Origin of the sequence: Viridibacillus sp. FSL E2-0187 (assembly GCF_038006425.1) — a bacterium.
In the GTDB taxonomy this organism is placed as follows: Bacteria; Bacillota; Bacilli; order Bacillales_A; family Planococcaceae; genus Viridibacillus; species Viridibacillus arvi.
This window is the reverse complement of the sequence record NZ_JBBOVG010000001.1, coordinates 1,903,162-1,960,832: the sequence shown is the minus strand read 5'-3', so window position 1 is coordinate 1,960,832 and position 57,671 is coordinate 1,903,162. Positions and strand designations below refer to the sequence as shown.

Annotated in this window: 60 protein-coding genes and 1 other annotated feature (2 of these 61 only partly in view); of the genes, 27 read left to right on the top strand and 33 right to left on the bottom strand. The window is 33.3% G+C overall.

Annotation, left to right across the window (positions count from 1 at the left end; translation table 11 throughout):
- Positions 1-335, top strand: partial view of an anthranilate synthase component II gene (locus MHH85_RS09500; RefSeq protein ID WP_340706842.1) — the 3' portion only. It extends 256 nt beyond the left edge of the window; 335 of the gene's 591 nt are visible here — the last part of the coding sequence; its start codon lies off the left edge, out of view; its stop codon occupies positions 333-335.
- 91 nt (positions 336-426) lie between these two features.
- Here the strand turns inward: MHH85_RS09500 and MHH85_RS09495 are convergent, their stop codons facing one another.
- Positions 427-1,128, bottom strand: a complete 702-nt coding sequence (locus MHH85_RS09495) for a MerR family DNA-binding transcriptional regulator (protein WP_340706841.1) — start codon at positions 1,126-1,128, stop codon at positions 427-429.
- Positions 1,129-1,278: 150 nt separating this feature from the next.
- On the opposite strand from MHH85_RS09495, the gene MHH85_RS09490 reads away from it, so the two are divergent.
- The 6 genes from MHH85_RS09490 (at position 1,279) to MHH85_RS09465 (ending at position 5,727) form a co-directional block, all read left to right on the top strand.
- Entirely contained in the window at positions 1,279-2,145 is an 867-nt protein-coding gene (locus tag MHH85_RS09490; protein ID WP_340706840.1) for an alpha/beta fold hydrolase, read from the top strand.
- Positions 2,146-2,531: 386 nt separating this feature from the next.
- Positions 2,532-2,972, top strand: coding sequence for a hypothetical protein (locus MHH85_RS09485; protein ID WP_340706839.1), 441 nt, complete (start codon positions 2,532-2,534; stop codon positions 2,970-2,972).
- Positions 2,973-3,151: 179 nt separating this feature from the next.
- Positions 3,152-3,595: a DUF1801 domain-containing protein gene (locus MHH85_RS09480; RefSeq protein ID WP_340706838.1), complete on the top strand. Its 444-nt coding sequence runs from the start codon at positions 3,152-3,154 to the stop codon at positions 3,593-3,595.
- A 13-nt stretch (positions 3,596-3,608) separates the two neighbouring features.
- Entirely contained in the window at positions 3,609-4,022 is a 414-nt protein-coding gene (locus MHH85_RS09475) for a GyrI-like domain-containing protein (RefSeq protein WP_340706837.1), read from the top strand.
- Between the two features lie 107 nt (positions 4,023-4,129).
- Positions 4,130-4,771 carry a hypothetical protein gene (locus MHH85_RS09470; protein ID WP_193739583.1) on the top strand — a complete coding sequence of 214 codons (642 nt, stop codon included), beginning with the start codon at positions 4,130-4,132 and terminating at the stop codon, positions 4,769-4,771.
- Positions 4,772-4,911: 140 nt separating this feature from the next.
- Entirely contained in the window at positions 4,912-5,727 is an 816-nt protein-coding gene (locus tag MHH85_RS09465) for an MBL fold metallo-hydrolase (protein ID WP_340706836.1), read from the top strand.
- A gap of 57 nt (positions 5,728-5,784) precedes the next feature.
- Here MHH85_RS09465 and MHH85_RS09460 read toward each other — a convergent pair whose 3' ends face one another.
- On the bottom strand, positions 5,785-7,047 hold the full coding sequence (locus MHH85_RS09460) for a glycosyl hydrolase family 18 protein (RefSeq protein WP_340706835.1): 1,263 nt from the start codon (positions 7,045-7,047) through the stop codon (positions 5,785-5,787).
- 231 nt (positions 7,048-7,278) lie between these two features.
- Between MHH85_RS09460 and MHH85_RS09455 the strand changes: the two genes are divergently transcribed.
- The 5 genes from MHH85_RS09455 to MHH85_RS09435 all read left to right on the top strand — a co-directional run bounded on the left by MHH85_RS09455 (position 7,279) and on the right by MHH85_RS09435 (position 11,255).
- The gene (locus tag MHH85_RS09455) at positions 7,279-8,028 is read left to right on the top strand and encodes a hypothetical protein (RefSeq protein ID WP_340706834.1); all 750 of its coding nucleotides are present in this window, start codon (positions 7,279-7,281) and stop codon (positions 8,026-8,028) included.
- A gap of 149 nt (positions 8,029-8,177) precedes the next feature.
- Entirely contained in the window at positions 8,178-8,336 is a 159-nt protein-coding gene (locus MHH85_RS09450; protein WP_083446066.1) for a YpzG family protein, read from the top strand.
- Positions 8,337-8,525: 189 nt separating this feature from the next.
- Positions 8,526-9,347: an ABC transporter permease gene (locus tag MHH85_RS09445; RefSeq protein WP_427772775.1), complete on the top strand. Its 822-nt coding sequence runs from the start codon at positions 8,526-8,528 to the stop codon at positions 9,345-9,347.
- A gap of 37 nt (positions 9,348-9,384) precedes the next feature.
- Positions 9,385-10,131, top strand: a complete 747-nt coding sequence (locus MHH85_RS09440) for an ABC transporter ATP-binding protein (RefSeq protein ID WP_370588316.1) — start codon at positions 9,385-9,387, stop codon at positions 10,129-10,131.
- Positions 10,132-10,151: 20 nt separating this feature from the next.
- Positions 10,152-11,255, top strand: coding sequence for an ABC transporter substrate-binding protein (locus tag MHH85_RS09435; protein ID WP_053415362.1), 1,104 nt, complete (start codon positions 10,152-10,154; stop codon positions 11,253-11,255).
- Positions 11,256-11,432: 177 nt separating this feature from the next.
- On the opposite strand, the gene MHH85_RS09430 is transcribed toward MHH85_RS09435, so the two are convergent.
- Complete coding sequence (locus tag MHH85_RS09430; protein WP_340706833.1) at positions 11,433-11,855, bottom strand: NUDIX hydrolase; 423 nt, start codon at positions 11,853-11,855, stop codon at positions 11,433-11,435.
- 388 nt (positions 11,856-12,243) lie between these two features.
- On the opposite strand from MHH85_RS09430, the gene MHH85_RS09425 reads away from it, so the two are divergent.
- Both MHH85_RS09425 and MHH85_RS09420 read left to right on the top strand, forming a co-directional pair.
- Positions 12,244-12,987, top strand: coding sequence for a class I SAM-dependent methyltransferase (locus MHH85_RS09425; RefSeq protein ID WP_340706832.1), 744 nt, complete (start codon positions 12,244-12,246; stop codon positions 12,985-12,987).
- Positions 12,988-13,273: 286 nt separating this feature from the next.
- Positions 13,274-13,645 carry an rRNA methyltransferase gene (locus MHH85_RS09420; RefSeq protein ID WP_340706831.1) on the top strand — a complete coding sequence of 124 codons (372 nt, stop codon included), beginning with the start codon at positions 13,274-13,276 and terminating at the stop codon, positions 13,643-13,645.
- 1,036 nt (positions 13,646-14,681) lie between these two features.
- On the opposite strand, the gene MHH85_RS09415 is transcribed toward MHH85_RS09420, so the two are convergent.
- The 3 genes from MHH85_RS09415 to MHH85_RS09405 form a co-directional block, all read right to left on the bottom strand.
- Positions 14,682-15,188, bottom strand: a complete 507-nt coding sequence (locus tag MHH85_RS09415) for a hypothetical protein (protein WP_340706830.1) — start codon at positions 15,186-15,188, stop codon at positions 14,682-14,684.
- A 224-nt stretch (positions 15,189-15,412) separates the two neighbouring features.
- A complete protein-coding gene (locus MHH85_RS09410) occupies positions 15,413-16,336 on the bottom strand; it encodes an LCP family glycopolymer transferase (protein WP_340706829.1) in 924 nt (307 codons plus the stop codon).
- Positions 16,337-16,539: 203 nt separating this feature from the next.
- Positions 16,540-17,943, bottom strand: a complete 1,404-nt coding sequence (locus tag MHH85_RS09405) for an HD domain-containing protein (protein WP_340706828.1) — start codon at positions 17,941-17,943, stop codon at positions 16,540-16,542.
- Positions 17,944-18,299: 356 nt separating this feature from the next.
- Between MHH85_RS09405 and MHH85_RS09400 the strand changes: the two genes are divergently transcribed.
- From MHH85_RS09400 to MHH85_RS09390, 3 genes are all read left to right on the top strand, one after another.
- The gene (locus tag MHH85_RS09400; protein WP_340708144.1) at positions 18,300-18,527 is read left to right on the top strand and encodes a hypothetical protein; all 228 of its coding nucleotides are present in this window, start codon (positions 18,300-18,302) and stop codon (positions 18,525-18,527) included.
- Between the two features lie 327 nt (positions 18,528-18,854).
- The gene (locus MHH85_RS09395; RefSeq protein ID WP_193739593.1) at positions 18,855-19,001 is read left to right on the top strand and encodes a YjcZ family sporulation protein; all 147 of its coding nucleotides are present in this window, start codon (positions 18,855-18,857) and stop codon (positions 18,999-19,001) included.
- A 211-nt stretch (positions 19,002-19,212) separates the two neighbouring features.
- A complete protein-coding gene (locus MHH85_RS09390) occupies positions 19,213-19,701 on the top strand; it encodes a general stress protein (RefSeq protein ID WP_340706827.1) in 489 nt (162 codons plus the stop codon).
- A 137-nt stretch (positions 19,702-19,838) separates the two neighbouring features.
- Here MHH85_RS09390 and MHH85_RS09385 read toward each other — a convergent pair whose 3' ends face one another.
- The 3 genes from MHH85_RS09385 to MHH85_RS09375 all read right to left on the bottom strand — a co-directional run bounded on the left by MHH85_RS09385 (position 19,839) and on the right by MHH85_RS09375 (position 22,266).
- Positions 19,839-21,131, bottom strand: coding sequence for an arsenic transporter (locus tag MHH85_RS09385; protein WP_340706826.1), 1,293 nt, complete (start codon positions 21,129-21,131; stop codon positions 19,839-19,841).
- Positions 21,132-21,365: 234 nt separating this feature from the next.
- Positions 21,366-21,932 (bottom strand): hypothetical protein, encoded by a 567-nt coding sequence (locus tag MHH85_RS09380; protein WP_340706825.1) that lies wholly within the window; start codon positions 21,930-21,932, stop codon positions 21,366-21,368.
- A 1-nt stretch (position 21,933) separates the two neighbouring features.
- The gene (locus MHH85_RS09375) at positions 21,934-22,266 is read right to left on the bottom strand and encodes a PadR family transcriptional regulator (RefSeq protein WP_340706824.1); all 333 of its coding nucleotides are present in this window, start codon (positions 22,264-22,266) and stop codon (positions 21,934-21,936) included.
- A gap of 315 nt (positions 22,267-22,581) precedes the next feature.
- Here MHH85_RS09375 and MHH85_RS09370 point away from each other — a divergent pair, with 315 nt between their 5' ends.
- Both MHH85_RS09370 and MHH85_RS09365 read left to right on the top strand, forming a co-directional pair.
- Positions 22,582-23,445, top strand: a complete 864-nt coding sequence (locus tag MHH85_RS09370) for a S16 family serine protease (protein ID WP_340706823.1) — start codon at positions 22,582-22,584, stop codon at positions 23,443-23,445.
- Between the two features lie 377 nt (positions 23,446-23,822).
- The gene (locus tag MHH85_RS09365) at positions 23,823-23,966 is read left to right on the top strand and encodes a hypothetical protein (RefSeq protein WP_340706822.1); all 144 of its coding nucleotides are present in this window, start codon (positions 23,823-23,825) and stop codon (positions 23,964-23,966) included.
- Positions 23,967-24,008: 42 nt separating this feature from the next.
- Here MHH85_RS09365 and MHH85_RS09360 read toward each other — a convergent pair whose 3' ends face one another.
- The gene (locus MHH85_RS09360) at positions 24,009-24,245 is read right to left on the bottom strand and encodes a DUF3977 family protein (protein ID WP_340706821.1); all 237 of its coding nucleotides are present in this window, start codon (positions 24,243-24,245) and stop codon (positions 24,009-24,011) included.
- Positions 24,246-24,857: 612 nt separating this feature from the next.
- Positions 24,858-25,097: a binding site (T-box leader), on the top strand.
- 69 nt (positions 25,098-25,166) lie between these two features.
- On the opposite strand from MHH85_RS09360, the gene ileS reads away from it, so the two are divergent.
- The gene (gene ileS / locus MHH85_RS09355; RefSeq protein WP_445684121.1) at positions 25,167-28,247 is read left to right on the top strand and encodes an isoleucine--tRNA ligase; all 3,081 of its coding nucleotides are present in this window, start codon (positions 25,167-25,169) and stop codon (positions 28,245-28,247) included.
- 152 nt (positions 28,248-28,399) lie between these two features.
- On the opposite strand, the gene MHH85_RS09350 is transcribed toward ileS, so the two are convergent.
- The 7 genes from MHH85_RS09350 to MHH85_RS09320 form a co-directional block, all read right to left on the bottom strand.
- The gene (locus MHH85_RS09350; RefSeq protein WP_340706819.1) at positions 28,400-28,795 is read right to left on the bottom strand and encodes a hypothetical protein; all 396 of its coding nucleotides are present in this window, start codon (positions 28,793-28,795) and stop codon (positions 28,400-28,402) included.
- A gap of 334 nt (positions 28,796-29,129) precedes the next feature.
- Positions 29,130-30,566: an NADP-dependent glyceraldehyde-3-phosphate dehydrogenase gene (locus tag MHH85_RS09345; RefSeq protein WP_340706818.1), complete on the bottom strand. Its 1,437-nt coding sequence runs from the start codon at positions 30,564-30,566 to the stop codon at positions 29,130-29,132.
- A gap of 832 nt (positions 30,567-31,398) precedes the next feature.
- A complete protein-coding gene (locus MHH85_RS09340; protein WP_340706817.1) occupies positions 31,399-32,175 on the bottom strand; it encodes a GNAT family N-acetyltransferase in 777 nt (258 codons plus the stop codon).
- Between the two features lie 22 nt (positions 32,176-32,197).
- Positions 32,198-32,617 (bottom strand): GNAT family N-acetyltransferase, encoded by a 420-nt coding sequence (locus MHH85_RS09335; protein WP_340706816.1) that lies wholly within the window; start codon positions 32,615-32,617, stop codon positions 32,198-32,200.
- Between the two features lie 218 nt (positions 32,618-32,835).
- Positions 32,836-33,849, bottom strand: coding sequence for a DHHW family protein (locus MHH85_RS09330; protein ID WP_340706815.1), 1,014 nt, complete (start codon positions 33,847-33,849; stop codon positions 32,836-32,838).
- 21 nt (positions 33,850-33,870) lie between these two features.
- On the bottom strand, positions 33,871-34,182 hold the full coding sequence (locus tag MHH85_RS09325; RefSeq protein WP_340706814.1) for a DHHW family protein: 312 nt from the start codon (positions 34,180-34,182) through the stop codon (positions 33,871-33,873).
- A gap of 12 nt (positions 34,183-34,194) precedes the next feature.
- A complete protein-coding gene (locus MHH85_RS09320) occupies positions 34,195-35,586 on the bottom strand; it encodes an MBOAT family O-acyltransferase (protein WP_340706813.1) in 1,392 nt (463 codons plus the stop codon).
- Positions 35,587-35,907: 321 nt separating this feature from the next.
- Here MHH85_RS09320 and MHH85_RS09315 point away from each other — a divergent pair, with 321 nt between their 5' ends.
- The gene (locus MHH85_RS09315) at positions 35,908-36,810 is read left to right on the top strand and encodes a pentapeptide repeat-containing protein (RefSeq protein WP_340706812.1); all 903 of its coding nucleotides are present in this window, start codon (positions 35,908-35,910) and stop codon (positions 36,808-36,810) included.
- Positions 36,811-37,281 carry an NUDIX hydrolase gene (locus MHH85_RS09310; protein ID WP_340706811.1) on the top strand — a complete coding sequence of 157 codons (471 nt, stop codon included), beginning with the start codon at positions 36,811-36,813 and terminating at the stop codon, positions 37,279-37,281.
- A gap of 308 nt (positions 37,282-37,589) precedes the next feature.
- On the opposite strand, the gene MHH85_RS09305 is transcribed toward MHH85_RS09310, so the two are convergent.
- Both MHH85_RS09305 and MHH85_RS09300 read right to left on the bottom strand, forming a co-directional pair.
- Positions 37,590-38,216 (bottom strand): Type 1 glutamine amidotransferase-like domain-containing protein, encoded by a 627-nt coding sequence (locus tag MHH85_RS09305; protein ID WP_340706810.1) that lies wholly within the window; start codon positions 38,214-38,216, stop codon positions 37,590-37,592.
- Between the two features lie 248 nt (positions 38,217-38,464).
- Positions 38,465-39,556 (bottom strand): copper amine oxidase N-terminal domain-containing protein, encoded by a 1,092-nt coding sequence (locus MHH85_RS09300; protein WP_340706809.1) that lies wholly within the window; start codon positions 39,554-39,556, stop codon positions 38,465-38,467.
- Positions 39,557-40,200: 644 nt separating this feature from the next.
- Here MHH85_RS09300 and pdxR point away from each other — a divergent pair.
- Complete coding sequence (gene pdxR / locus MHH85_RS09295) at positions 40,201-41,649, top strand: MocR-like pyridoxine biosynthesis transcription factor PdxR (protein WP_340706808.1); 1,449 nt, start codon at positions 40,201-40,203, stop codon at positions 41,647-41,649.
- Positions 41,650-41,653: 4 nt separating this feature from the next.
- Positions 41,654-42,565 carry a D-alanine--D-alanine ligase gene (locus tag MHH85_RS09290; RefSeq protein WP_340706807.1) on the top strand — a complete coding sequence of 304 codons (912 nt, stop codon included), beginning with the start codon at positions 41,654-41,656 and terminating at the stop codon, positions 42,563-42,565.
- A 284-nt stretch (positions 42,566-42,849) separates the two neighbouring features.
- Here MHH85_RS09290 and MHH85_RS09285 read toward each other — a convergent pair whose 3' ends face one another.
- The 9 genes from MHH85_RS09285 to MHH85_RS09245 all read right to left on the bottom strand — a co-directional run bounded on the left by MHH85_RS09285 (position 42,850) and on the right by MHH85_RS09245 (position 51,511).
- Positions 42,850-43,740 carry a hypothetical protein gene (locus MHH85_RS09285; RefSeq protein WP_340706806.1) on the bottom strand — a complete coding sequence of 297 codons (891 nt, stop codon included), beginning with the start codon at positions 43,738-43,740 and terminating at the stop codon, positions 42,850-42,852.
- Positions 43,741-44,118: 378 nt separating this feature from the next.
- Positions 44,119-44,349, bottom strand: a complete 231-nt coding sequence (locus MHH85_RS09280; protein ID WP_340706805.1) for a hypothetical protein — start codon at positions 44,347-44,349, stop codon at positions 44,119-44,121.
- 186 nt (positions 44,350-44,535) lie between these two features.
- Positions 44,536-45,180: an alpha/beta family hydrolase gene (locus MHH85_RS09275; RefSeq protein ID WP_340706804.1), complete on the bottom strand. Its 645-nt coding sequence runs from the start codon at positions 45,178-45,180 to the stop codon at positions 44,536-44,538.
- A gap of 407 nt (positions 45,181-45,587) precedes the next feature.
- Positions 45,588-46,097: a hypothetical protein gene (locus MHH85_RS09270; RefSeq protein ID WP_340706803.1), complete on the bottom strand. Its 510-nt coding sequence runs from the start codon at positions 46,095-46,097 to the stop codon at positions 45,588-45,590.
- A 278-nt stretch (positions 46,098-46,375) separates the two neighbouring features.
- Positions 46,376-47,362: a ketoacyl-ACP synthase III gene (locus tag MHH85_RS09265; protein ID WP_340706802.1), complete on the bottom strand. Its 987-nt coding sequence runs from the start codon at positions 47,360-47,362 to the stop codon at positions 46,376-46,378.
- A 281-nt stretch (positions 47,363-47,643) separates the two neighbouring features.
- Positions 47,644-48,027, bottom strand: coding sequence for a hypothetical protein (locus MHH85_RS09260; RefSeq protein WP_193739619.1), 384 nt, complete (start codon positions 48,025-48,027; stop codon positions 47,644-47,646).
- Positions 48,028-48,536: 509 nt separating this feature from the next.
- A complete protein-coding gene (locus MHH85_RS09255) occupies positions 48,537-49,358 on the bottom strand; it encodes an ABC transporter ATP-binding protein (RefSeq protein ID WP_340706801.1) in 822 nt (273 codons plus the stop codon).
- Complete coding sequence (locus MHH85_RS09250) at positions 49,355-50,362, bottom strand: FecCD family ABC transporter permease (RefSeq protein ID WP_340706800.1); 1,008 nt, start codon at positions 50,360-50,362, stop codon at positions 49,355-49,357. Before MHH85_RS09250 ends, MHH85_RS09255 begins: the two co-directional genes overlap by 4 nt.
- Before the next feature lie 27 nt (positions 50,363-50,389).
- The gene (locus MHH85_RS09245) at positions 50,390-51,511 is read right to left on the bottom strand and encodes an ABC transporter substrate-binding protein (RefSeq protein WP_340706799.1); all 1,122 of its coding nucleotides are present in this window, start codon (positions 51,509-51,511) and stop codon (positions 50,390-50,392) included.
- Positions 51,512-51,783: 272 nt separating this feature from the next.
- Here MHH85_RS09245 and MHH85_RS09240 point away from each other — a divergent pair, with 272 nt between their 5' ends.
- Both MHH85_RS09240 and MHH85_RS09235 read left to right on the top strand, forming a co-directional pair.
- Positions 51,784-52,422 (top strand): phosphate starvation-inducible protein PhoH, encoded by a 639-nt coding sequence (locus tag MHH85_RS09240; protein WP_340706798.1) that lies wholly within the window; start codon positions 51,784-51,786, stop codon positions 52,420-52,422.
- Positions 52,419-53,024 (top strand): hypothetical protein, encoded by a 606-nt coding sequence (locus MHH85_RS09235; protein ID WP_193739624.1) that lies wholly within the window; start codon positions 52,419-52,421, stop codon positions 53,022-53,024. The genes MHH85_RS09240 and MHH85_RS09235 overlap by 4 nt, the downstream gene beginning before the upstream one ends.
- 272 nt (positions 53,025-53,296) lie before the next feature.
- On the opposite strand, the gene MHH85_RS09230 is transcribed toward MHH85_RS09235, so the two are convergent.
- The 3 genes from MHH85_RS09230 to MHH85_RS09220 form a co-directional block, all read right to left on the bottom strand.
- Positions 53,297-53,512, bottom strand: a complete 216-nt coding sequence (locus tag MHH85_RS09230) for a hypothetical protein (RefSeq protein WP_340706797.1) — start codon at positions 53,510-53,512, stop codon at positions 53,297-53,299.
- A gap of 194 nt (positions 53,513-53,706) precedes the next feature.
- A complete protein-coding gene (locus tag MHH85_RS09225) occupies positions 53,707-54,141 on the bottom strand; it encodes an IDEAL domain-containing protein (RefSeq protein WP_193739626.1) in 435 nt (144 codons plus the stop codon).
- Between the two features lie 543 nt (positions 54,142-54,684).
- Complete coding sequence (locus tag MHH85_RS09220; RefSeq protein WP_340706796.1) at positions 54,685-55,284, bottom strand: TetR/AcrR family transcriptional regulator; 600 nt, start codon at positions 55,282-55,284, stop codon at positions 54,685-54,687.
- Positions 55,285-55,405: 121 nt separating this feature from the next.
- On the opposite strand from MHH85_RS09220, the gene MHH85_RS09215 reads away from it, so the two are divergent.
- Complete coding sequence (locus MHH85_RS09215; RefSeq protein ID WP_340706795.1) at positions 55,406-56,395, top strand: NADPH:quinone oxidoreductase family protein; 990 nt, start codon at positions 55,406-55,408, stop codon at positions 56,393-56,395.
- A gap of 119 nt (positions 56,396-56,514) precedes the next feature.
- Here MHH85_RS09215 and MHH85_RS09210 read toward each other — a convergent pair whose 3' ends face one another.
- A complete protein-coding gene (locus tag MHH85_RS09210) occupies positions 56,515-56,709 on the bottom strand; it encodes a hypothetical protein (RefSeq protein ID WP_340706794.1) in 195 nt (64 codons plus the stop codon).
- A gap of 211 nt (positions 56,710-56,920) precedes the next feature.
- Positions 56,921-57,671 carry the 3' portion of an AraC family transcriptional regulator gene (locus MHH85_RS09205; RefSeq protein WP_340706793.1) on the bottom strand. 26 nt of this gene lie beyond the right edge of the window, so only the last 751 of its 777 coding nucleotides appear in the window; its start codon lies off the right edge, out of view — the gene reads right to left on this strand; its stop codon occupies positions 56,921-56,923.

Below are 57,671 nucleotides of genomic sequence, written 5' to 3'. Positions count from 1 at the left end.
CAGAAGCCTTTGGTGCAAATATAGTGCAGGCGCAAAATATCATGCATGGTAAATTATCTTTGGTTAATTACGAGCAAACAGGCTTATTCTCGGCCATTCTCGGCCCACTCTCTGTTATGAGGTATCATTCACTAGTAATCGAGCCTAGAACGTTATCACAAGCCTTTAGTGTAACTGCAACGGCTGCTGATGATAACGAGATAATGGCTATTCAACACACAGCATATCCAGTCTTTGGCCTGCAATTTCATCCCGAATCCATTGGTACACCTGAAGGGGATAGTATGATTCAAGCGTTTATTGAATCTTATAGTAGAAAAATCGTACAGTTATAAAAAAGATGAACCGAAATATTAATTATTTCGGTTCATCTTTTTTTACAAACAGAATTGTATTAGAGTGAGAAAAATCGGATAAAGCTAAGTGTTATCTTTTTAATAGGTCTATATATTTTAGTAACTCTGAAATCCCTTTATATTGGTATAACAACTGATTGCTCAGATTTTCTAAAGCCAGCGAAAATGAACTCTCGATTTTATCATAGCTCTGCGTGTCTAAATCATTCAAAAGCTGCTTTATGTTTTCTATATAGTAAACGGTTTTTCTTAAACTACTAATAACCAATATCTTTCGCAGTTCTGCTATTGTAATCATTCTATAACCATTTTCATTATTCCTTTCCGAACGGACTAACCCTTCCTGTTCCCAATAACGAATAGCTGAAGTTTTAACGCCTGCTATTTCAGCTGCCTCTCCAATACGCATACATTTCTTTAATTTTCTATTATTATATTTCGTAAAATCAGCATTTTGAATCATTGTAAGTATTTCTTCTACTTTCTGTTTCTCCAACTCAATATGGAATTGTTGTTCATTTATTAACCAAAGAGATTTTTTATAATTTTCGTTCTTTATCATTCTCATGGCTTCATAGACAATAGTTACCTCATAACCTTTTAATAATGTTCTAATGGTTGTAAATGCTTGTAAATGTATCAATGTATATATCCGATGATTACTTTCAGTTCTTGTTACATCCGGGATGAGATTTTGTTCTTCATATCTTCTCAAAGTTGTTGTGCTAACGTTTAAAGCATTTGCAATTTGTTTTGGTGTGTATGTCTCCATTTTTATCTCCTTATTTAAAGTAAAACCTTAAAGTGCTACAATAACATAATTTAAATGAACCCCCCACATATCAAGGAAAAAAAACATAAAACCGAAAGATTGCATGAAAGTTATATGATAGAAGTATAAAACAATTTAGGAGTGATAGAGATGAAGAAATTCATAAAACTTATGGATGATTCAGAATTAAAAGTTGGTTTAGTTGGTAATCCCAATTTTAAAACGATTATGCTGCCATTAGCTAAAGAAACTGTTTATGGTGAGGAAGGAGAAAACTTAAAATTATGGGGAGTAGACCCTGAACTAGGAAAACACTTTATCGAGGGACTACAAGACAAGTTTCAAATTTTATATTTCGATTATGAAGGACACCGTTTGCAACATCCTAACCCAGAGAATCTCACACCGGAAAACATAGTAAAAGATTTGTTATTAATTGCTGATGAAATGAACATTAACAAATTTAGCTATTATGGTTACTCTTGGTTAGCACTAGTTGGATTACAACTAGCCATTAGGACAGACAGATTAGAAAGCCTTATCATGGGTGGCTTTCCACCAATAGATGGACCATATAAAGAAATGATGGTAGTGACGAATAAAACATACGAACAAGCTTTAAATAACCAAAATTCTCCTTTTTATGATGAACAAGACCACATTAGTCCAGAAAAAGTTGATTGGGATAACATACAGATAAAAATCGACATAAATCAAACTAAACAGTTTGTTACGATGTACAATAATCTAATGAAATTTGATGATCGAGAAATTCAAGAGAATCTAACAATTCCGAAGTTAGCGTTTGCTGGAGAAAATGACACCATTGTATATGGAAAGAACTTTGGAAGTGTAACAGTGGATATTGTCGGTATACTACAAAAAAATAAACAAGAGTTAGAAAACTTAGGATGGAATGTAGAAATTTTAAAAGGAAAAAGTATGGATCATACCAAAGCTATGCAACCCCATACTGTTTTACCATTAATAAAACCATGGTTGATTCAAAATTCATGAATAACTCATTAATTTGAATAACCTTTTACTTGGGTTTGTTCGTATACTTAAGGCTTATTGAAACGATTTAATTTACATTGACAAAATGTATTAAAAGTTTAAATTCAGCATGTTTACATGATTGAGTTGGTAATACAAAGAAATGTCCTACATTTATGGTCAGAAATCAAACCAGAAATTCAAAATTGACAAGATCAATGGTGTTGCTGAAGAAACCATGGTCATTTTTAGTATAAGAAGGATAGAGAAGGCATATTTCAATATGCCCACCTATCCTTCTTTTTGTGCTCTTTGATTTAAAACCTTTAATTTTTATTTCACCAAATGACAAAAAAAATTTATAAATACCTAAAAGTTGGAATAAAGTGATGAGATGGGGGGATTTGATGAAAGGAAATAAGAACGTTTTTCTTATATCTCTAATTTTAATTATGGGCTTCGTTTTTTGTTATATCTTCTTTAGTGGAATAGGTAAAGGAACTTTCAAAAATGAATTTTGGGAAGTAGCAGATGTTGGAGCTATCAGTCAAATAGAACTTATAAGAGGTTCGGATAGTAAGCAAATACTCTATACTAAAGAACAAGACATCACAGCATTTGTAGCTACCATTTCCGAAGCGGAAATAAACAAAGTAAAAGAGAGTTCTAGCAAAATAGATGAATCTTATTGGATTACTATATGGATAGCAGGGGATAGAAAATTCGGATTACGAATTGAAAATAATCAGGTCTTTTCTGTTTTTAATTATGAGGGTAGTGAGACTAATGCTAACCTTTATGAATTTAAAGATAAATCTATTTATAAATACATTGAAAATCTATTTTAAACAGACATAAATATCATGAAAACCGATTTAAAAATAACTTTACAGTAGTAGTTTGTTTGCTTCGAGTAATTTATTTGAATTAATATATTTTTTCATTAATCCAATATCCAATGAAAAGTAAATAGTAGTTTGTATTTTCAATATTATTGCGTATAATAATTGGAAAAGGAGGGCTGGAGTTGGAAATATCAGATTATATTGAACAAGTTGATGAAAACAGGCGTGATGCGTTTCGAAAACTATTTGAAACGGTTCAAGAAAATTTACCACCAGGCTTTGAAGCAGTAATGCAGTATACAATGCCGAGTTTCGTAGTACCAAAGTCAATATATCCGAATGGCTATCACTGCAGTCCAGAGGAGCCGCTACCGTTCATAGGTGTAGCTGCTCAAAAGAATCATCTTTCGTTGTATCATATGGGTATTTATGCGAAACCAGAGTTACTAGACTGGTTTGTTGCTGAATATCCGAAACATATGACTACTAAACTTAATATGGGCAAAAGTTGCATAAGATTTTCGAATGCCAAAAAGGTACCTTATGCATTAATTGCGGAACTTGTAAGTAAAATGACAGTAGAAGATTGGATTGAATGTTACGAAAAGCAACTTAAAAAAGCATAGAGGGGTGTTTTGAATGCAGACACGTATCGAAGAAATTGATGGGCTTGTTGTGAAAGGTTTAAGTATTCATCAAGGTAAAACGTCAGATATTCCCGAGAAATGGGAGGAACTTGCGAATGTCCTTGAAGGCTATAACGTATCGCAGGATGTATCATATGGTGTTTGTATTCAAATGAATGAGGAGGGCTTAGATTACGTCGCTGGTATTGATGATCATCTTCTACCAGATGAAATTACAGCAGTGACTGTGAAGATTCCAAAAGGTCGTTACTTAGTCGGTAAAGTTGATGGTGGAATCGGCCAGATTCAAGAAACATTCCGAAAATTATTCAGCAATCAGGATGTTACACATCGACCATCTATGAGTTTTGAAAAATATATCGGACAAGACATACACGATATTGAAGCTTGGGTGCCAATCGTTTAAAAGTCAGGCGTAGAGTATAATGCTCTACGTTTTTTTTATGTAATTTTGTGTATCTATCAAAAGCTTTATTTTTAAAATTAATGTACAATAAGCTCGAGGTGAAGAGTTTGTATTATTTAAGGTTAGGTTTACTGTATTTGTTTTTAGCGGTAATTGGATTCGTACTTGCATGGTTTAATGCTCCTACATGGGTCATAGTAGTCGTCTTTATAGTTGCTGTGGCTGCCGTGATTTATAATAATGTACTAGTTATGTACTTATCTAATGATGCGAAGAAAATTGAAAGAGCGATGCGTAATCAACGTAGAAATCCACTTTTCGCACATGTTCTTGCAGTAAAAGAAGGTACGCTTGAGGATGAATTGAAAGAGATTGATCGCGTCATTGCGAAATATAAGCAACCAGATCTCCGTAATAGCTTTGAATTTCTACGTAATTATCGACTAGGGCAATATGAAAATGCGATTAAGTTTGCTAAGGAAATTAAAAGAGAACCCTCTAGAAGCTACCATTTAGCACTTGCTGATGTTTTACAAAAAAATTATAAGAAAGCACGCTCATATAGTTTTGATCAAGCATGGATGGCCCATGCTGTAGAAGCAGAAATTGCACTGCAATTGAAAAATCTAGAAAATTATAAAAAGCATATGCAACTTGCGATAGACGAATCAAAAGGTATGCAGCTTCTATTAAATCAAGCAACATTTGAAAAAGAGCTAAGAACATTTAAAGTCTCTGGGAAGAAATAATATTTGTGCAGTTAAGCTTTTATGAAGCAGGGTAGCCACCCTGCTTTTTTGTTTTTCTTGAAAGGATTAATCTAATACTATATTTATAGTTTTAATTTTCTGATAAAATGTAAGGGATAGTACATAAAGGGGAGAATGCAATGGTGAAACTAGAACAATCAATAGATGTTTCAAATCATAATGATGTACAACTGGCGAATAGTACAATAAGACTTGGACCAATGAAGATGAATGTGTTTAGTTTTGCAGTAGACGGAGTATTGATTGATACAGGCGCACAATCTTTGTTTCCTTCATTTCGTCCTTTTTTCGAACAAGCTGATTTTGAGAAAGTAATGCTTACGCATTTCCATGAGGATCATATTGGTTGTGCAGCTTGGTTAAAAGAACAGAGAGATATCCCATTTTTTATTCATAAAGACTCCGTTGAACGCTGTAGTAAAGAATATATCTATCCAAAGTATCGTCAGTACTTTTGGGGGCAAAGTGAGCCATTTCATGCCCAAGCAATTGGGGAGACGTTCCGATCAAGAAATGCAACCTGGGATGTAATTGCTACACCTGGACATACTCAAGACCATTTAGCTTTCCTAAACAGAGAAACTGGTGCATTATTTACTGGAGATTTGTTTATTCAGGACAAAACGAAAGTAATTTTAGCAGAAGAAAACATCGTCGATACTCTACAATCATTAAAGAAAATATTAACTTATGATTTTAAAGATATGTATTGTTGCCACGCAGGTTTTATAGAAGATGGCCATCAGCAAATAAAAAACAAGATTGAACATTTAGAAGCGTTACAGTCTCAAATTATTAATATGCATAAGAATGGCATGTCAGTTGAGGAAATAACTGCTCAACTATTCCCGAGGGTTTATCCTATCGTTGAAACATCTGAAGGTGAATGGTCAGCCATTCATATTGTGCATGGTTTTGTGGAAGGAAGCAGGTAAAACTACGAAAATAAGAAGCACAGATTAATGTACTTCTTATTTTTATTTATGCTATTTTCAAATAACAGTTCTTTTACTTAAAAAATGATCTACTAAATAAATCGATTGAGGGAATGCTAACCCTAATTGCCATATACCTATTCCTTTGATTTTATAATCTACTACTAATTGTAGCTTTTGTGCACGAGACCTAGAATCTTCAAACCAAATAATATGTCGATTGCCTAATGCGTCCCAATATTCAAAGTGCGCCTGATGATATTGATTGGAGTATTGAATTGGTACTTGATTGGTCATTGCAGTATTCACCGCATCTCCTACAGCAATCGCACGAGCGCTAACAACAGAACCATCCCCAGCCATCGTCCAATCGTATCCATAATTCGGAACACCTAAAATGATTTTATTAGCATTCATATGGTTTTTTGCATATTGAATTGTTTGTCGTACTTCTTTTATTGGTGCCACAGGTCCTGGTTCACCACCTCCATGATGAAAATCATATGCCATCAAAAAGACGAAGTCAGCAGCAGCACCGATCCCTTTATAATCATAACCTTTTGTCCATGGAGTGGTATCATCTGTTTTAGCAGGTAATGCAACAGACGTAGTATAACCTTCAGGACTTAAACGATTTCTCACCATGCGGATAAAAGTCACATAATTAGCGGCATCATAATCCTTTAATAATTCAAAATCAATATTAACGCCAGCAAAATTATTGTTTTTTACAATGTTGTAAATATTATTTACTGCTTGCTGTCGTATAGTTGGATTACTAATAATACTTCTTGCTACTGCGGAACTAAATCCTGTTTCTGTTAAGTTGGATATAACAGCAATTGGAGCTACTTGTTTTTGCCGGCTTAATGTATTAATGCTGTGAAGATACAACGGACTCAGTGTACCGTCATTTGAAATATGATATTCAAAAATACCATAATAAGAATTACTATTTGCAAATTGATTAATCAATTCTATATCTCTTGCTGGTGTAGTAGGAGTTAAATAGCTAAAATTGGCTGCCCGATATTTGGTTCTAGGTGGTAAATATAAACGCATACCGATAGACAAATTATTTGAGTGCAAACCATTATAAAGCTTTATCGTTTCAACAGGCACTAAAGCCATTTGTCCAATTTTAAATAAGGAATCACCAGGTTGAACAATATAGACATTTGTTGGAATCAGCAAATCTTGCCCAGGTACAATATTTGGTATTTTCAATCCATTTGTAATTCGTATACTATCCATATTTACTTGATATTTTGATGCCACGGAAAATAAAGAATCTCCCGCTTTCACTACATATATAAACAATGATTCACCTCTGTTTATCTGTATTTAACCCTTTATCATATGCGTTACATTGATATTGTGTTATGGAAATAATCAGCTTGTTTAATTTTGGTAATAAATTGTGTAGAATAGTTAATAATAAAAACGAATGGGGAACTTCAAAAGACAGGGGAATGTGATATTAAAAAAGCATTTAATAATTACTTGAGCTCATTTGTACTGAGTATTTTCTGTGTAATAGCACTAGTTGTATTGCTGATTGTTGATAATGAACGTCAGCAGCAAAAAAACATAGCTTTAGAAGACTTTAATGGGCAAAAGATTACCGAAGCATGGAACTTAAGGGAAAGTAGCTTAAAGCCAAAACGCTATTATAATATTTCATCAATGGTGTTTGTCGAACGAACGAAAATTAGGGATACTGAAAAACTCCAAAAAGTCATTAACAAAATTTCAAAAACTAAATCTATTGACTTTGTAGAACCATTGGCAGGTATAAGGATTATTGATATACAGCTGTCAGATGGAGAAAAAGTATATTTAAACATTAACTATGGTGGTTATATGACTGCACTATATGATCCAAAGTCAGCAAATACATATGAAATAGACTTAGAATCTTTTGAAATATTAAATTCTCTATTTATTGATATGAATAATGATTTTAATATTTGGCGTCTTATCATTTTTTCGGCTATATTTTTGTTAGCTGGTCATGCTATTTTTTATCTAATACGAAAATTTACTAAAAGGGAAGAAACTAAGTCAAATGAGGAGAATACACTTGTAGACATATTGATGAATGTTGCTGCAGTTTCATCTATTGCTTTTGCACCAGCCATATATGGTGCATATAATATTGGTTGGATAGCAGCTATATTACTCCTAATTCTTTGCATAGGTGGTTTTATAAAGAAAGAAGCAAATATTATTCTGAATTTTTCTCTCGTTTTGATGATTGTCATTTTTCTTTACGGAGATAAATGGATTCAGACGATATAGAATGAGCAAATTTCATTTCAATAATCTATTTGAATTCACAAAAATAGAATAAAAAAATTACCAATAAACAAAACGTATTATAAAGAGTAAGTAAGCTATACTATTTAAGATTCACTTATAGATCCACCATGACTAGGAGGCGGAAATCGATGAGTAGGCCGGAACACTTAGATCCAAAATCTCAACAAATCCACCACAACTGGACAAGGGATAAGCGTCAAAAATCTCAAGTGAATGGACAAACGGAGGTAACTCTGCATAACAAACTCTTGAGAACTTCAGCGAAATCACGACAGTCACAGTTATAACGATCATGAAGGTATAAGTGCAATCGAACCCGGAAATTAATTTCCGGGTTCTTTGTGTTTTAAAATGATTCAGCCCTTTTCAGTGGTTTCATTAATGTTCTAGCCACTGGGCGTTATTCCTTTTCTAATAGGCCCGTGACACACTTTAAGGGCAAAGTACATATCATTTGTATGAAGAGGTGGTGAAGAATGAGAGACGATAAAATGACTAATAACCACAATCCTGTCGAAGTTGAACAACAGGAATGGAAGAAAAGACAATTGAAAGAACGCATGAAGCAGATGCTTACAATCGCTTCACCTATTTTTCTCTTGCTGTTATGGGAGTTCCTATCCCAGACTAATTTGCTTGATGCACGTTTTTTCCCACCGCCATCTGAAATCGTCAGTACGTTCTATTCCATGGCAATGAGTGGTGAGCTATTTAATCATATTGGCATTTCCCTTTACCGAATAATAGCGGGTTTCTTACTTGGGGTTATTCCAGGCGTTGTCATCGGATTATTGATGGGTCTGTATTCACCAATTAGGCACTTCATCTCACCTATTGTAATGGCGCTTATGCCAATTCCTACTCTTGCCTTGTTACCCATTATCATCATCCTATTTGGAATCGGAGACTTTTCTAAGGTTGTGACGATTGCTGGTAGCGTCTTTTTCCCAGTCGTCATCAATACAACAGCAGGGGTCATTAATATTGACTCCATCTATTTAGATGTCGCCAAAAATTACGGTGCCAGCTCTAAGGATTTTTTCTTAAAAATCGCATTTCCTGGGGCATTGCCGGTCATGATGGAAGGTATTCAAATGGGGCAGGCAATTGCGCTCTTAACGATTGTGGCAGCTGAAATGATGGGAGCTACATCAGGTATAGGCTATTTAATTTGGACCTCATATAAAGCCTTTATGTTAAAAGAGATGTTCGTTGGGCTTATACTCATTTCATTTTTCGGCTACTTATTTTCACTTTTGCTAAGGGCACTACAAAATAAGATTTTATCTTGGAGGTGAAGCAGTGGAAAACAACACTAAAATTTCAATTCAAGATATGACAAAAGTATTTTACAAGAAAAATAGTAGTGTCACTGCTTTGGATCATATTTCTCTTAATATTTCAGAGGGTGAATTTGTTTGTCTAGTAGGTCCGAGTGGTTGCGGGAAAACAACGTTGCTACGTATTTTAGCAGGACTTGAAACTACGAGTGTAGGTGAATATAAGATTGCCGAGGGAAAAGAAAATAGGCCCCTACAATCGATGGTTTTTCAAGAGAGAGGTGTCATTCCTTGGCTAACCGTAGAAGAGAACGTTGCATTCGGTCTGAAAATGCGACATCTTCCATCTGAATTGATTAAAGAGCGTACATCTTACTATTTAGAAAAAGTTGGCCTAGAAAATTTTTCGACCCTCTATCCAAAAGAACTTTCTGGAGGTATGAAGCAACGTGTAAGTATTGCACGTGCATTTGCCAATGACCCAGAAATCTTACTGATGGATGAACCATTTGCAGCACTTGATGAGCAAAACAAATTCATTTTACAAGAAGAGCTACTGTCTATATGGGAGGAAACGAAGAAAACGGTGCTGTTCATAACGCATAGTATTGATGAAGCATTGCTACTAAGCGATCGAATTCTATTGATGAGCTCGCAACCTGGCAGAATCATTAAAGAGATTAAAAATGATTTGCCAAGGCCGAGAAATATAGAGCAAATTAGATCGGACCAAAATACAGCAGGACACTTTGTGGACATTTGGAAGCATCTGCAAGAAGAAGTACAAAAATCTAGAAAGTAATCAGTAAAAGGGGGCATGACATGCGGAAATGGTTCAAGTTAGGTTTATTTATACCATTCCTTATCCTAGCGATGTTCGTTGCAGGGTGTTCGGATAAAGAAACATCAAATAAGGGAACCACAGGGACGAAAGACAATAACGAAGTAAGTAAAGATAATCCATCTGGAGATTTGGCTGCTTTAAGTAAAAAAACGAAAGTTGTTATCGCTGAGGACGGAGCGGCATCAGGAGCAGGTTTTTATATCGCTAAAGAAAAAGGTTACTTCGAGGATTATAATATTGAGGTAGAATTTGCTCAATTTGCGAATAGTGATGACATGTTACCTGCACTTGCAGCGGGTGAAATAGATATTGCAGGAGGAATATCAACAGCCTCTTTCTTTAATGCAATTGCACAGGGGATTGACGTTAAAATTATTGCAGATAAAGGGCATAACGTACCTGGAAAATCCTATTTCTCATTTGTTATCGGTAACCATATGAAAGATAAGATTAAAGATTACTCAGATTTTAAAGGTAAAAAGATTGCAGTCTCTGCAAAAAATGCGATTGATGGCTACATCTATCAAAGAATGCTTGAACATGCAGGGTTAACGGATAAGGATGTTAAATTCACACTAATGAATGACTTCGGTAGCATGCTTGGAGCCCTCCAAAACGGTTCAATAGATGCTGCGCTTAGTATTGAGCCATTAATTGCTCAAGGAATCGATAAAGGCATTCTAGCACGCTTTGGAGATACAACTGACTATGCGCCAGATTCACAAATAGCCTTAGTTTTAGCATCTCCTAAATTTATGAAGGAAGAACAAGACGTTTCACTTCGCTTTATGTTGGCTTATTTAAAAGGTGTCCGTGATTATAATGATGCGTTCATCAAAGGAGAAGGCAAAGACCAAATCATCGACATCATGACAAAACATACAGCATTAAAAGACGCGAAGTTATGGGAAAAAGTATACGTAACTGGTCTTGATCCAGATGGTAAAATGCGTATTGATGACATTCATGCACAATACGATATGTACAAAGCAAATGGGGCAACACAAGGGGAGTTCGACTTCGACAAAGCAATTGACACTTCACTCACAGAAAAAGCCGTCAAAATCCTTGGCGAATATTGATTTATTCGTGTTTGATTTGTTTTAATTGCAACGATTCCCGCCTATGGCGCGAATTTAATGTGTTATGGGCGTCTATATAAATCAAAGTGGCTTTCATCGTAACAAGATGAAAGCCACTTTTTTATTTTTTACGGCCATATATGTCTTTGTCTAAATGTTATTCACCAATAAAGTCACTTAAACAGCTATTAACTTTTCAGCTAACTTTATGTTTTCCTTTAGATAAATTGGTATTTCAGAGTTATGTAAAATCTCCTCTGTCGACATCCAACAAACATCGTCTACTTCATCTAAACACTTAGCATATGCTTCTCCAGACTCGTGATCACATTGAAAAACAATATCTATTACGTTTAATCCTGAATCTGTAACAAAAAAAGAACTATTCACATATTTCAGGTTTGAAACCTCAATACCAACTTCTTCAAAGATTTCTCTTTTTAATGTTTTCTCTAATACATCAGTTGATGTTCCATCTACTTCCACTTTACCACCAACAAGAGAAAGTAAGCCGCCAGCATGTTCTTCCTTTTTGCTGCGACTTATTAAAAGCCATTTTTCATTTTTGTTAATTGCCCCTTCAACATTTACGATAAACATAAACTCCCCCCAAAATTAAGCGTTATATAATATTCTATCTAACTAGAAGCTTATCCTTTAAAGAGTATGAATAAGTTAAAAACTCGATACTCCATGATCTTGCGGTTATCATTCGCTCCGCATATATGTAACGTCGTCAGAGGTAACGAATAAGTACCAATAATTTATAGATAAAAAGAAATCATCTATTCTCTTTGGTCGATTAGATGGTTTCTGTATGTGTAAAGTTAAGACAGTTTCGTAAGTATATAATATTCCCATATTTTAGGTATGCATCTATCTACATATTACCAAAATATAAAATATAAGTCTATTTTTTGTTTATTATGTGAAAATAAAGGTGCGCAAATATAGCATAATGTTATGCCCCAAAATTTGGAGGTTTGTAATGAAACAAAACATCTATGATCACCCTGACTTTTTCAATGGCTATAAGGAGCTTCGGCAATCTAGTTATAATTACAATAACTTACTCGAACAGCCTACGTTGAAGGCAATGTTACCTGAATTAAAGGATACAAAAATTCTTGATATCGGGTGTGGAATGGGGGAATTCGCTAGCTATTGCATACAACAAGGATCAAAACATGTAACAGGAATCGACATCTCTTTAAATATGATTTCAATGGCACGTAAAAATAATCCACATAGATCTATTCAATATATACATGAAGCGATCGAGGATATAAACTTCGCACCTTCAAGTTTTGATATTGTAATTAGTTCACTTGCAGTTCATTATATGGAGGACTTCGAAGCGATAACATCAAAAATTTCAAATGTCTTATGTGAAAACGGTACTTTTCTTTTTTCAATGGAACATCCAATTGTTACTTCAAGAAAAGAGATGGATAACTGGTTTAGTGATGATAAAAGACGACTTCTACATTATGCTATAGACAATTACCAGGAAGAAGGGCAAAGAAGCCAGCATTGGTATATTGATGGTGTTATCAAATATCATCGAACATTTTCAACCATCATTAATACGCTTATCTCAAAGCACTTGCAAATAGAAAAGATAATTGAGCCGATACCTACTAATGAAGCAATTAACCAATTACCTAGCTTGCAAAAAGAACTTCGTCGACCTTCTTTTCTAATCATAAAGGCAAAAAAAATGATTCTTTAATTCTGGCACCCTTTGTACAATCGGAAGCTGCCATCTGAAAAATGCCCTTTTTCAACACGCGGAACAAATGTTCTGGTTGTGTGAAAAGGGCATTTTTCGCATTAAAAAAATGTAATTCAAACTTATATAGTGTAAAAATACAACAATTATACGGTTGTTTATCCATTTTTTTGAATTAATGGCTGTATTGTATTAAGAACATGTATATTGCATATAAGAACATTCGTTTGTATACTAGGGGAAAGGGCACTTTTTATTAAGAATAAGCTAGGAGATGGTGTTTTTTATGTGGAAATTATCAAATGGAAAATTAATTCAAGCAACAGATATAGCCCGAGTTAAATTTCGTACGAATATAAGTGCTGCGGTTTTGGCGAAACTAAAAGTGATGGCTGATGATTATGATACTCATGTCAATTACTTGTTGGAATCAGGTGTACAAGCCGTATTAGATCAAAATACAATCGTCTATGATAAAGCAACTCGTCCAGCAGATCGAGTGCAGTATAAGACAACATACGATGCAGATCTTTTAGAAGCTTTGAAGGGTTTTGCGAAACAGCACCAAGTATATATAAACGATGTTATTGAATATAGCGTACAATACATAGATCTAAATGATGTGAAAAATGCGAGTTACAAACATAGAGTAGAGTGATGGAAATTCACTTTTACTCTAAATCACAGAACGCCCCGAACATAATATACATTATAGGAAGTTAAGTTTCATTTCATAAGTATACTTGAAACAGTGAGATATTTTGAAATTTAAGATGAACTGACGTTTTATTAAAGTTTATTTAAATTAGTCATAGATCCATTTAAACTGTTCAATTATGCATTTGAGGCATTCGATAAAACAATTAACTCATTCATTTAATCATTAGCCTTTTCGTTCACTTTAGCTCAATTAGCAACAATATCCTATAAATTCTTTTTACCAATATGCTCCTTTTTTCTACTGCTTAAGATTTTTCTGAAAGTTTTATCCAACTAATATTTTTTTGAAATTTAGCATGTAATCCCTAAACTAAATTTATTTCTTATAAAGATTTACATTACTTAAAGCAAAAATAATATTCTATAAAATATAACAAACATCTAATTATCTATATCTCTGTACTTTTAAAGCCTGTTAGGATACCCAGAATCATGTTGTATATAAAAACATGACACTTCCCTACCCTTTTAATTAAAGGCCTTTAAAAACGCTCATAACCACTATTTTTTATTCGCTAAATTAATTTGGTCTTTTATCGAATTATTGGATAGTGCAAACATTAACTTTTTCCGAGTATAAGTGACTTTTTACAATAAAAGACGGTGGTTAATTAAACTTTGAGACTTTCATGTGCAAAGTGTTAATAACTTCAACTTCAAACAAGCATAATCCCGTTCTAATTTTAGGACGGGGTTATGCTTAAGTTATTTAATTATTGACATAAAACTTTTCAATCGAACCGATTGTATAAAAAGAGTTGGTGGTAACAGTGAAAGCAATCATAAAGTCATTTATTAAGAAAACCTATTATCTTTGCTAAGTAGACTGTAAAATTTACCAGTGTTTGTATTTCCTGTTTTAGATTTCGTCATTTGAAAATCGATTTTTTATTATCAATACATATACTTCAGTACTCGTTTGAATATTGCCAAGGATAATTGCCAATCTGTAGAAACTCATTAGTATTTCTTTTTTAGGCCAATATAAAACGGATGAATCCTAATATTGCAAAGCAAAACAGTACTATACCTGCTCCAATGCCTGTAATAGCGCTATTGGCTACGTTAAGCTTTTTAGAGAGAAATACGGAGATGATTGAGACTGCGACGAGGAGAGCTGCTAAGAGATATAAACTGGAGTCTTGGAAGATGCTTTTTAACCAGATAAAATGTATGCCGACGATAAAGGCAACCCAAGGAGCCACATAGTCTTTTCTTTTATTTTTAATTAATAAGAAAGCACCGATCCCTGCTACGAAGAATTCAATGTACACGAAGATTAAATAATTCTTAAATGTAGCCGCTTCCGACAATGCGCTTGGTCTATGCCAATTTGTCACGCTTAAATAAATGCCAAGTAAGCCGACTAAAAGCGAAAATGCAGAAGCAATGCCTAGATATTTTCGCCAGTTTTCTTTTGGTTTTTCCTGTGCCCAGCCAAACCAGCTTGATGCAAACACTCCGAAAATCGCCATGTACATTGCGTAGTCTCTAACAAAATCTATGTGAATTCCCCCTCATTTTATACAGTTAAAGAATCTTAAACGTTTTAATTAAAAACGTACTTATTAATTTATACAGTTTTTTAAATGGCGTTATGTCTTTTTTCTAGAGTTACTTATGTATCTTCAGATTTATTTCGTTATAGAACAGAATAAAAAAATCCCGTATTCCACAAAGGATACGGGATTTTAATACATAGGTTCTATTTTAATAAAAGGTGACCCTTTAACGATTGTTTAATTTCACTTAGCTCATTTGCATCAGGGTAATAGTACCATACCCCTGCTTCTTTTCCTCCATTGCCTTTTTCAAATTGAATTTGCTCTATATTTTTATTCAATGATTTATATTGTTTCTGAATATCTAACATTTCTTTCAACGTGAGATTCGTTTTAATATTATCACCTAAATTACCAAGGATATCGTCTATTTTTAATAACGATGATAGGTTTGTTCCTTTATCTAAAACGGCTTGAATGAGTTGCTTTTGTCTAATTTGACGACCAAAGTCACCTCGAGGATCTTCATATCGAATACGAGAGAATATTAGCGCTTCTTTACCATTAAGCTCTATCTCGCCTTTCGGGAAGTGATAGTTTTTGTATGTTAAATCCATATCATTTACAACTGTGACACCATTTAACGTATCAATTATATCTTTAAAGCCTTCCATGTTTACTTTCACATAATAATCAATTGGCATATCTAAAAAGTTTTCGACCGTTGCAATGGCCATCTCTGCTCCGCCACGAGCATAAGCATGATTAATTTTCTCTACTGTTCCATTCCCTACGATCTCAGTTTTTGTGTCACGAGGAATACTTAACATTTTCACCGATTCTTCTTTTGGATTGACTGTCAGCACGATCATTGTATCTGATCTACCTGAATCGTTAGCTCTCTCATCAACACCTAACAATAATACAGAAAAAGGATCTTGTTTTTTAATAGATATATCATTTTCTCTCTTATCTGTTTTATTTATAGGATCATGCATGTTATCAAGAGCTGAATTGAAAGAATTATATAAACTAAATGCATAGCCGCCTACCCCGAATACTAATAACAGTACAATACCAAGTATAATTTGGTATTTTTTCTGTTTATACCACTTTTTATCTTCCATCATCATTCTCCTAATCTTTCTGATATATAAGTAAATTCTTTTATAATTGTAATCTTCCTTAAATTTCATGGTTTAATTGAAAATCATGAAATCTAATACATATAACGATAAAATTGTTTAAATGGTTGCCAAAGAATATTATAAAAATTTTTCTTAAAAGGTCAACAAAAAAGAGCTGCTCCAGCAACTCCATGAAAATGACCCTATTTATTTAATAAATCATTAATTGCTTTAATTGCTTTTGAAGTTTGAGCATGAACTAACCAATCAGCTCTAACCATCTCTTTATTTATCGAAAGTATTTCTACAATTTCCATATCATTAAGTACATGATGTATTGGCTTCAGTTTGCCATTTACCAATGCTGCAGACATACATTTAGCTAATTGTGGATTTAATGTAAATGCGAAATCAATAATTGTTGAACCTCTAGGCAAGGAGACGACATCCATTTTAGGTGTATACACAGTAATAACCCTTTGAAGCAATTCGAAAGCTATTAAATCATAAAATTCGATTGAAGAATTTGAAATAGATTTTACTGTGTGTATAGCATCCCCTAACAAATCTCTACTTAAAGTCGTTATTTCACTACTTGTTAAATCATCTTTTAATAATGCAAATACCCCGGTATCATTTAGTTTTTTATCATACTCACTCTGAATAATAAAGTTTACTTCGATATTGTCGATATGTACTTTGGTCTTTAGTTGTTTTAAAAATGGACTTTTAGCTATTGCAATATTATCCATTAATTGATTTTCTATTGGTGTATATAGATTATGTATTATCCCAAGTGCAGTATAACAATTTAGAGGTGAATTTGTGATAACTTTTATTGAGAATAAATCAGATAAAGCATGTTCTTCTAGTAAAAGGCAATAAGATCTGTATAAAGGTTCTTTACCCCAATCCAAACCGATAATTAGAGAACCCCCTACCCTTTGTATTTCAGCAGAGCAATTTAAAAAAAGATCCGCAAATTTAGCCGCGTACTTGTTTATTAACTTTTGAACTGTATTTGACTTTGGTGGGTTCAAATAACTGAATGATAATGCCTCCAACTCCTCTTGAATTCTGTATAACCCTAGTCGCTCAGCAAGTGGAGCAAAAAAGATGATTGTTTCATTTGCATATGGAATTTTCTTTTCAACTTTTTTTACTGAAAGAGTCCTCATATTATGCAATCGATCCGCAATCTTAATTACAGCAACTCTAATATCAATAATGGAAGCAGTCAGCAATTTTTCTGTATTGATGGCACTGTATTCTTCTTTTTCGAGTAAACCTTTCTCTACTTTGGTTAATCCCTCTACGATTGTAGCCACTTGTTTACCAAATTTAAGTTGTATTTCACGAATAGTTATATCCGTATCTTCCACTACGTCATGAAGTAATGCTGAAATTAATGAGGTTATATCCGCCTTATATTCTAACAGTATTTCGCAAACCGCTACCGGATGGGTAATAAACGGCTCTCCTGTAGCCCTTTTTTGTCCATGATGTGCATCATCTGCAAAAGTAATAACTTTTTCTAAAAGTTTTATATCACTTCGCGAAAGATAATCGCTCATCTGAATTAAACGCACTTTTAAATCATCTATCATGGAATCACCCCGTTTTTAGATAATTATAACATTAAGGGTTAATTTTCCAACAAAAGTAATGGTATTTGGACGTTTTTTATAATAGCTCTTTTTATATAGATTGTTGCTTCTTAAAATAGCTGATTAGGGTTTATCATGCTGTAGCAAAGAGGAGTTTAATATTTATAGATGCGCTATGCAGAAATCAGTCATACCGGTATTCTTGAAACTAATTGTCAGTTACTTCCTACCTTCAAAAAGTGATTTTACTGAAGCGAAGGGACATGGGAATATTTCTATAATTGGTCGACTATACAACTAAAAAAGTTTGTATAATCAAACTAAACAGCCCATATCTTCTATATGAGAGGATGATCATTCTGAAAAGCATAGTAGAAAATGTAAGACTGTTAGAAAACATATATGAAATATCTATAGCAATTCTACTCTTATGTTCAATTTTTTCTGTACGTCTTCTGAAAAAAATAAAACGAGAAAGAAAACTTTCTTCTTTTGAATTTGCAATGTATATAATAATTCGAATAGCAATTTTTTTATGGTTAGCCAGTTTTCTACTTATTGAATATGGAACATATTTAGTTTAATCCCTTTTGACTTACTAAAATAACGATTTTGAGAAAACAACCTTTTTAAACAAAAAATTGCAAAGAAACATATGATTTTATGGGTTTTTTCACACCGTGTAAATAATCCTATCTTCTATAGGGTGCAAGTATCCCGTAGATCAAATGAATTCATTTAGAACCGCTTTCCCTGCTGGTCGTCTATAAGGAGGTTAACTTAAACAAACGGATTATATAACATCTATCCGTTAATTTTTAAAATAATTTCATAAAACTAAATCATTGAACCCAAACACACTTTCAATATTGACATAGAATGAACTATTAGATGTATGGGAGGTGTACAGTATGGGCAATGAAAACGGAGGATACGAAGGCGGTCGTAATAATGGATCAGGCTTTGCATTACTTATCGTTCTGTTTATTCTTTTAATTATTATTGGTGCAAGTTTCATGAACTACGGTGGTGGTTACGGTGGCGGTGGCTACTGTTAAGGTAGCTATGATTGACACTGTTGGATAAAAATCGCTATCCACCAAAAAGACAGGTTTTTGTAACCTGTCTTTTTCTATTGTTTAAAAATGAACTTACTACAATAGAATTCAAACAAAGAAAGTACATAAATGACAGTTATTAGGTTGAGTTTACACTTTTCCCATTAAGGGTAAAGAATTATTGAGCACATTAATTCAAGGAGGAATTGGCATGCAAAACAACTTAAATCAAAAGATAGTAGTTGTCTATGGTACACAGGCCGTATTAAATAAAATTGAAGAATTACGATCAGGTGGTATTATAAGCAACGATATTCACATTTTCACTAAGGATAGAAGCAAATTTGCGAATTTGAAATGGGATTCGGACATTAAAAGACATCCTACTGGCAATTGGGTTGACCAGTTTAAATCATGGTTTTCTGATGATTCCGCTATAGAGGAAGGTTTAAAAAAATTAAATTTAACTGATGAAGAAAATGTGCATTGCACAAGAATATTAGAAGCTGGCGGAACCCTTTTAGTCACAGGTCAAGATCCTTTTAATGATTTGGGACATTCAGGTCAAATAAACGATGAGAAAGGTGCTGCAACGAAAGACGAACCTATCCATCATGATGAACAAATGATTGATCGTGAGGACTCTTTAGATAGACGTGAGCGAATTGTCGAAATTGAATCGATGCGTCGACTATATTGATATGAATTAAAAGGCACTTTGAATAAACAAAGTACTCAAATAGAAAGACATACTGCTTAATAATTAAAAATACCTTCAAGCTCAGTAAATAATGTTAATACTGTGCATGAAGGTATTTTTTATTTAAATAATTCATTTTAATGAATAATCGATAACCATAAATAAAGACCTAGCAATGTAATAAATAACGTAGGGATTGTCAATATAATACCTGTCTTAAAATATGTACCCCATGAAATTCTGACTCCATTAAGGGATAAAACATGTAACCATAATAATGTTGCTAAAGAGCCGATTGGTGTAATTTTCGGTCCTAAATCAGAACCAATAACATTGGCATAAATCAATGCTTCACGTATAACACCATCAGTAGTAGTATCTGAAATAGCTAGAGCATCAATCATTACTGTAGGTAAATTATTCATTACCGAGGACAAAATCGCTGCTAAGAAACCCATACCCATTGTGGCAGCAAATAATCCTTGGTTTGCCGACCATTGAATGACATCAGTCAAAACATTTGTTAAACCAACATTTTTTAAACCGTAAACAACTACGTACATACCAATTGAGAAGAAAACGATGTTCCATGGTGCCCCTTTAATAACTGTTCCAGTATTAACGGCATTACTTCTTCTAGCCATTATAAGAAAGAACATTGCAACAAGGATTGCAATAAATGATACTGGAATACCAATAGCTTCACTTGAAAAGTATCCAATTAGCAATATTCCTAATACGAACCATGATAAACGAAACATTGTGACATCCCGAATTGCATCAACAGGTTTCTTTAATACTGATGGGTTATAATTCTTCGGAATGACTTTACGGAATAATAAAAACAATACTAATATACTTGCAACAAGTGCAAAGAAATTAGGGACAATCATTCGGGATGCATACTCGGAGAAACTAATATTGAAAAAGTCCGCCGAAACTATATTTACCAAATTACTTACGACTAAAGGCAAAGAGGTCGTATCAGCAATAAATCCGCTTGCTATTATAAAAGGAAATATCTTTTTACCTTCAAACTGTAGGTTTCGAACCATAGCCAATACAATAGGGGTTAATATAAGGGCTGCACCATCATTTGCAAAAAATGCAGCTACTAATGCTCCTAGAATTGTGACATAGATAAACATTCTAAGACCATTTCCTTTTGCTGCCCTAGCCATATGAAGTGCAGACCATTCAAAGAAACCTATTTCATCTAATATGAGAGAAATAATGATAATTGCTATAAAGGTTAACGTCGCATTCCAAACGATCGATGTAACATCTAATACATCAGTAAAATCCACTACTCCTAAAATTAATGCAATGATGGCTCCACCACATGCAGACCACCCTATAGACAAACCTTTCGGCTGCCAAATAACTAGTATTAATGTTAGTAAAAAAATCAATGACGCTATTATTGCCAATTTCTATATCCTACTTTCAATTTTCAACAAGAAATTCAAGAGCTGTATTTCTAATTGTAATAATTTATTTTCCTGACTATAAATGTAGTCTATCAGGCTATACACAAATGGATTAGACAAGTTTATGCTTCATAATCCGCTTCTTACTTCTTTAACTATATCAACATATTTTAATAAGTGAAAGAGCCTTGTTTTGATAAAACTAACAAAACAGGCTCTTTCTTATTTTTAATATTATTTTGTACTATTTAATCGGATTTTCGCATTTTTTAACATCCCAAAAGCTAGACCCATCATTAAACCAATACCTGTGATAATAAAGAATAATAAACCAATACTTTCTTTTAACACAACCATTTGCAATATAACCCCTATTAGTGCACCTAACGTTAAACCGATGAACATAAACGCTGCGTAATATAATCCAATTGCTTCCTCTATATTTGGTTCAAGATATTGCATCCATTTCGCATTTTTATCTAGCATAGGATTGTCTGGGTTTTCAACTGCAAACGATGCCTTAGCCTTTTCAAATGCATCTGCTTCAGAAATACCTTCTTCTAACATCAAATCTTGAATATAGTCGTCCATATAGCTCATTAATTCTTCTTGAGCTTCTTTATTCTTATGTGAAGACCATTTAAATTTAGCAGCCGTCTTCTTCGCCTCCCCTAATGTTTGATTCGCTTGAATCGCAAGTTCTTCAAAGTATGTAAGCTCATTACTGTCACTTACACTTAGTTTAGTATTCTGCTTCACGAATTGATTGATTTTATTTTTTGTTTCTTTACTTAATGTCATGTTACTCGACTCCTTTCAAAAATTGATCCATTAACTGTTTCATGAAAAGCCATTCCGTCTTTTTATGGCTTAAATACTCTTTTCCTGTATTCGTGAGATGATAGTACTTTCTCCTGGCAGCTGCACTTCCTTCTTGCCAATAGCTCGTAACATAGCCATTTTTCTCTAGACGCTTAAATGATAAATACAAAGTTCCCTCTTTTATTTCGAATGAATTTTTACTTTGCTTTTTAACTTCTTTACTCAGATCATAGCCATACATATCATCATGATAAAGCAAGCTTAATATGATTGTGTCTATATAACCTCGTAGTATCTCCTTATCAATTTCCACGTAATTCTCTCCTTCAACCATACATTGCTTTGTTAGGTATAAACAGATTATAAAACAGTTATACCCTATAAAGCAATGTATAATTTAAAGTAAGGTACAAATAGGTCTTACTTTTATGAATGAATCCAATACCATTAATCGTTTAATAGGCAAAAAAACGTTTATAAAACGTTCATTTACGCGTTTTTTTATGTAAAGTAGATAGTTCTCAAATTAAAGGGATTTTAGCATTTTTCTAGAAGTTTAAAATATACTGGCACTAATGTGAGGAGTGAGGGAATTATCTTTAATCTAAAAAGGAGTTTACCTTATATAGTGGCTGTAATTATTACGATGATTTATTATTTCGTTTTTCTATTTTTGTATCTTTCAGATGTAATCAGTGGAGTTTCTTTTCTTGTTATTTTATTACTAAGCTTAATTATTTTATCGACTGTCCTTATTGTGTATTGGAATAAACGTGCTATTAAACGAAAAGTCATGTTAATTACATCATTGATGGCCCTACTATTTTGTTACGAAATGCCTCTACTATTTTATGATGCTAACACTCACGCTGTATATAGATATATAGATCCTTTAGAAATATACAAAGGTTCAGGAATCTATTTATTAGGAGTAAATAGAGTTGATTTCCAATTCACTGAAAACAAAAAAGCTGTTATAGACCTTTTAAACAAGCAAAAAATGGACTATCTAGATATTACTAAAATCACCAATTCGGATCGTTATGGGAGCAAGAATAGGCAATTATTGAAATGGTTCCATCTTGGGAAAAGTGACGTAGATCAAATGAGAGATAACGTGAAACAATTTTTAGTAAAGGAAGATGGACGAATTAACGAATTTTTAAATAGCGAAACTATTGAGGGAAGTAGTGCTGGGTTAGGTTTAACGTTGACTGGACTTATAATGAGAGGCGATTTGCAAAATGATTTGAAGATTGCTGTTACGGGGGCAATAAGCGAAACGGGAGACGTATTACCTATTGGAATTTTAAAAGAAAAAATGAAAATTGCTGAGAAAGCAGGGTTTTCGTTGATGATTATCCCAAGTGCAAATAGAAAAGAAGCTAAGCAAATACAAAAGAAACTAAACGTAAACATAAAAATTATTGATGTCGCACAAATAGATGAAGCGGTTCTGCTGATTAATGAATTAAACGGTAAAAGTAAATGAACAATATAAATAAGACACCGTACATTGATACTTTTAAACAATGTATGGTGCCTTATATGTAACTACAATAATTATGCTGAGAAAGCTTCAAATGAATATCTAATTTTCATTTATGTAACGATGCAGCCTATGGTTGATTGTCTAATAAAAACCAATTTAATAGGGGTAAAACTACTATCAAAATTAATATGATCATTATCCAAATTACAGTATTTCTTTTCATTCCATTATCACCTCTTAAATATTTAAACTAATAAATCAATTAATTAATTTGTAACTATTCTATTACTATCCTATCTATAAACTATATAATATTTACTTAATAATACAATTAAGATACGATAAATAAAATTATGTAATTAGAAAGAAGGTGCCAAATGGAAGTTATCGGGATTGTAATTATTTGTGCAGTTTTTGCTGTATTTGAAGCTGTAAGAAGATTAAATAATAATGTTCTAGAGCAAACAGAAGAAATTAAAAAATTACGTGATGAGCTAAAAGAATATAATAAACAGCTATAAACCAGATTTAGATTTCTTTTATGCGAAGTTTCCTTCTTTATCTTATTTACTTTGAATACCCAATAGTAACTTAAGGGAGTTTCGCTTCTTTTTCATCTTCTTTAAACCTTCTTTGGAATCCATGATTACTACCGTTTTAAATAACCAAATTCGAAGATAAAACGATTCAAAAATAATCGGTCCTTTTATCCCCCGTTCCTCAAATTCAGAACCTTCCTCTAATTCCGTCTCTGTTCTAACAATCCATGTATTGCCAATTCCTATTTCAATAAATTTCATTTTTGATCACCGCTTCGCTTTTGTTTATCACTTAATGTAAATGTTATTTATAGTCTTACTATCGTACAAAAAATAGATTGGTAAAATTAATAGTAACATTTCAAAATTAAAAATTGAATTCACAAAATGACAAAAACCACTAAAATCTACTTTGATTTTCCTTTATCAGTCCAAAAATGAGTGTTTTATGCAATGAAAATTCAATAAGAAAACACTCTTTAAAGCCTTATATATCAATGGTTAACAAGTTTTTAAATACTAATTCTATTTGCTGTGAGCGTTCGCGAAAAATAGATTTGTGTATCTTTGTGTTCTAAAACGCTATATTGAATTCAATCTTTCTACTACATTAAGTAATTTATTTATAGATTATTTTGAATATATTATATCCTTTTCATATTACACTATTTTCAGTTGCCTAATTCTACAAAACGTCCGTTCATTTTTGAATTATTAAATTTCTACATTCTCTAAACTCTAAATGCCTAGGTTCTACACCTATAAATTAGTAACATCCCTCACTTTCTTTCATTCCTTTTAAAATAAAAATACCTACATTAATTATTTGACAATTTTTTTCTGTTCTGTTACGATAATTTTCAATAAAAGCATACAAATTCGTTGATGAGAAAGAGTAGCGTTACATCTTATTCCCTAGAGAGCTGACAGATCGGTGCAAGTCAGTGTTTAAGTGTAATGTGAAGATCCTCTCTGAGAAGATAGTCTGAAGATTTAGTAGGTCTATCCGGGTGTCCGCCGTTAAAAGGAACACGTATGATTGTACGTTGCTGAGTGCTATTGAGCGGTTTTCAATAGAATTAGGGTGGTATCGCGGTTAACCCCGTCCCTTACTTGGGACGGGGTTTTTTGTATGTTTTTATATAATTTAGTATTGGAGCGATATCAATGAATTCGAATGAAATTAAAGAAAATACAGTACAGCGTGAACAACGCATTCGTAACATGTGGACAGAAAAAGATACTTTTCAAGCTTCTGTTGATGCAAGAGAAGGACGCACACCGTTTGTTTTTTACGAAGGTCCACCAACTGCAAACGGGCTACCCCATGTAGGCCATGCATTTGGCAGAACGATTAAAGATGTTGTGGCACGTTATAAAACGATGCAAGGATTCCAAGTAGAAAGAAAAGCAGGCTGGGATACACACGGTCTTCCTGTAGAACTTGGTGTTGAAAAGCAACTAGGTATTTCAGGTAAACAAGAGATTGAACGGTATGGTATTGAGCCATTTATCAACAAATGTAAGGAAAGTGTCTTCACTTACGAGAAGAAATGGCGTTCGTTTACTGAAGAATTAGGTTATTGGGTTGATATGGATGATCCTTATATGACATTAAGCAATGACTATATCGAAAGTGTATGGAACATCTTGAGTAAAGTGCATAAAGACAATTTGTTATATAAAGGACATCGTGTATCACCTTACTGCCCTAGCTGCCAAACATCATTAAGTTCTCATGAGGTCGCACAAGGTTATAAAGATGTGAAAGATTTATCTGCTACTGTGAAATTTAAATTAGCTGATAAAGAAAATGAATTCTTCTTAGGTTGGACGACAACACCTTGGACTTTACCTGCTAATGTAGCACTTGCTATGAATTCAGAGCTAACGTATGTAAGGGTTCAAAAAGGATCAGAGATCTTTATTGTCGCTAAATCATTAGCTGAAAAAGTAATGGGTGGAGATGTTGAAGTTCTAAGTGAGCACAAAGGACATGAATTTGAAGGCGTATGTTATTTACCTCCATTCAATTATGTAACTGTCGAAAAAGGACATATCGTTGTATTAGCTGAATACGTAACGGAGAGCAGTGGTACCGGTATCGTTCATATCGCACCAGCTTACGGTGAAGATGACTATAAAACTATTCAACAAAATGGCTTATCTTTTGTGAATGTGGTTGACTTGCAAGGTCGTTACACAGCAGAGGTAGTTGATCTTGAAGGCAAATTTGTGAAAGACTGTGACGTAGATATTATTAAAATGCTGTCTGAAAAAGGTCTACTCTTTAGCAAAGAAAAGTATGAGCATAGCTACCCACACTGCTGGCGTTGTGATTCACCACTTCTTTACTATGCTACAGATAGCTGGTTTATCAATATGTCGTCACTAAAAGACCAAATGCTTGCGAATAACGAAACCATCACTTGGTATCCTGAGCACATCAAAAACGGACGTTTCGGAAACTTCCTTGAAAACCTTGTAGATTGGAATATTAGCCGAAACCGCTACTGGGGTACTCCATTAAATGTATGGATCTGTGATGATTGTGGCTATGAAGTAGCACCTGGTAGCATTGATGAATTAAAAGAAATCGCTACAACTAATTTGGATGATGGTATAGAGCTTCACAAACCATATATTGATGATGTCCAATGCGCTTGCCCTAAATGTCATGGCCAGATGGAAAGAACGCCAGAAGTTATTGACGTTTGGTTTGACAGCGGTTCAATGCCATTTGCACAACATCACTATCCATTTGATAACAAAGAGAAATTTAATAAACAATTCCCTGCAGATGTCATCATTGAAGGAATTGACCAAACACGTGGCTTCTTCTATAGCCTATTAGCAGTCTCTACACTATTCACTGGTCAGGCACCATATAAGAACGTCTTATCATTAGGTCATGTATTAGATGAGAACGGTCAGAAAATGTCGAAGAGTAAAGGTAACGCTCTAGATCCAGTTGAATTGATTCAAGAATATGGTGCTGATGCTCTACGTTGGGCATTCTTGATCGATAGTTCGCCTTGGAATCCTAAACGATTCTCGAAAAAGACTGTGCAAGATGCAAAATCAAAACTAGTTGATACATTAGATAATACGTATAAATTTTATGCGATGTATGCGAAAATTGATGGTTTTGAATACGATGCAAATCAAACAGGCAAGAAAACAATCTTAGATCAATGGATGCTATCTCGTTTGCATAATACAGTCAAAGTTGTAGCAGAGTATATGGATGAGTTCCAATTTACAGCTGCAACAAGAGAGATTGCAGCGTTAGTTGATGAAGTGAGTAATTGGTATGTAAGACGTTCTAGAAATCGTTTCTGGGCTTCTGGTCTATCAGAAGACAAAAAAGCAGCATACTCTACCCTATTTGAGACTTTAAGTACAATTAGCCGCTTACTAGCACCTTTTGTACCTTATATCGCAGAGGACATTCATTTAAAACTACACGACAATAGCGTACACCTACAAGACTATCCAAAAGCGGATGAAGCAGTTATTAATCCGGAATTAGAAAAAGATATGGCAACCATCTTGAAAATAGTGGAATTTGGAAGAAGTATTCGTAATAGTACTTCATTAAAAACAAAGCAGCCGCTTCAACAAATCATCGTTTGGCAAAATGAAGACGCTAATTCATTAGATGCTTATACAAATATTATAAAAGATGAATTAAACGTCAAAACAGTTACATTTGCTAATGATATCTCGAAATATGAATCAGCTAACTTCAAATTGAATTTCAAAACGGCTGGTGCTACATTTGGTAAAGCGGTCAACTCAGTTAAGCAATATGTAGAAAATATGACGGAAGAAGAGAAACAAACAATTCTTTCTCAAGGTGAAGCACAGATTAATGTAAATGAAGACAGCTATACTTTAAAATCTGAGCATATCCTTGTAGAATCAGCTGTAACACCTGGTTTTGAGCTAGCTGGTGATCAACAATTAAAAGTATTGCTAGATGTACAATTAACGCCAGTATTAATTGAAGAAGGACAAATAAGAGAGCTTATTCGTACAATTCAAGACACAAGAAAGAAATTAGATCTACCAGTCGAGATGTATGTTTCTCTTAACATTGTTGCAAGTACTGAAGTAAAAGAAATGATCCTTCGTTTTGAAGATTTAATGAGAGAAAATTTACTTGTAAATGACATCACGTTTAATGCATTAGAAGATAATGAGCAACCTATTGATGTGCAATTAGGTGCAGAACTTGTGAAAGTTGCAATGCGTTACTAGTAATGATGTTTTCAATAACAATAATGTAAACATCACTAAAAAGGGGCAGTCCATTAAGTCAATATCGACTTGTGGTCGCCCCTTTTAATTTAAAAATAAAGTATATACTTATTTTCTAGGAAACAAAATTATTAAATTTAAGTAAAGATAGATTATTGAATTTCACGAGACTTGATTGCTCTTAAAAAAACAGCTTTTACGCAAATTGAATAGACTATGATAATTAATGACCAAATCAAATTCCCTAAAAAAGGTTGTATGTTTTGAGAGGTCATTAAGGTTATACTTAACAATCCAAAAAAGATGGAGTAAACAATCATTGACCAAAATCCCCATTTTTTCAAATTCGCATATCCATAGACCATAACAAAGGTTGCCAATGCAAGTATTATCCTCACTAATCGCTCAGGCCCATTTGGGATTCCGAACCTTTCAGCAATTCCTATACCGTTCGGTTCATGATGATAAAATATCGAAGTGAGAAGTAAAACAACCGCTCCAAAAATATAGAAAAAACTAATCAATGTAACTCCAATTGGTCTTTCCACGCTCGACTCCTCCTTTTTAAAAGAGAGTAGCTAATAATGCTTATTATTAGCATTTAATTTCTATCAACTTTCCTTGGCTATACAATATGAGATTTTTCTTTTTACTGTAACCCTTCAATAATATGTACATATCTTCGTATTCATATACTATGATTCTGGTATATAAACTATGTCGTTGTCCTATTTGATAGTTTAGGTAGATCAATCGCAATTAACTAACTCTTCCCTATTTTATTCATGTAACTACATAACCAATTCAGATTAACTAGACTTTAGAAAAAGGGCCAACAACAAATAAATTAATTATTGGCTCTTATTAAAGTTTTATTCTTCCTTATTCATAAATATTAATAATTGTAACTTTTTCACGAGTCATTGCTTCTATACTCCGTTTTATACCTTGTGTTCCCATACCTGAACCTTTGATTCCTATGAATGGGAAGTGGTCAGGTCCACGTTCTGTTCTTCCATTTATCTGGACAGAACCTGCTTCAATTTGAGGTGCTATAGTAAATGCCTTATTTACGTCTTTTGTAAACACACTTGCTTGTAAACCAAATTTTGATGCATTAGCTATTGTAATGGCTTCATTATCTGATCTCACTCGAATAATCGGAAGTACGGGGCCAAATGGTTCTTCCCAAGCAATTCTCATATCTGTTGTCACATTGTCTAGTAAGGTTGGGAAAATGAGATTCCCTTCACGTTTATTTCCCGTAACTAATGTGGCTTCTTTTTCTAAAGCATCATCAATTAAACCTTGGACAAAGTCTGCAGATTTATCATCGATTAACGGTACAATAATATTATTGTCTTCAGGAGACCCTACAGTTAAGGCTTCTATTTCTTCTTTTAATAAAGATACTAATTCATCAGCAACAGTTTCGTTTACTAGGACACGTTTAATTGCTGTACAACGTTGCCCTGAATATGAATATGCTCCTGAAATTATTTGTTTCGAAGTAAACGCTAGATCAGCATCTTCACGAACGATAGCTGGGTCTTTTCCTCCAAGCTCCATTACAAGAGGTATCATATTTGAAATTTTTGCAATATGTTGTCCTGTAACTGTTCCTCCAGTGAACGAGATCATATCGATATCAGGATGCTCAACAAGGTAGTCACCTATTACAGATCCTCGTCCAGTTACTAGGTTAAGAACGCCTTTAGGTAAGCCTGCTTTGTGAAGAGCTTCAATCATTTTCACACCACTAATTGCACCTTGAGTGGCTGGTTTGAAAATAACAGCATTTCCAACTATTAGAGAGGGGGCAATTTTTGCAGCTGATAAGTTCACGGGATAGTTAAATGGTGAAATGGCAAGAATGACTCCGAGTGGGACACGATGAGTCATCGCAATTTTAGAGCGATTTCCACCCGGAAAATTTTCACCCAACATACTTTCCCCTTGCATATGTGTTGCTTCTTCTATTGTGTATTGAATAAAATCTGCAGTTCGTTCCACTTCCTTTACAGCATCATTAAATGTTTTCCCCACTTCTTCCATAATAGATTGAGCAATTTCGTTTTTCATTGCAAGTAATTCATCTACCCATCTATATAGATATTCTCCACGAGCGCGTACAGAAAGTTGTGCCCATTCTTTTTGGGCTAGTTTTGCACCATTTATTGCTTCATCTACTTCATCCTGAGAAATAGCTTGAACGTTGCCTATTTCCTCACGTAAATAAGGTGACAAAATGCTTATACTTTCTTTTGATCGACTTTCACGCCATTCTCCATTTATATAAAATTGATAATTTTTAGCCATGATGTCTCCTCCAATAATCCGATGTTTTACTATTATTTACTTGATTTCAGTTGTCATACTTATTTTTCCGTCATTTAACCCCTCAATATGCTTTTTTATTAAATAAGAAAAAAACACCGTACCTTGATATTAGATAATATCAAAGTACGGTGTTTTCTTCTTAAAGTTCATTCACTTTATACTGTTCATGCAATATCAAAGTTCTTAATTTCATAAATTCCACCTATAAATCCAATCAAACCACCAATAGTAAATAAGACGGCTGGAATTACGGATGCACTTGCTGTTATTAAACTATACACCCCAAAAACACATAAAATCAGGCAACTAAATAAACTAATCATTACTCTGACCCTTTTGTTGATGAATATCCCCTCCAAAATAATCTATACCTTATATTCTTATAATTCTCGAATTATTCATAAATTCCTTTTGATTATTTTAAAATCATTTAAACTTGCAAGTCCTTATTGGAGAAGAACTAAGAAGACAGATGACTTTGTCTCCAATGGATATGAATATCAAAGATGATGACAATTATTATATGCTGAACTTCTACATGTTGATGCGGTTTATTGCCCGTCCACAGTACTAACTTTACTTATTTAATTAATCTCAAAATTTCTTTAAAGAGAACTGCTTCAGGACAACCTATGCATCCTTAGCAAAGAAAAAAACCGATTTCATCATTTCAATGTTAGTCTAGCTTATGTTATCAATATATCTAAAGTAATAAATGATACAGGGTGATACATTGGTGTTAAATAAATTATGTATCACCCTTATATTTCTTATTCACTAAACATGATCGTAATTTTGAAAAGTTGATTTACTATTTATTAGAAGGAGATTGACAACCGTAAGAGTATGCGAGACAAAGAAAACCACACTTCTCAAGGATTGGTCTACTCATTGGACTGGCATCAACAGTAAGGAATGGATGCCCTTTTTCAAATGCCTTTTTTGCCCGAGCAGCTAGAAGCGTTGTGTAGTATCCTTTTCCTCTATACATAGGTAGCGTCGAACCTCCCCATAAGCTTACAAACGAGGAGTTGGCCTCTAAGTACATCCATGCGGCACTGACGAGCTTATCATCCTCATATATCCCATATAGATGTAAGGCTTCAGGATTATTTTGTTTATCTCTCCAAAGTCGTTTCCCCAGCTCAGCATGTGGTTCATTCCAAATGGCATCTTCTAGATCAACGATATCTTGAATACCTTTTTCATCTGTTATTTCCTTGAAACCGAAATGTTGATTATGTATTAGCAAGTGGTGCTGTTCATCTAGTTTCATCACCATAAGAGCTTCTGCTTCATCTACGCTAAAACCTTCTTGTTTAAGAATATCTTTCAGACTATCAGGTTTATCATAGCTATATACCTTCCACTCAAAATCTTGTCCTAGGTTATTAAAATAGTTTAACTCCTGCTTTATGATTGTTCTTGCATTATCTTCATTTACATTAGATGAGACTATGAACCCGGATTCACCATATTGTGAAATGTGTCGTACTACATGCTCTGTTTCTTCTCTTAGATAACTTTGTGTTTGAGCTTCTTGTCTAAGTTCTTTGTGGAATAGTGATATTAGTTCGTTGTTATTCATGATCGCGCGCTCCTTTCTCTAACTATGTAAGATACTCTTCAGTCAAATGAACATCCAAGTACCTAGCCATCCCTGTTTTGAGCTTTTTAAAGCCGCATTTTTTGTAAAATTCTTCATTTCCTAAAGTTGAAATCATATGAATACAGGAAATACTTTTTAATTGTACTAATAGCTCAACTACAATCATTTTCGCAATACCTTGGCCTTGGAAATCTGGGTGTACAATCACATCATAAATAGCTGCATTAAATACACCATCTGAAATAGCTCTTGCAAATCCGACAAGTTCGCCGTTAATAAATGCAAAGACGGTATGATTACTCGATGAAAATATTTGTTCAATAACTTTTTCGCTATGCTTTTTCCATCCAACAGATTGATAGATTTCTTTCATTCTAGCAATATTATTCATTTGAAAATCATCGCTAAGTGTAACCATCATGCATAGCCCCCTTGTATATTTGTATGTACCGCGTTATGAATATTAAATATTGCATTAGAATAATTATAACAAATTTATCCATATGAATATATTATTGAGTAATCTTTATAAAGAATTCATTTACGATAGGCTCAGTATGATTAATAATCTCCATATCCCATTTAGAACTAAACCACATAAAAACAGAAGCCTAATCACTTCGATTAGGCTTTTGCACTTCATTGTATTTCTTCAATTGTTTTTACAATTTTCTCTGTATTAGCAGCAAATATATTATTGATAAATAATACTTCTTTTACTTCTTTTTCATTAACTAATTTTTTTAAACTACTATTGTAATATCTAGAATCTACTACATATATTTCGTCATAATGAGGTATTAAGAATGGTACAAAAGCATTTCCATAAGACTCTTTCACAACGACTAGTTTCTTCCCATTATTACTATCATTATTTTGAATTTTAATCATTGGAAAATCTCCATGTAAAAATAGAGAGTAAGCATTTACACCATCTACATAATCAGCATATAACGTTGAAGAAACTGGTGTATCTTCCTTCCCTTTTTCATATCGAAATACATCGTAATCAACTGGAATCTTGTAATAATCAACAACATCTGCATTTTCTTTTAACTTAGTATCCTGAGTTTGCGTATATAGAGTACCTAAGAAATCTTTCTTAGAATATTTTTTGAATTCATTTAATGATTTAGCTTGAAAACCTGCTTCTTTTGCAAATTGTTCATAAGCATAATAAGCACCTAATGATGTCCAATGATGATCCGTATTAAAATATATATACTCGTTTTTATGTTTTTCTAATGCTTTATAAGCATCTACAGTCTTAACTTTACTATCAAGATTGTCATAAATTTTATCAATCACGGGTTTTTGCGACTTGGACATATTTTGATATTTTTGTGGCAGTGCAAACTCTACACTCGATGGAACAACCATATTATACACTTCAACTTGATCTCCTAAAGCTTGTTTCGTACTTGATACGGCATTGGTATATCGCTCAGCGTTACCTTCATTTCCATAGAAAATTTCTACTGCTCTATCACCAAGTGTAATAATAGAACCCGATTTCTCCGCAGTTGTATTCTTTAAAACTTCTTCCTGTTTTCCTCCCTTAATAGAACTTACACTTTCTTTTTCTAAATCTGTAGAAGCACACCCTGCAATTAGTAAGGTCGCAATTGTAGAAATTATCATATTTTTATTCATAGTAGTTAACTCTCCTTATATTTACTTCTGTATATTGTATATTTGTATCTCCTCTGTTCCTGATCGTATTCCTTTTGCATTGTTATAGAATGAATTCAATGCAATAAACTGTTCACGAAACGGAAATGTATCATTCACATATAAATCTACCTGTTTGGAATAACTTTTATTTAGAAAGTTTTCCGTTGAAAAGGTAGGACGTGTTGTTAATTGTCGTTTTTCATTTTCAGAAATGTGGTCTTTTGGTAATAGAATGAATAATGTAAAACCCACTATCACAATTCCAATCATACAACCGATATGAATTATCTCGAATATATTACCTTTTTTCATTCATAACTCTCCTTAAAATCTAAAATAAAGAAAGGGATTATAACTTTCGCTAACCAGAATTGCTGTACATATGATTAGAATCATAACATTTACGATAATCAGGCAACTTTTATACATTGCACCTTTAAAAACTTTTTTCCCAATGACTTTGATTAGTGGTGTACATAATAAAATAGCAATTACTATCCAGAAAATATTATTCATTACAATAATATTTAACTCAGTACTAGCGAAGCTTTGATTAGCAAAACCAAAGAGAACTTTTAAATAAGCGAAAGCTTCATTCAGATTCGTAAAGTAGAAGAAGGTCCAGCCTATAATTACAACCACTAGTAAATAGCAGTGCGAAACAATACTTGGCAGTTTCTCTAAAATTCTACCTAGTATTTTTTTCTCTAAGTAAATTAAAATCCCAAAATACATTCCCCAAACAATAAAATTCCAGCTAGCTCCATGCCAAATTCCAGTTAGAAACCAGACAATCATTAAGTTTATAAATTCATTCTTTCGATTTCCGCCAAGTGGGATGTACACATAGTCTCGAAAGAAGCTACCTAAAGATATATGCCATCGTCTCCAAAATTCTGTAGCAGATCGTGAAACATAGGGATAGTTGAAATTCTCTTTATATTCGAAGCCAAATATTTTCCCTAATCCTATAGCCATATCTGAGTATCCAGAAAAATCAAAGTAAATTTGCAGCGTAAACATCACAATACCAAACCATGCTTCTGTAACAGTTAAGCTTTCTGAAGAACGCTCCATAAACATCGTGGCAAAATTACCAGCTGTATTAGCTAACAATACTTTTTTTCCTAATCCAATTATGAATCGATTCACACCATCACTGATTTGGCTAATATTTGTAGTTCGATTCTCTATCTGTATAGCAATATCCGAATATCTAACGATTGGTCCTGCCACTAGCTGTGGAAATAAAGACACATACAAAAGGAAAGTTGAGAACTTTCTTTGTGCCTGTACCTTTCCTCGATACACATCTACTGTATAAGAGATTGTTTGAAAGGTATAAAAAGATATACCAATTGGTAATGTAACATCGGGTATTTGGAATGACGTATTAAATATAAGATTGACATTTTCATAAATAAAAGCACTATATTTAAATGCAATTAACAAAGAAAGATTTAATATAATAGAAGAAACGACACCATATTTAGCCCATTTCGTTCCATGAAGTCTTTCAATATACAATCCATGACAATAATCAATACTACTACTAAAAAGTAATAGGACAATCCATATTGGCTCACCCCAAGCATAAAAACATAATGAGGTTACTAACAAAAGAATGTTTCTAAACTTTCTATTTTTCACCGAGTAATACAGTATTATGGTGATTGGTAGAAACAAATAAATGAACAAAAGACTTGAAAAAACCATCGTATCCTCCTTTCGTTTACATAGTAATAATGGTTTGTGACATCAATGTTACAAGCTAGTGATGCTCATAAAAAAAGAACCCTACTGATTGATAGGGTTCTTTTGAATACAAATATTGAGTTGTAAGTGGATTGTAATGGTGTCTTCTTCGATTTTTTCTCGTAACCTTCATAGAAATGATTTATAAAATATTTCCGATAAACACATCCATTTAATTATATCCAAAAATTGACTGTTGAATTTAATCAATGGTAATATAAAAAATTAGAATAGAATTACATATTAATTTATTAAAATACTTAAGCAAAGGAAGTACATCAAATGATTGATAATAGTGATTTCCCTAATACAAAACTCGACATTAGCCGCAGTGATCTACATGCAGATTGTGAAAATTGCTTTGGTTTATGTTGTGTAGCGCTCCCCTTCGCAGCTTCGGTTGATTTTGCAAATGATAAAGTGGCAGGTAAAGCATGCTCCAATTTGCAATCGGATTTTCGATGTAGCATTCATAATAGTCTGAGACAAGAGGGATTTAAAGGCTGTACGGTTTTTGACTGCTTCGGTGCCGGACAAAAAGTTTCTCAAACTACATTTAAAGGAATTGACTGGCGCGAAAGTACACAAATAGCGCAGAAAATGTTTGATGTCTTCCCAACTATGCATCAACTTCATGAAATGATCTGGTATCTGACTGAAGCTCTGAATTTGAAGGAAGCAAGTCCAATACATAGTGAACTTAGCACTGCACTTCATGAAACGGAACGACTTAGCAAACTTAGTTCCGATGAACTTTTAAAGCTAGATGTACCATCGCACCGAGCAGTAGTAAATGCTTTGCTTTTAAACACTAGTGAACTTGTAAGGAGCAAAGTAATCTCCCAGCATATTGGCTCTAAAAAAAGAAAAACACTTGACCGTCGAGGAGCAGATTTGATGGGGGTAAAGCTTAGAGGTGCGGACTTGAGAGGAGCTAATTTAAGAGGGGCATACCTTATTGGGGCAGACTTACGAGACGCAGACTTACGCATGGCTGACCTTATCGGAGCTGATTTCCGAGATACCGATCTAAGAGGGGCAAATCTAACTGGCAGTATCTTTCTCACACAAGTTCAAGTTAATGCTGCAAAAGGTGATAAACAAACTAAATTACCACAATTGCTTTCACGTCCAACACACTGGAATGTAAGTGAAAAGAGATATAAAAACAAAGAGGTGTTTTGAATGAGTAAAGAATATTTTGAAGTCCCAATACGATGTACAGGGATTGCGACCGTTTTATTAAAGAAGATAGAAGATGAATATAAAGTGTTGCTCTTAAAAAGAAATACTTCTGCTCTACGGAATGTTTGGTGTTATATTGGTGGTAGTATTGAAGAAGGTGAAAAGGCTTGGGAAGCAGCTTTCAGAGAAATAAAAGAAGAAACCGGGATAACAAAACTATTATTATATACATCTAACAAATTTGACCAAATATATTCACCTCAAGAAAATTATATATATGTTGCCCCTGTATTTGTTGGATTTGTGGAAGACCATCAAGATGTAAAATTAAATGTTGAACATAGCGACTATCAATGGTTGTCTTTTGAGGAAGCGATAGAAACAGTCTCTTTACCTGGAAATGATGAAGTTCTTAAGTCTATTGAAAAACATTTTGTACAGAGAAAACCTCCAAAGTTTTTACGTGTTTGAGATTAAAATTTCTCCTAATAGGGATCGTTAGTTGAAGAAAGGACATTACATATAATATATATAATGTCCTTAAATTTATCTGCTTTTTTATTGTTATCTTGATAATATATTCTTTGGAAGTATCTGTGCATAATTATATTAAATATTTTAATAATACCCTCTAAGAACATTTTTGAAGAGCATCGTATTTAAGTTGTTTACTAAACTTAAAAACCAAATTTATATCTCACAGGATGTACCTTCAATCCCTTTCCGATCTACCTCAATCGCGCCCGATTGCTAAACTGTATTAGAATTTGGGATTAGTTCTATTCAATTATGATTACTTCTCCATCCCTTAATGCTTTAAATAGAATTTTATTCTCGATCATAAATTCAATTGCTCGGTCCATATCGTTAGATTCTTTGTGATCTGATTTATAATGGGGGGCAATTACATAATCCAAAATGCATAAACCTTCCCATATAGCTTGATGTTCATTTCCATAAGGTTTCTGCTCAGGTTCATCTACTAAGTGTATGCCTTTTAAAGTTGGTCCAAGGATACAACCACCTGCACTATATCCCCCATATAGAATATCTCTTTTTTCTCTATAGTACTTTTTAATGATTTCATCAAAACCGCTTAATCTCATTGCTTGTGCAAGAACAAAAGTATTGCCACCTCTTACCCAAATAACATCGTATTGATCAAGCTTTTCTTTCAATCCTTCGTGGTTATTGAAGTACATTTTCAAGTCTAAAACATCCACTGTGAAACCTATTCTTTGCAGTTCACTTACGTCTGCAACATCACTTTTATTTTTTCTTTCTAAATCAGTCGCAAAGTCTAGTGCATTATTGATATATGCGACTTTTTTATTCCCATTTTCCGTTAATTCGATTAGTTTCCGTTCTTCATTTCCAATTTTAAAAGATGAAAGATAAAATTTCATATTGTCCCCCTTATTGTATATTTCAATTGCTCTTTTTTTAAGCTTGCCTTTTCGGTTTAATTGCCCGTTTATTGAACACTACTCTTTTTTTGATTATATAATTGTTCAAACCAACATGCCAACATGCCAATATGCCATGACATCAATCGCGCCAGTTGCCACCTTGTCCGTATCCTCGTCAATATGAATCAGTTCGCCATCCTCGGAAACTCTAACCTTCAATCGCAACAGAATTCACAGAGAAACAACTATTGAACCCCCGATGAAGTAGAAAGTCTCCATGTGGCACCCCAATATTCATCGTATTGAATATACCATTTTCCATTTATTTTTACTTCTAACCATGATAACGGCGGTGTAGATAATATCCTAGTTTTATAACCATTCATATCAAATACAATTTGTTGTGCATGTGCATAAGAATCCGAATCACCTTTACGTTTGTAAAAGAAGTGGTATGCCGAGTATACGTCGTATGCATCATCCCATCTTAACATTGGTTGGTCATTTAAAAAATCTCTAGCTTTACTCTCAACCTCAGCTAGTTTCACAATCTGAGAGTAAGGTACTTTATTCTTTCTTAAATCTCTACCCCAACGATCAGCGAAATCCAAACCTTTATAATAGTAATCTCTATTACTCCATTCTGGTGGTACTTTTACCCCTTTTTTAAAGTAATCATCATAAGCTTCGCCATAATAATCTGTATAACCAAAATCAAATGTAGATTTGTAGTTCTTGAAGTAATTATTAACATAAGCCATTGTTTTATCATACTGGTATTGGTTATCAGAACCATACGTATGGCCTTGATATTTAGTCTTGATACGCGATGGGCTTATTGGTGTAGCCTGAGTGATGTCAATAGTCTTTGCACTTGTTGATATAGACACTTTTGTGCCTGTAACTTTGGCCACTAGATCATGAGGGATCATGAATACATCATTGATTGCTTGAGCACTTGTCGATAGCGTTATTTTCTTGCCGTTTACAGTAGCTACTTTAGATCCTTGTTTGATTGTAGAAGTTGTACCATTGCTTTTAATAGTTAACACTTTAGTTTTGCTATTAAAAGTAGTCGTTCCGCCTAAACGTATTATAAAGCTTTTTGCAGGTAATATATGATTAGGGCCTATTCTAATAGAGCTATTATGAAGAGATACAGGTTTACCATTGATGGTCACCTTGTACTTAATTGTCGATGCAACCATCGTGATGTTGCTATGATTATCGGCAGCTGTGGTTTGTTTCGAATTAACCTCAACTGGATTTGTAAAACCAGCCACTAATAACACTCCGCTAAGTAATACAGAGCTTAATACCTTACTTGAACCATTCATATTACTCACTCCCCTTGTTGTTACATATGGTTCATTATAGTGCAATAAAGGGTGATATGGATATGATTTCCGATTTTTTGTTCAAAAGTATCCAAATCATTTATCTCTATTACACCTCTACGTTTATTGTCTAAAAATCTAACATTTACTTTTGATTCCCCATATCCCCTGTCACTGCCCTTTTTTTAAAACTTAATACTTGTACTTTCCTATCACGATGCTATAGTTTTTGCTTGTTTAACGGCTTTACAACCAAAATACTACCAACTACTATCGTATTTTTCACCGTTGATATAACGCTCAACTTTAGCTTTAACAATCACATCATTATCATCTACATATGATTTTATAGAGGTTCCTCTCATGCTAACATTTCCCTTCGATTAACATTTTCCTTTTAGTTACAAAAATAATTTGTGTATTCTTGGTCAATTTCGAAACTATTAGTTTAATTCCCAATATATAATTAAACTATTGTTGCCCTCGATTAAGATTCCTACTTATCAAGGGCTTTTTCATAGTGAAAGACTCTAAATGGTATCTTATTGTTTCACACCCTACCACAAGACCGTAAAAATACATATTGAGTGGACCTTTTGGAATCGGTGCAGAAATGTAAAAATGTAAGCAAGGGGATGAATTCAGTGTTTAACGATTTTAAGCTAACGGAAGGCCGTCCTTTATATATTCAGCTTAAGGAATATTTAAAAAGAATGATCACCAACGGGCATTTGCTTGAGCACCAAAAGCTTCCATCCACCCGTGAACTCAGCTCTTTATTATCCATCAGTCGAAACACCGTTCTAACGGCTTATGCGGATTTGGAGCAAGATGGCCTGATCTATGCGGTAAAAGGAAAAGGAAACTTTGTAAATCAAGTAGAGACTTTCAAATCCCTATCTATCAAGTTAAATTGGACTGAAAAAATCAATGAGCAAACCTTTTTGGCAGAAAAAATGGACCTCATGAAGCATGGGGTGAGCTGGAATAAAGAAATGATCTCATTTACTAGTATCGCACCCGATGAAAAGCTATTTGATGTAGAAAATTTTAAAAAGGCCTTTTTAAATCGGATGTCTATTGAAGGAGACATTGTTCTTAACTATGGCTATGCAAAGGGCTATAAACCACTTATCGAATACCTGCTTCACTACATGGAGAATAAGGGGGTAGACATTAGAAACAAAGATATATTAATTACCAATGGCTTCACGGAAGGTCTGGATCTTCTTTTATCCACTTTAAATAAAAAGAACGGTCGTCTTATTTGTGAAAATCCAACCCATCATTCTGCCCTTAAGCTCTTTCGATTACATGGCTTTGAAATCGATGGAATTGATATGGAGGATGACGGTGTCAATGTTAGGGAGCTAGAAAAATGCTTATCCAAGAAGGAATATGATTTTGCCTATTTCATTCCGTCTTATCATAATCCAACTGGAATCGTAACATCCTCTGAAAAAAGGAAGAAAATCATGGATTTATTTTCGGCCTATCAGCTTCCTATCGTTGAAGATGGATTTAATGAAGAATTACGTTACTCGGGATCACATCAGGCTCCATTGGCTGCCTTTGCTGGACTCGGCAATAATGTCATTTATATCAGTAGCTTTTCTAAGATTCTTTTTCCTGGCTTGCGGGTTGGATGGATTTTAGCAGACAAAGAGTTGATTTATTACTTGGAAAGTATGAAAAGAGCTCGAACGGTTCATACGTCAACTTTAGACCAAGCGGTGTTATATCAATATTTAAATGATGGCTATTTTGAGAAGTATATAAAAAAAGCGAAAGCAGTCTATAAGAAAAAATATGAACTAGCTATCCATTATTGTAAGCAATATATTCCTTGTAAACGGCTAACAGGTGACGGTGGACTTCACCTTTTTATAGAACTAGATAACAACATTGATTCACAAAAGCTTTTAGAAACATGTTACCAAAAGGGAGTTATTTTTTCGCCAGGCAATGTTTTTTACACGGACAGTAGTGGAAAGCATACGTTACGATTAGGATTTTCTAGGCTAAACGAAAGAGAGATTATTCAGGGAATTAAAATCATAGGGGACACCTTAAAAAATAATTTTGGAGGTTAAAAAAATGAGAGTTGGCGTCATTATGGGAGGGGTTTCTTCCGAGAAGCAAGTTTCGCTTATGACAGGTGAAGAAATGATGGTACATTTAGATAAAAATAAATATAAAATTATACCAATCCATATAGAGAAAAAAGAAGATTTAGTGAAAAATGCGAGGAATCTTGACGTTGCGCTACTGGCGCTACATGGCAAGTTCGGTGAGGACGGCACCATTCAAGGTACCCTTGAAACCATGGGAGTTCCCTATACAGGGAGCAGTGTCCTATCCAGCAGCTTATGCATGGATAAGAATATCTCGAAAAAAATCATCAGGTATGAAGGGCTGCAAACACCGGATTGGATTCACCTTATGAACATGGAAGAACTTAATATGGATGAACTAGACGAGATAGGTTACCCAATAGTTGTGAAACCTAATTCAGGTGGTTCGAGTGTAGGAGTAAAAATTGTTTATGACAAAGAAACGGTAAAATCTGCGATTACTGAAGTATTCAAATGGGATTCCGAAGTGATAATCGAAAAGCTTATTACGGGCGAGGAAATCACTTGTTCGATATTGGATGGAAAGCTTTTACCGGTGATTTCCATTCGTCATCAGGGTGAGTTTTTTGATTATACCTCGAAATATAATGATGTGGCTACCATTGAAGAGGTGGTCCAGCTCCCGCCCGAAACACATAATCGTGTCGCTCTCACAGCAATTTCTTGCTATAAATCATTGAAATGTAGCGTCTATGCCCGAATAGACATGATGATTAAAAACGGGGTCCCTTATGTGTTGGAAGTTAATACATTACCCGGGATGACGAAAAACAGTCTGTTGCCAAAAAGTGCACAATCAGCAGATATCCCTTATCATCAGCTACTTGACTTAATCATTGAAAATTCACTCAAAGTAAGGAAAAATGATGTATAGACCAATATGGACTGAAATTAGACTTAGCAACATTAATAGGAATATTAAACCTTGAATAAAGTTGAGCCTTAGTATACTAAAAAGAATCCATTTTGATCAAAAAATTTTAAATGGATTCTTTTAATTTATCGTATAACGCAGGCAGTATATTCGATTATTTAAACAAGCTTTTTTATAACCAACACTACCAAAGTATTTTTTCCTTATTTAGTTTATTTATTTGTTATTTGTGGCGATAAGGTAAGTCAGCTAGAATAACAAAAACAATTTAGTATTATATTTCATTATCTTTTTACAGTTATATCTTTACTAGCACTCACATACTTTTCTGGAATATGCCAAGTCCATACATACAGTTTTGTATTTGTTTTCTGTTTTCCTATACTTGCTTTAAACTTGCCATTACTATCCGTTTTAACTTTAGCTATTCTATAACCTGTGTTTAAATTGTAAACAGAAATCCAAGTATTTTTCATAGATTTCCCTGTGATGTAATTACTTTTCGACGTAAATGAATTAACTTTTAGTGGCGCTTTTTTATAATCAGTTACAGTAATATACTTAACTGCTTTATTCCCTGCAAAGTCTGTTGCTGTCACTTTGTATCGACCATTTCTATTAATAATCATACTATCATCCATACTCATAAATGCTTCTTTTGATGGATATGAAGAATTATAAGAAGTTTGACGAGTAACTGACTTTATACCAGACTCGTAATCAGTAATTCCAAAATTCAATCGGTATTTACCTGTGCCAAACTCTAAAGTAGGCTTAAGAACCTTAATTTTCGGCTTCGTCATATCTATATTACGAACTTCAATCATAATCCAAAATCCATAATTCGGGACCGATTCTTCATCCATATCTTTATCAACAGGCAAGAAGTTGTACTGATCATTCTTAGAAATATCAACCGTTATTTTATTAGATTTAATAATCTTTTTCGAGAAACTATCATAAAGATAATGATCGCCACCTTCATACTTAGATGTATCAATGGTAACTTTAACAGGTTTATTCGTAAGCTTTTTTGTGCTAAAAGTAATAGTTGTATTTGGATTGGTTGCATGGATGATAGGCTCGTAGCTATTAGCAAAGCTAACATGAGAACCCACAGAAATTGTAACCATGAATACAATCATAGCAAAGACAAATTTCATTGAATTTTTCATATAGTTATTTATCCCTCTTTCATTTAATAATCAACTCTGTTAAATAGTACCAATAACAAACTACTTTAACAAGAAAATTTTAGTTCTATTGTCCCTCTATTACATAAAACAAAAAAAGAGCAGAGCCAAATTAACGGCTACTGCTCTTTTTTTATTAGGAAATAGATTCATTACGATAAGGCAATTCAAATTCTCAAATAATCGGCATCTGATCCCCTGCTGTTTTCAAAATGGTTTAGCTTGAACAGTTTGGAAGATGTCGGTCGAGAACTCAAATTTTTCAGTAAGTCCCTCATCATAGTACAACTCATATTTAGCTGTATAGTCGTAAAATAAGCATCCAACAGGAGTTGTTCTGGATTATAAACTTCTTATTAATCACAAAACATTAATCAAAATTAATACGAAGAACATAACTGTCAAAAATATCATAGCTGCCAAAGATGTTATTTTTGTGTAGCGAATTACTCCGCTTGATAGTTCGGGTTCTTCTTTGTACATCCACCTTTTTCCCCATAAAATGCTTTCCTCAGGTTCAAAGTAACTCCATATTAATAAGCCGTATAAAGGAAGCATTAGAATAAATGTAATAATAATTTCAGCCACCATTTACAATCCCCATCCCCTCTAGCTATTTTCTTCTTCTCTATACAAGTTACGTAGTGTAGTTTAAATGGTTTCTAAATTTCAGGTGAAAAGCTATTTTACTTATTCGAAGGATGCGTAATTCGCACCTCTTTTGAATTCATTTTCGCAACTAAAATAACACCTAAATAGATTATCTTTTCGATGATTTCAGATCACCTTTATTACTTCCTGAAGTTTTTCCATTATATCTGATAAAGCTAATATTGAATTAGATGTCTCAAATCCACCGATGTCCAAGGAATGATCTGCATTTTGGACAATCTCTATCTTCAAATTTGCATAACTTAATTTTTCAATTTGTTCTAAATTGAAACGAGGATCATTGTCTCCGATAATTAATAACCCTTGATGTTCGCTACTTACAATTGAATCAAAAATCAATTCTAAATTTAATAATGGAGTAAGTAAAATCATCTTTGACTTTAAAAATTCTTCTCTTTTCATTAGGTCAAGAGCCATCGGAATTGTTCCAATTGACTTTCCTAAAAAAATCATTTCATTGTATTGACCATTGTTTAGAACATCTAAAATTACAGCGTTTATATCATCCATCATTGCTTTACATACTTCATCAAGCGTTTTTTTCATTATATGTTCACTGTAAGAGTAATGGATATGTACAATATCTATATTATTTTGAAGCATCGTCATAGTTGCATAATAAAATAAAGGCTTGTCATAATTGTATCCTGAACCTGAAAACATAAAGCAAATTGTGTTGGACCCCGTTTCAAAATGTGTATAACTTATTGTGTTGTCGGTCGTTTGTACATTCTTCTTATTTACTATCATCAATTTTCCCTCCGAATGTATTTGTTGTATGTTCCGTCTTAAGAGCCATAATATCCGATGGTTCGTGGAAGGTCTAAGATGTTCTGCTATAGACTGAACAAAACCTGCTATTTGGATTAGCTGAAAGATGTTTGATTAACATTCATTATGGATATCTACTTTAAAAGCAGTATGAATTTCAAATATTTCTTTAAGATACAAACTTGCGAGTTCACCTCCTATTATATACTTAAATTGGAAATAAATCATATAAATTAACAATAATAAAAGGTTCAAATCATCTACGATTTGAACCCGAAATTTAAAGTTTAATTAGGTTTGTACTCTTTAACTGAACCCTCTACAAAGAAGAAACAGTTCGGTTGTATTTATAAATCGTAAAGCATGAACGTACATGCTATTTTCCATCATTTATTGTTCTTAAATGTCACTTCAATAGGTAAATTAAGTTCTGCTTTATTTTTCGAGAAAAAGACGTTAACTCCATTTTCTAATTGTATATAATCTTGAACTTTTACTTTATTATTTATTTCGATAGTATCGTCTGTTAGTGATACTCCCCAAATAATACTTTCACCATCCTCTAGCTCGTGATATATCCATTCTACTGGATCGCCTTCGTGATCCTTCCTCTTCCACACCTCATAGTTCATTTTACCGTTATAACTAAGTATTCCATCTTCAAAGTAAAAGATTTCAATCGATTTACGGTTGGAATCCGAATAGAAAAAGGTTTTCCCATTTTTGATTGTAAGAGATTCGATTAGCTCATCGCTTTCTATATATGTATCAAGTGCATCTGAAATCTTTTGAGCATAGTAATTATTATCAAAATTAATAGTAGGTTTGATTGAAAATGTAAGTAATATAAAGATAATCATTATAAAAAAAAGTAGAATAATCGTCTTCTTAATCATAATTACTGATCACCTCTCTTCACCTTCTCAGATTGCATAATTTTAAGTATTTAATAAAATGAATGCTATTTAATATTTATCGATATTAGTAGTAACTTATGCATTATCATTAATAAATTTTCTCTACTAAAATGTATGAGTTCAAAAAAAGATGAGTGACAGTAGTCACTCATCTATCTAGTCCTATATAAAATGTTATTAATCCTGTATATATAATAATGTATAATTTCTTAACAAATATTGGTCTATCACACGTTTTATAAGACGTATACACTTCTCTATTCAACTGTCCAGTTGATAAGTAACCCTGCGTGTGCTAAACCTCCACCGAATCCGTATAATAAGATCTTATCCCCGTTTTTAACTTTGCCTTCACGAACCCCTTGATCTAATGACAGTGGTATTGTTGCTGCTGAAGTATTACCAAAATTAACTAAGCTATATAATGTTTGCTCAAGAGGAAAATCACTCTTCACACATATTGATTCAATCATTCTTAAATTTGCGCTGTGTGGGACAAACCAATCTACATCTTTTAATTCCATTGAAGCATTCTGCAATACCGTTTTCATTCCTTTAGGTACTGTTGTGACAGCCCACTTATATACTGCTCGGCCATTTTGAACAAATTTTCCATTGTCTACTATTTCTTCACCATTCATCATGTTTGATAAATTCGAACAATATAAGCTCTTGCCGCCTTCACCTTCAGAACCTATATGTGAAGAAATGAAACTTGGTTTTTGTTCATCATATTCTAAGAGCACTGCTCCAGCTCCGTCTCCGAATAGTATACAAGTAGCTCTATCTGTATAATCTGTAATTCTAGATAAAGTTTCAGACCCAACCACCAAGACTTTTTTATTTAATCCTGAAGTGATCATCCCATTAGCTACATATAATCCGTACGTAAAACCAGAACAAGCTGTATTTAAATCAAATGCACCTGTATTCTTTATACCTAGCTTCGCCTGCAGTGTAGAAGCGACACTTGGCGTTTTGAAATCAGGGGTCATCGTACAAACAATAATCAAATCCACATCATCGACAGATTTATTGTATCGCTCCATTAGATTTCGTACAGCCTGATAAGCTAAATCACTTGTAAACTCGTCTTCTCTTGCCATTCTTCGCTCTTTTATTCCTGTACGTTGCACGATCCATTCATCATTTGTCTCAACAAGTTTTTCTAATTCTGTATTAGTTAATGTTCGCTCAGGTACATACGAACCGATAGCTGTTATTCTCGCTTTTGATTGAAACATAAAAAAACCTCCAAGTTATTTATCTTAATCATATTAACACTTATTTATAGCACCTGGTACTAAATATTATCAAATATATATACTTTTTATGTTTTAATTTAATAGTTATCCTGTTTTTATTAAATCCTACTAAGTGATATGAGAAGATTAATTTGTCAGAAGTATATTTGAAGATACGCTTGAGTGTCATCAAAACTGCAAAAAAGAATTCGTTTGGTATTAACGAATTCCTTTTAATAAGGCTATTTTAGGGGTATAGGGCTTACTTTTAAACATTCATTTCAATGGTCATCTATCGGTAACGTATTTTTAATTACATCACTATATTTCGTACTTATTTCTTTTAAATCTTCTTTTCCTATTTCTAGTACATATCTAATTTTAATCTTGTCGTACTCTGCTTTGGTTTTTGTTTTCTTTAATTTCGTCTTTTCACTTTCCCCTTTTTGAAAGGTGAAAACTGTAGCATTCTCTCGATACATCATATCTGCGGTTTCTACAATTACTTGATTACTCTCCATTGCCTTACCTTTATAAAAATCAACATTTTCAACATCATATGATTCATCTGAAATGATTTCTTCTTTTGCTGTTTCATCATTTACACAACCAGTTAATGCTAATATGAATAAAACCATACTTAAAATTGATATTTTCTTGACCATTAATATCTCCTTCCCTTTAATATATTTATTCCTGAGTGATACTCAAATATGGAATAAGTAATATGTACTCCCTAAAGCTAAAAAACTAATTTATTACTACAATTGCTTATAAGTTGCATCTGAATTACTTGGTAATGTGTTGACTTCATATCGGGTTCAGATATGTAATGAAAATCATTTTAGATCAAAAGCGTTATGGAAGTATAAAACTCGTACAATTGATTTTGCTTACATATATATTGCCCATTATTTACCTCAAATAAAATGGAAATAAATACTATAACGAAAAGGCAAATAAATACTATAACGAGAAGGCAAATAAACACGATTCCTCTAGATATAAAAACTTAGATAATTGTATAATTCCTCCTTTTTCTCCTTTCTATACTGCTTTTGAATTCATTTACTCTTAAACGTATTTATAGTTTTAATGGCATAACAAAATCCCCATTAAGTAGTGTATTAGTATCTACTTAAAAGGGATATTTTCATTAACAATCATTTTTCTATTAAATTTTTTCCATTCCAAAGTATTCAGGAACAAGTACACTAAATGTTAAATTTTGATTTGTCATTTGTAGTTTCTTCACTTCAATACCAAAGTAAGTCAACATGTTCTTTTCATTTAATAACTCATTTACATTTCCTGTGATAACTGGTTTGTTTTTCGCCACCAATAATACTTTATCCCCAAAATAGATTGCATGATTAGCATAATGCGTATTTATAATGCAAGAAATATTTTTTTCTCGGACAAGCTTTTGAATTGTTTCTAATATTATTTTCTGTTTATGAATATCTAAATGAGATTCTGGTTCATCCAAGACAAGGATTTTCGGATCAGACACGAGAGTACGTGCAATAAGTGCCAGCTGTAATTCACCACCACTTACTGAGTTACAAGATTGCTCTGCTAAATGAGAGATTCCTACAGATTCAAGTGCCTCAAATGCCAATTTCCGATCATTATCAGAAGGTTTTGAAAAAGCGCCGATATAAATCGCTCTCCCCATTATAACTAGATCTAAAATTGAATAAGCAAATGTCATTTTGGATGCTTGAGGTATATATCCAATTTGTTGCCAAATGAATTTTTGGGATAAAGAATTCATCGGTTTACCATCTAAATATGATGCCCCATGTTTCCATGGCTGCAATCCCATAATACATTTCAACATTGTCGTTTTACCTGCACCATTTGGACCTAAAATTGATAGTATCTCCCCAGGCTTTAACTCAAAGTTGATTGGATCATGATACAAAAAAGAAGTTTTTTCTTTAATTTTTCCTTTACTATAATAAAAATTCCCATCTTTTACTGCTAATATCATTGCCATCCACCACCTGTTTTTCTAAGTAATATAGCGAAAAATGGCGCTCCAACAATCGCTGTTAATATGGATAAAGGAATTTCGGTAGCTGTAATCGAACGAGCTAGTGTGTCAATGACTAATAAATACATTGCTCCGATTGAAACCGATGCTGGCAAAACATATTGGTTATTACTCCCGACAATCATTCGAGCAATATGAGGAATGATTAATCCTACCCAGCCAATAATGCCGGAGATTGAAACAGCTGATGCTGTAATTAATGTCGCAGCAAAAATAACCAGCCATTTTAATTTCGTTGTGGAGACACCAAGAGATCGTGCCTCTTCATCCGATAAAGATAAGATATTCATACGCCATCTTAGAGCATATAAAATAATAATACCTATTAATATGAGTGGACCAGCTACCCATAAATCTTTGTAAGAAGCTGTTCCTAAACTACCCATTAACCAATATGTAATAGACGGTAGTTTTTCTTCTGGATCTGAAACAAATTTCACTAATGAGATGAGAGCTTGGAACAATGCGCTTGTTACAACACCTGCTAAAACCATCATAAATATCGGCATATTCTTCTTCATACCGCTAATTATGAAAGTAAATAGAATAGCTAGAATACCCATCATTAATGCGAAAATTTGGGTAGTAAAGCCATGACCAATAATCAAAATACCAAGTGAAGCACCAAATCCTGCACCGGCAGAAACTCCAAGAATATCAGGACTAACTAACGGATTCGCAAACATACTTTGAAATGCTGCACCAGCAATAGACAAACCGCCACCAATTAGCATTGCAAGTAGAATACGAGGCAAACGGATTTTCATGACAACAGTTTCCTCCATTTGTGACCACGTTTGCTCGATATCAAACACATGAGATAATAAAATTTTCATTTGTACTACTAAATCTACTTGATAGCGACCTATGCTAAGAGACAAGAAACCAAATAATATTGGCAGTAGTAATAATATAGTCCATTTCAAAGTATTTTTTCTCATTTCAATTCACCTTCACTTGTTGTTTTCTTAATACTTTGCAGCTTCAGAAGATGGATTTAAAATGTCTTTTACTTGGTCTTCTGTTACATCATAGTTGTAGAATTTTGAATAGTATTTTTGGATTTCTTCAGTCATATCATAATCGAATAATTCTGGATGGTTATGCTGAGCCATCCATTTCAACATAAGTGGTGCATCTCCATTTGGTGGATACCAGCGATAAATGCCCAGAGGGACTTTGAACACTTGTTTATTTTTTACTGCTGTTAACTGACTCCAGTCTTGTCCTTTAATCGTGTTATTGAACAAGTCCTTTGGCTGTGTTTCGGTAAAATTTGTAATGTAGATGATATCTGGATCCCATTTATACACTTGTTCCATATTGACTGCTTTAATTCCTTGAACATCCTCCTCTGCAACATCTTTACCACCAGTCGCTTTAATCCATCTATTCCCGTGCATATTAGAGCCTGCTACTGATATTTCTTTATCGCTATGGTATTGAAGAATCATTACTTTTGGTTTTTCTTCTTTTTTGACATTTGCAAGCTTATCATTAATCTCTTGTTGATTCTTTTTACCTTCATCTATAATTTGCTCTGGTCTATCTGTTGTTCCTGTAATTTCCCCAGTTAATGTTAACCAGCGATTTAATATTTCTAATGGATCATCCGAATCTGCTGTTGCTTGTAGTGCAACTGTAGGAACACCTGCTTCTTCTAACTTATTTATTGACTTCTCGTCCGATGCAATTTCAAAATAGACTTCAGGATTAACCTTCATCAATTCCTCTATATTCACTTCACCATTTTTAATAAAAGATGTATCCGCTTTTAAAATATCCGGTGAAATGTCTTTTAAGATTGAATGCGAAGCAGCGTTAAATGAGTTTGGATGCATTCCAACGATCTCTTTTGTAGAATTAGTTGCAACATACCATGTAGAAAAATAAGGTAGGATGCCACCTACTACAACGCGATCAGGATTTGTTGGAATTTTTACTTCGCGATTTAATTCGTCCTTTATCATAGTCTCTTCTTTCGATTCTACTGTTTCTTTTGATGTGGATTTATTAGCATTATCCGACTGATTACAACCTACTAATAACGCAGAAATGGCTAATGCTGATAATGGGTATTTCCAATTCATATGTTCAACTCTCCTAAAATAATTTGATTCTACTAAATAAATGATAATGATTATCAATATCACTTTATACTTTACAGGATAATTATTATAAGAGTCAATACTTTTCGACATTTTCCAACATAACCACTTAGTAACCATCTATTATTTTTTCTTATTATGCTTCTTTTTAGCATATATTTATTAAAATTCTATTTGATAATGATTATCATTAATGATAAGATGTATTCAATTATAGGCATACTCACCATTCACAAGCCTTTTGGAGGATTATTATGACAACTAAAGAAGAGATTTTAATTTTAGATCCAGGCAATGCATTTGGACTTGAACGAAGAACTAACGCTTTTATCAATGACAATATGACATTGATTGATCAGTATGATTTAGATAAAACAGATTTATCTTCTATTCAAGCATTGATCATCCCTGAATTCGTTGACCAACGCTTTCTAGCTATACATAAAGGTTTAATCGAACAATTTTTAAATGATAAAAAACTAATTGTTTTCTGTGGACATCTGTATATTGATTGGTTACCTGGAGCTAGTCATTTCATTCCGAAAACTATCAATCACCACACTGATTACGCTCTTACAATCATAAAAGACCAAGGGATATTTGCAGGTGTTGACCCTGATGATATGACATATAACAAAGGTGTATCGGGCTTCTTTGCACGTGGTCATCATCCAATACCAACAGATGCAGAAGTACTGGTTACATTGCCAAACAATGAACCTGTCACATATATTGACCGCAATACAACAAAAGGCACTATTTTAGCACATGCAGGTAAAGACCTTATATGGTATTACAAACAAAACAAAACTACTGACCGTATTAGTGAACAATTACTACAATGGATACATTCTGAAATTAATGAATTACATCAAGGGAGTAAAAACATATGAGAAAAATAGCAGTAATAATGAGTGGCAATGCCCCTCATAACCGAACATTTAATGAACCTAAATTCAATAAATATATTACCCAACTAATCTATTTTCCAGAATTCGAGCAAACAGTTTTAGATGAATTTGACGTGCTTCTCTTCCCTTCACAATTAAACGAAAAATTATTAATACGTGCAGCAAACAAAGTACGTACATTTGCGAATAATGGTGGTATTGTAGTTGCTTTTGGTCCACAACCTTGGGAATGGCTTCCGAACCAAAAATGGGAGGAGCGCGAAACGAATTTTTGGTGGTGGCTTGAAGAAGATGCGAAAAGTGGTTTAGTATTATCTGCTCCTCACTATGACTTGTTTAATTATCTGACATTAACCGATGCTACTTGGCATCAGCACGGTGTTTTCTGGCCACCAAATGGTGCTGAAAAGTTAATTACAACCGAAGATGGTGGCGCTGTTATGTATGTTGATAAAGTCAGTACTAAAGGGACATTAATAATCACCACATTAGATCCAGATTATCATTTTGGAGCTTATTTCATGCCAGCTACAGAGAGATTTTTAGACGGCTTTATTCCGTGGATTGCAGAAGGTAAGATATAAATAAAAACTAAAATACTTCTCTTGCATTTCATCTTTCCAAGAAGATAGATTAATATTGTTTACCTATTACCGTTGCTTCATATCATCATGATAAAACCAACCCCCTCCTTATCATACATTGTTGGAGGGGATTGGTTTTATTCGCAATAAAATTAATCGGAATTTTCTGAATAAGTACATTATTATAGTTACCAAGGTAAAGTGGTATGCCTTCATATATCTCTTCTATTCTTTTTAAATCTTTTTGGTATATGTGATATTGTTAACAGCATTCAATAGTCTTTATTGTCAATATAGTTACAGCATTCTTGAGTGGTAAGGAAGCACTCATGTACCTCATTATTTTGAATTTCGTAAAATTTGTTAGTACGCTCCACCATGTAATTTTGGATCATAATATGTTCTCCAACCTGTAACTGCTCAATTTTTGTTAATAATGGATCTTCAGATAAGCCGTTTAAAGTAAAAATACTAATTTGTTCAACCATTTATACACCCCTAACAATGAAAAATTTACATTACTCAACTTTTCTTTAGATAGTTATCAATCCAGTGTGCAATTTTTATATTGCTTAATTAAAACACTCTCTTCATTATATATCCTTTCATGTAAAAAATTCAAAATATTAGGATAATTAAATGGTTTTAGATTTCTACTTGAATAACTAGGACCATGTTAAATCTATGGTCCTTTTATTAATTTATAAAATAATTCTTTATCTCCCGTGTCTAATGCAAAATCAATGAGCCACTCTAAATTTTTCTTTTCAATTTCAGCAATGAGCTTCTCCGTTTCTGGTGTAATTTGAGGTTCATTTAACTTTTGTAATTTAGTAACGAAACGACTTGTATATGTTTTAATAACAGCGATAAGGTTACTTTTTTCAGCAAGGTCTCTGAGGGTAAATACTGTATTATTTGTGAACCTATAAATGGCGTTATCATTTACAATGCAGTTTTTATTTATATCAAATTCTATGCCTTTTCCATTGGTTGACTCTAAAAAGTACAATTCACCATCGATTTTAATCACAATATCACCTGCTAAAAAGTCCATAATTAGTGTTTTTCTAGAATTTATACGTATTTTACTCGGTTCATAACACAATACTTCCATAAGATCCTCTGCCTCCCCAATCAGACTTTATATATATTAATTCAAGATGAAGTTCCAACTAATGATTTGAATTTTCAGACTTTATATAATGTATTCCAAAAGATTGACAACATCTAGTTGGTTTTCTTATACGACTTCAGGAAATTTAACAATTTATAAACGACTCGCAAACATAATTATATGTATTTTGTTTTAGACAATTACACTTTGTTCTAATACCAATAGAACTTCATTTATTCCATACAACAATTTAATTTTAAAACCCTAAGATTATCCTTATAAATTTAGCGATCTAATGATCAAGCAAAGTCAACTAGCTAATTGCCTTAGAAACTTGATGAACAAGATACCTTTAGCATGCACATTGTTATCTGTATTTAGTAATTCTCTATAGCTTCCTCACCTTTACAAGCAAATTTCAAGGAAAATTAAAAGGCCGAACTCTGTACACCAACGAGTTCGGACCTTAAAATCCAGGAAATATTTACTTGTACAACATATTTAATTTTTATTTCCATTATATGTTTTTTATACATTTTTAACCTATCGTTTTGGATATTGTAGTAAATTTAAGATGCTATTCATACAGGACTCTTTATAGAATTGATGAAGCTCTTCCTCATTGGATGTTAACCATTGAATTAATGATCCATCAATGAGAGCTCTCATCATCTTTGCATTGGTCAACGTGTCAATCTCCTGGCTAAATATACCTTCTTTTTTGCCTAACTCAATTATTTCTTTCCCAATTCCCCAGCAATTTTCATAAAAATCCATGTTTATTCTTTTATAATCTGTATTCCCATTTGCTTGAGCTAAAAAATCTAAATAGACACTGTAAAATTTTCTATTTTTTTGCGGTGAAATAAAAACGGCATCAATGTATGCGCTAAGTTTTGCTATAGCTGTTTGGTGTTGATTAATCTCTTCTAATTCAGATTTATAAATTTGATTTGTAATTGATTCTAGTAATTCCAATAGGATGTTTTGTTTGCTATTAAAGTAATAGTGAACAACCCCTTTAGATACGCCAGCATTATCCGCAATATGCTGTAGAGTGACGTTGTCATAACCTAACTCTGAAACTACATTATAGGCTGCTTTCATTATTTGTGTTTTTCGTTCTTCTTCTTTCTTTTTCATCGTAACCTCCGTAATACTTAATATGACAATTATACATTAATTTAAACACTTGAAAATTATTTTGACCGGTCAGAATAATTTTGTTATTCTATAGACGAAGTAAAGTAAAGGGGTGTTTCTAATGATAGATAGATTTAAAGCATTGGTAGTAAATAACGAGGATGATTTTACGGTTAAAGTTAATGAGCTAACTCTAAAAGATCTACCAGATGGTGATGTGTTAATTAAAGTATCTTACTCATCGATCAATTATAAAGATAGTTTGGCTACTATTCCAAACGGTAATATCGTTAACACTTATCCCTTTGTTCCTGGCATTGATTTAGCAGGTATTGTAGTTTCATCTAATGATTCTCGCTTTCAAGAAGGTGACGAGGTTATTGCGACTAGCTATGAGATTGGTGTCTCCCATTTTGGTGGCTATAGTGAATATGCTCGCATTCCAGCTAATTGGATTGTCAGACTTCCAAAAGGTCTTACGTTAAAAGAAGCAATGATTATTGGAACGGCTGGTTTTACTGCAGCATTGTCCGTTCTGAGATTAGAAGAAAATAGTGCATCTCCAGAAAAGGGTAAGGTACTAGTAACAGGTGCAACTGGTGGTGTTGGTAGCTTTGCTATCTCTATTCTCTCTACACTCGGTTATCAAGTTGAAGCAAGTACAGGTAAAGAATCTGAACAAGAGTTTTTGAGAAGCCTTGGAGCCACTTCAATTGTTTCTCGTGAAGAAGTATATGATGGGAAAATAAGAGCGTTAGGCAAACAAAAATGGGCCGCTGCCGTCGATCCAGTTGGTGGTGAACCACTGGCATCTTTACTAAGCCAAATTCAATACGGTGGTTCAGTTGCAGTAAGTGGATTAACGGCAGGGACAAAACTTCCGACAACCGTCTTCCCATTTATTTTAAGAGGAATAAATTTACTTGGAATTGATTCTGTATATTGTCCTATGGAAACTCGTTTGAAAGTATGGGACCGATTAGCGTCAGATTTCAAACCAGAAAACCTAGAAAAATTCATACAGCAAGAAGTGACACTACAACAACTTCCTGAAGTTCTCCCTACCCTACTTAAGGGGCAAGCGAAAGGTAGAACACTTGTGAAATTATAACGAAAAAAGTGGCGAGATATATTGATTCTCGTCACTTTTTTATGATTATTCTATTTAAAACTATAAAATCTAATGAATATTCCAAAATAAAACTTCAGAGGTGAATGCCTGACAACATATTAAAGTTTTTCAAAATAACTACCATTTAATAATGCCACTATATCACCAATTGCGCCTAAACATGCGAATATGAAATAGTAGCTGGCTTTTGAAATTTCCTTGTTAAAAAGTTCTTTAAATGCTTGAATAAAAATCTGCTCAAACTTAAACCAACTAAGAACCCAAGCAATTATTATAAAACTAACAATTATCAATCGGTTTAATCCTCCATCTTATTCTCTGACATATTAACCTATTCCAAAGAATAGTCAAGTACAATCAGTCTTTAACATTCGATGATCTAATGCTAAATATATCCTTAGAAACTTGAGTGTATCATAATTCTTCACTAGCTTTTGAATTCTTTATCAGTTCTTTTACCATACAGCTTATTGCTATCAAATACTACAAGCTTAGTATTAACTCTCAATTTAAATGAGACATATATTCAAATGCGGTTGTTCCATATACGCCTTTAAAGTGTTTATTTAAATGGGTTAGATCAACAAAACCACATTCTGCTACTGCTGAGTAAATATCTTTATTCATATCTATTAACTGCTTAGCTCGTTCTATCTTACAGTTAAGATAGTATTGATATGGTGTAATCCCAGTATGCGCTTTGAACAATCGAATAAATTGAAATTTCGATAAATTAAGCTGATTACATAACTCGTCTAATTTAAGTACATTTTCTAAGTTTGAATGTAGCATAACCTTTGCTTTTCTAATTAAATTATTATCTTTCTTATTATCTGTTGATAGGTTATTTTGAATAAGGATATCTGTAAGGGATATGAGTAATTCACTACACAAAGCATCTTCTTCATTATTTAATATTGCATTAGAAAGACTTAATATTCTTTGTACAAGTTGATAATCATACACAATGGGAGAAGAAAAACGTACTATATCTTTATTCTCAATAACCTCTAAAAGCAATTGTGGCTTAATATATAGCATAATATAATCAAGACCTGTTTCATCATGCGCCATTCCGTCATGTGCCTGTTCTGGATTAAATAGCATTACTCCATTTTTATATGATAATTGTAAACTACCGTCCAAATTGTAATGTTGAATTCCTCGCAATGTTACACCTATTGCATACTCCTCGTGACAATGCTTTTTATACTTAAAATCCGTAATACTTGCTGATAACGCCGTAATACCTGCC

Excerpts from the sequence above, each read along its gene's own strand:
- MHH85_RS09495 (WP_340706841.1), bottom strand. The coding sequence starts at position 1,128 with ATGGAGACATACACACCAAAACAAATTGCAAATGCTTTAAACGTTAGC.
- MHH85_RS09490 (WP_340706840.1), top strand. The coding sequence starts at position 1,279 with ATGAAGAAATTCATAAAACTTATGGATGATTCAGAATTAAAAGTTGGT.
- MHH85_RS09485 (WP_340706839.1), top strand. The coding sequence starts at position 2,532 with ATGAAAGGAAATAAGAACGTTTTTCTTATATCTCTAATTTTAATTATG.
- MHH85_RS09475 (WP_340706837.1), top strand. The coding sequence starts at position 3,609 with ATGCAGACACGTATCGAAGAAATTGATGGGCTTGTTGTGAAAGGTTTA.
- MHH85_RS09465 (WP_340706836.1), top strand. The coding sequence starts at position 4,912 with ATGGTGAAACTAGAACAATCAATAGATGTTTCAAATCATAATGATGTA.
- MHH85_RS09450 (WP_083446066.1), top strand. The coding sequence starts at position 8,178 with ATGAGTAGGCCGGAACACTTAGATCCAAAATCTCAACAAATCCACCAC.
- MHH85_RS09445 (WP_427772775.1), top strand. The coding sequence starts at position 8,526 with ATGAGAGACGATAAAATGACTAATAACCACAATCCTGTCGAAGTTGAA.
- MHH85_RS09440 (WP_370588316.1), top strand. The coding sequence starts at position 9,385 with ATGACAAAAGTATTTTACAAGAAAAATAGTAGTGTCACTGCTTTGGAT.
- MHH85_RS09435 (WP_053415362.1), top strand. The coding sequence starts at position 10,152 with ATGCGGAAATGGTTCAAGTTAGGTTTATTTATACCATTCCTTATCCTA.
- MHH85_RS09430 (WP_340706833.1), bottom strand. The coding sequence starts at position 11,855 with ATGTTTATCGTAAATGTTGAAGGGGCAATTAACAAAAATGAAAAATGG.
- MHH85_RS09425 (WP_340706832.1), top strand. The coding sequence starts at position 12,244 with ATGAAACAAAACATCTATGATCACCCTGACTTTTTCAATGGCTATAAG.
- MHH85_RS09420 (WP_340706831.1), top strand. The coding sequence starts at position 13,274 with ATGTGGAAATTATCAAATGGAAAATTAATTCAAGCAACAGATATAGCC.
- MHH85_RS09415 (WP_340706830.1), bottom strand. The coding sequence starts at position 15,188 with ATGTACATGGCGATTTTCGGAGTGTTTGCATCAAGCTGGTTTGGCTGG.
- MHH85_RS09410 (WP_340706829.1), bottom strand. The coding sequence starts at position 16,336 with ATGGAAGATAAAAAGTGGTATAAACAGAAAAAATACCAAATTATACTT.
- MHH85_RS09405 (WP_340706828.1), bottom strand. The coding sequence starts at position 17,943 with ATGATAGATGATTTAAAAGTGCGTTTAATTCAGATGAGCGATTATCTT.
- MHH85_RS09395 (WP_193739593.1), top strand. The coding sequence starts at position 18,855 with ATGGGCAATGAAAACGGAGGATACGAAGGCGGTCGTAATAATGGATCA.
- MHH85_RS09390 (WP_340706827.1), top strand. The coding sequence starts at position 19,213 with ATGCAAAACAACTTAAATCAAAAGATAGTAGTTGTCTATGGTACACAG.
- MHH85_RS09380 (WP_340706825.1), bottom strand. The coding sequence starts at position 21,932 with ATGACATTAAGTAAAGAAACAAAAAATAAAATCAATCAATTCGTGAAG.
- MHH85_RS09365 (WP_340706822.1), top strand. The coding sequence starts at position 23,823 with ATGGAAGTTATCGGGATTGTAATTATTTGTGCAGTTTTTGCTGTATTT.
- MHH85_RS09360 (WP_340706821.1), bottom strand. The coding sequence starts at position 24,245 with ATGAAATTTATTGAAATAGGAATTGGCAATACATGGATTGTTAGAACA.
- MHH85_RS09345 (WP_340706818.1), bottom strand. The coding sequence starts at position 30,566 with ATGGCTAAAAATTATCAATTTTATATAAATGGAGAATGGCGTGAAAGT.
- MHH85_RS09340 (WP_340706817.1), bottom strand. The coding sequence starts at position 32,175 with ATGAATAACAACGAACTAATATCACTATTCCACAAAGAACTTAGACAA.
- MHH85_RS09335 (WP_340706816.1), bottom strand. The coding sequence starts at position 32,617 with ATGATGGTTACACTTAGCGATGATTTTCAAATGAATAATATTGCTAGA.
- MHH85_RS09330 (WP_340706815.1), bottom strand. The coding sequence starts at position 33,849 with ATGAATAAAAATATGATAATTTCTACAATTGCGACCTTACTAATTGCA.
- MHH85_RS09325 (WP_340706814.1), bottom strand. The coding sequence starts at position 34,182 with ATGAAAAAAGGTAATATATTCGAGATAATTCATATCGGTTGTATGATT.
- MHH85_RS09320 (WP_340706813.1), bottom strand. The coding sequence starts at position 35,586 with ATGGTTTTTTCAAGTCTTTTGTTCATTTATTTGTTTCTACCAATCACC.
- MHH85_RS09315 (WP_340706812.1), top strand. The coding sequence starts at position 35,908 with ATGATTGATAATAGTGATTTCCCTAATACAAAACTCGACATTAGCCGC.
- MHH85_RS09310 (WP_340706811.1), top strand. The coding sequence starts at position 36,811 with ATGAGTAAAGAATATTTTGAAGTCCCAATACGATGTACAGGGATTGCG.
- MHH85_RS09305 (WP_340706810.1), bottom strand. The coding sequence starts at position 38,216 with ATGAAATTTTATCTTTCATCTTTTAAAATTGGAAATGAAGAACGGAAA.
- MHH85_RS09300 (WP_340706809.1), bottom strand. The coding sequence starts at position 39,556 with ATGAATGGTTCAAGTAAGGTATTAAGCTCTGTATTACTTAGCGGAGTG.
- MHH85_RS09290 (WP_340706807.1), top strand. The coding sequence starts at position 41,654 with ATGAGAGTTGGCGTCATTATGGGAGGGGTTTCTTCCGAGAAGCAAGTT.
- MHH85_RS09285 (WP_340706806.1), bottom strand. The coding sequence starts at position 43,740 with ATGAAAAATTCAATGAAATTTGTCTTTGCTATGATTGTATTCATGGTT.
- MHH85_RS09280 (WP_340706805.1), bottom strand. The coding sequence starts at position 44,349 with ATGGTGGCTGAAATTATTATTACATTTATTCTAATGCTTCCTTTATAC.
- MHH85_RS09275 (WP_340706804.1), bottom strand. The coding sequence starts at position 45,180 with ATGATAGTAAATAAGAAGAATGTACAAACGACCGACAACACAATAAGT.
- MHH85_RS09270 (WP_340706803.1), bottom strand. The coding sequence starts at position 46,097 with ATGATTAAGAAGACGATTATTCTACTTTTTTTTATAATGATTATCTTT.
- MHH85_RS09265 (WP_340706802.1), bottom strand. The coding sequence starts at position 47,362 with ATGTTTCAATCAAAAGCGAGAATAACAGCTATCGGTTCGTATGTACCT.
- MHH85_RS09260 (WP_193739619.1), bottom strand. The coding sequence starts at position 48,027 with ATGGTCAAGAAAATATCAATTTTAAGTATGGTTTTATTCATATTAGCA.
- MHH85_RS09255 (WP_340706801.1), bottom strand. The coding sequence starts at position 49,358 with ATGATATTAGCAGTAAAAGATGGGAATTTTTATTATAGTAAAGGAAAA.
- MHH85_RS09250 (WP_340706800.1), bottom strand. The coding sequence starts at position 50,362 with ATGAGAAAAAATACTTTGAAATGGACTATATTATTACTACTGCCAATA.
- MHH85_RS09245 (WP_340706799.1), bottom strand. The coding sequence starts at position 51,511 with ATGAATTGGAAATACCCATTATCAGCATTAGCCATTTCTGCGTTATTA.
- MHH85_RS09240 (WP_340706798.1), top strand. The coding sequence starts at position 51,784 with ATGACAACTAAAGAAGAGATTTTAATTTTAGATCCAGGCAATGCATTT.
- MHH85_RS09235 (WP_193739624.1), top strand. The coding sequence starts at position 52,419 with ATGAGAAAAATAGCAGTAATAATGAGTGGCAATGCCCCTCATAACCGA.
- MHH85_RS09230 (WP_340706797.1), bottom strand. The coding sequence starts at position 53,512 with ATGGTTGAACAAATTAGTATTTTTACTTTAAACGGCTTATCTGAAGAT.
- MHH85_RS09225 (WP_193739626.1), bottom strand. The coding sequence starts at position 54,141 with ATGGAAGTATTGTGTTATGAACCGAGTAAAATACGTATAAATTCTAGA.
- MHH85_RS09220 (WP_340706796.1), bottom strand. The coding sequence starts at position 55,284 with ATGAAAAAGAAAGAAGAAGAACGAAAAACACAAATAATGAAAGCAGCC.
- MHH85_RS09215 (WP_340706795.1), top strand. The coding sequence starts at position 55,406 with ATGATAGATAGATTTAAAGCATTGGTAGTAAATAACGAGGATGATTTT.